This window comes from Streptomyces sp. NPDC005485 (assembly GCF_040606085.1).
Lineage (GTDB): Bacteria > Actinomycetota > Actinomycetes > Streptomycetales > Streptomycetaceae > Streptomyces.
This window is the reverse complement of the sequence record NZ_JBEXDZ010000036.1, coordinates 1-55,702: the sequence shown is the minus strand read 5'-3', so window position 1 is coordinate 55,702 and position 55,702 is coordinate 1. Positions and strand designations below refer to the sequence as shown.

At 68.3% G+C, this 55,702-nt stretch carries 54 protein-coding genes and 6 pseudogenes (1 of these 60 cut by a window edge); 33 read left to right on the top strand and 27 right to left on the bottom strand.

Annotated elements, in window-relative coordinates:
- On the bottom strand, positions 1–56 hold the beginning of the coding sequence (locus ABZS97_RS15270) for a hypothetical protein (protein ID WP_356137696.1). The gene continues 358 nt to the left of window position 1, outside the view; only the first 56 of its 414 coding nucleotides appear in the window; it begins with the start codon at positions 54–56; its stop codon lies beyond the left edge, outside the window.
- 3 nt (positions 57–59) lie between these two features.
- On the bottom strand, positions 60–1,070 hold the full coding sequence (locus tag ABZS97_RS15265; protein WP_356137694.1) for a DUF6192 family protein: 1,011 nt from the start codon (positions 1,068–1,070) through the stop codon (positions 60–62).
- Positions 1,071–1,652: 582 nt separating this feature from the next.
- Here ABZS97_RS15265 and ABZS97_RS15260 point away from each other — a divergent pair.
- Both ABZS97_RS15260 and ABZS97_RS15255 read left to right on the top strand, forming a co-directional pair.
- Positions 1,653–1,836 (top strand): annotated as a pseudogene (locus ABZS97_RS15260) (epoxide hydrolase); the annotation flags it as partial.
- Positions 1,837–1,863: 27 nt separating this feature from the next.
- Positions 1,864–1,942: pseudogene (locus ABZS97_RS15255) on the top strand (DNA-binding response regulator); the annotation flags it as partial.
- Positions 1,943–1,990: 48 nt separating this feature from the next.
- On the opposite strand, the gene ABZS97_RS15250 reads toward ABZS97_RS15255, so the two are convergent.
- Entirely contained in the window at positions 1,991–2,914 is a 924-nt protein-coding gene (locus tag ABZS97_RS15250) for a hypothetical protein (protein WP_356137692.1), read from the bottom strand.
- 175 nt (positions 2,915–3,089) lie between these two features.
- On the opposite strand from ABZS97_RS15250, the gene ABZS97_RS15245 reads away from it, so the two are divergent.
- From ABZS97_RS15245 to ABZS97_RS15235, 3 genes are all read left to right on the top strand, one after another.
- The gene (locus tag ABZS97_RS15245; protein ID WP_356137689.1) at positions 3,090–4,301 is read left to right on the top strand and encodes a histidine kinase; all 1,212 of its coding nucleotides are present in this window, start codon (positions 3,090–3,092) and stop codon (positions 4,299–4,301) included.
- On the top strand, positions 4,289–4,939 hold the full coding sequence (locus tag ABZS97_RS15240) for a response regulator transcription factor (RefSeq protein WP_356137687.1): 651 nt from the start codon (positions 4,289–4,291) through the stop codon (positions 4,937–4,939). The genes ABZS97_RS15245 and ABZS97_RS15240 overlap by 13 nt, the downstream gene beginning before the upstream one ends.
- 106 nt (positions 4,940–5,045) lie before the next feature.
- Positions 5,046–6,173: an RNA-guided endonuclease TnpB family protein gene (locus ABZS97_RS15235; RefSeq protein WP_356137685.1), complete on the top strand. Its 1,128-nt coding sequence runs from the start codon at positions 5,046–5,048 to the stop codon at positions 6,171–6,173.
- A 56-nt stretch (positions 6,174–6,229) separates the two neighbouring features.
- Here the strand turns inward: ABZS97_RS15235 and ABZS97_RS15230 are convergent, their stop codons facing one another.
- Positions 6,230–6,682, bottom strand: a complete 453-nt coding sequence (locus tag ABZS97_RS15230; RefSeq protein ID WP_356137683.1) for a MarR family transcriptional regulator — start codon at positions 6,680–6,682, stop codon at positions 6,230–6,232.
- Positions 6,683–6,745: 63 nt separating this feature from the next.
- Here ABZS97_RS15230 and ABZS97_RS15225 point away from each other — a divergent pair, with 63 nt between their 5' ends.
- Complete coding sequence (locus ABZS97_RS15225) at positions 6,746–7,114, top strand: VOC family protein (RefSeq protein ID WP_356137681.1); 369 nt, start codon at positions 6,746–6,748, stop codon at positions 7,112–7,114.
- Positions 7,115–7,405: 291 nt separating this feature from the next.
- Here ABZS97_RS15225 and ABZS97_RS15220 read toward each other — a convergent pair whose 3' ends face one another.
- The 4 genes and pseudogenes from ABZS97_RS15220 to ABZS97_RS15205 all read right to left on the bottom strand — a co-directional run.
- On the bottom strand, positions 7,406–8,560 hold the full coding sequence (locus ABZS97_RS15220) for a ricin-type beta-trefoil lectin domain protein (protein WP_356137679.1): 1,155 nt from the start codon (positions 8,558–8,560) through the stop codon (positions 7,406–7,408).
- A gap of 309 nt (positions 8,561–8,869) precedes the next feature.
- Positions 8,870–9,922, bottom strand: coding sequence for a glycoside hydrolase family 5 protein (locus ABZS97_RS15215; protein WP_356137677.1), 1,053 nt, complete (start codon positions 9,920–9,922; stop codon positions 8,870–8,872).
- A 29-nt stretch (positions 9,923–9,951) separates the two neighbouring features.
- Positions 9,952–11,031: a GDSL-type esterase/lipase family protein gene (locus tag ABZS97_RS15210; protein WP_356137675.1), complete on the bottom strand. Its 1,080-nt coding sequence runs from the start codon at positions 11,029–11,031 to the stop codon at positions 9,952–9,954.
- A gap of 161 nt (positions 11,032–11,192) precedes the next feature.
- Positions 11,193–11,450 (bottom strand): annotated as a pseudogene (locus ABZS97_RS15205) (rhamnogalacturonan lyase); the annotation flags it as partial.
- Between the two features lie 585 nt (positions 11,451–12,035).
- On the opposite strand from ABZS97_RS15205, the gene ABZS97_RS15200 reads away from it, so the two are divergent.
- From ABZS97_RS15200 to ABZS97_RS15190, 3 genes are all read left to right on the top strand, one after another.
- On the top strand, positions 12,036–13,103 hold the full coding sequence (locus ABZS97_RS15200; protein WP_356137673.1) for a glycosyl hydrolase 53 family protein: 1,068 nt from the start codon (positions 12,036–12,038) through the stop codon (positions 13,101–13,103).
- Positions 13,104–13,226: 123 nt separating this feature from the next.
- Positions 13,227–14,252, top strand: a complete 1,026-nt coding sequence (locus ABZS97_RS15195) for a rhamnogalacturonan acetylesterase (RefSeq protein WP_356137671.1) — start codon at positions 13,227–13,229, stop codon at positions 14,250–14,252.
- A 77-nt stretch (positions 14,253–14,329) separates the two neighbouring features.
- Entirely contained in the window at positions 14,330–15,343 is a 1,014-nt protein-coding gene (locus tag ABZS97_RS15190; RefSeq protein ID WP_356137669.1) for a pectinesterase family protein, read from the top strand.
- A 176-nt stretch (positions 15,344–15,519) separates the two neighbouring features.
- Here the strand turns inward: ABZS97_RS15190 and ABZS97_RS15185 are convergent, their stop codons facing one another.
- Positions 15,520–16,101, bottom strand: a complete 582-nt coding sequence (locus ABZS97_RS15185) for a hypothetical protein (RefSeq protein WP_356137667.1) — start codon at positions 16,099–16,101, stop codon at positions 15,520–15,522.
- Between the two features lie 141 nt (positions 16,102–16,242).
- Positions 16,243–17,265, bottom strand: coding sequence for a Rieske 2Fe-2S domain-containing protein (locus ABZS97_RS15180; protein ID WP_356137665.1), 1,023 nt, complete (start codon positions 17,263–17,265; stop codon positions 16,243–16,245).
- Positions 17,266–17,451: 186 nt separating this feature from the next.
- Between ABZS97_RS15180 and ABZS97_RS15175 the strand changes: the two genes are divergently transcribed.
- The 4 genes from ABZS97_RS15175 to ABZS97_RS15160 all read left to right on the top strand — a co-directional run bounded on the left by ABZS97_RS15175 (position 17,452) and on the right by ABZS97_RS15160 (position 21,790).
- The gene (locus ABZS97_RS15175; protein WP_356137662.1) at positions 17,452–18,987 is read left to right on the top strand and encodes an NAD(P)/FAD-dependent oxidoreductase; all 1,536 of its coding nucleotides are present in this window, start codon (positions 17,452–17,454) and stop codon (positions 18,985–18,987) included.
- 644 nt (positions 18,988–19,631) lie between these two features.
- Entirely contained in the window at positions 19,632–19,859 is a 228-nt protein-coding gene (locus ABZS97_RS15170) for a hypothetical protein (protein ID WP_356137660.1), read from the top strand.
- Positions 19,856–21,256 carry a DUF2252 domain-containing protein gene (locus ABZS97_RS15165; protein WP_356137654.1) on the top strand — a complete coding sequence of 467 codons (1,401 nt, stop codon included), beginning with the start codon at positions 19,856–19,858 and terminating at the stop codon, positions 21,254–21,256. Before ABZS97_RS15170 ends, ABZS97_RS15165 begins: the two co-directional genes overlap by 4 nt.
- 120 nt (positions 21,257–21,376) lie before the next feature.
- The gene (locus ABZS97_RS15160) at positions 21,377–21,790 is read left to right on the top strand and encodes a hypothetical protein (RefSeq protein ID WP_356137652.1); all 414 of its coding nucleotides are present in this window, start codon (positions 21,377–21,379) and stop codon (positions 21,788–21,790) included.
- Here the strand turns inward: ABZS97_RS15160 and ABZS97_RS15155 are convergent.
- Together ABZS97_RS15155 and ABZS97_RS15150 are read right to left on the bottom strand one after the other, a co-directional pair.
- On the bottom strand, positions 21,747–23,111 hold the full coding sequence (locus ABZS97_RS15155) for a DUF2254 family protein (RefSeq protein WP_356137650.1): 1,365 nt from the start codon (positions 23,109–23,111) through the stop codon (positions 21,747–21,749). The two genes, ABZS97_RS15160 and ABZS97_RS15155, sit on opposite strands and share 44 nt — an antisense overlap.
- Positions 23,112–23,240: 129 nt before the next feature.
- Entirely contained in the window at positions 23,241–23,519 is a 279-nt protein-coding gene (locus ABZS97_RS15150; RefSeq protein ID WP_356137648.1) for a hypothetical protein, read from the bottom strand.
- Between the two features lie 197 nt (positions 23,520–23,716).
- Here ABZS97_RS15150 and ABZS97_RS15145 point away from each other — a divergent pair, with 197 nt between their 5' ends.
- Positions 23,717–24,121 (top strand): SHOCT domain-containing protein, encoded by a 405-nt coding sequence (locus ABZS97_RS15145; RefSeq protein ID WP_356137646.1) that lies wholly within the window; start codon positions 23,717–23,719, stop codon positions 24,119–24,121.
- Between the two features lie 38 nt (positions 24,122–24,159).
- Here the strand turns inward: ABZS97_RS15145 and ABZS97_RS15140 are convergent, their stop codons facing one another.
- Positions 24,160–24,357, bottom strand: coding sequence for a hypothetical protein (locus ABZS97_RS15140; protein ID WP_356137644.1), 198 nt, complete (start codon positions 24,355–24,357; stop codon positions 24,160–24,162).
- Between the two features lie 103 nt (positions 24,358–24,460).
- Positions 24,461–27,151: a LuxR C-terminal-related transcriptional regulator gene (locus ABZS97_RS15135; protein ID WP_356137642.1), complete on the bottom strand. Its 2,691-nt coding sequence runs from the start codon at positions 27,149–27,151 to the stop codon at positions 24,461–24,463.
- 195 nt (positions 27,152–27,346) lie between these two features.
- Here ABZS97_RS15135 and ABZS97_RS15130 point away from each other — a divergent pair, with 195 nt between their 5' ends.
- Genes ABZS97_RS15130 through ABZS97_RS15115 form a run of 4 tightly spaced genes read left to right on the top strand, consistent with a single transcriptional unit; the run spans position 27,347 to position 29,264 of the window.
- The gene (locus ABZS97_RS15130) at positions 27,347–28,015 is read left to right on the top strand and encodes a sulfatase-like hydrolase/transferase (RefSeq protein WP_356137640.1); all 669 of its coding nucleotides are present in this window, start codon (positions 27,347–27,349) and stop codon (positions 28,013–28,015) included.
- Positions 28,016–28,061: 46 nt separating this feature from the next.
- A complete protein-coding gene (locus ABZS97_RS15125) occupies positions 28,062–28,463 on the top strand; it encodes an SHOCT domain-containing protein (RefSeq protein WP_356137638.1) in 402 nt (133 codons plus the stop codon).
- 33 nt (positions 28,464–28,496) lie between these two features.
- A complete protein-coding gene (locus ABZS97_RS15120; protein WP_356137636.1) occupies positions 28,497–28,916 on the top strand; it encodes a DUF6325 family protein in 420 nt (139 codons plus the stop codon).
- Between the two features lie 36 nt (positions 28,917–28,952).
- Complete coding sequence (locus ABZS97_RS15115; RefSeq protein WP_356137634.1) at positions 28,953–29,264, top strand: SHOCT domain-containing protein; 312 nt, start codon at positions 28,953–28,955, stop codon at positions 29,262–29,264.
- A gap of 5 nt (positions 29,265–29,269) precedes the next feature.
- Here the strand turns inward: ABZS97_RS15115 and ABZS97_RS15110 are convergent, their stop codons facing one another.
- A complete protein-coding gene (locus ABZS97_RS15110) occupies positions 29,270–30,031 on the bottom strand; it encodes a YhjD/YihY/BrkB family envelope integrity protein (protein ID WP_356137632.1) in 762 nt (253 codons plus the stop codon).
- A gap of 292 nt (positions 30,032–30,323) precedes the next feature.
- Here ABZS97_RS15110 and ABZS97_RS15105 point away from each other — a divergent pair, with 292 nt between their 5' ends.
- Positions 30,324–31,178, top strand: a complete 855-nt coding sequence (locus tag ABZS97_RS15105) for a hypothetical protein (protein ID WP_356137630.1) — start codon at positions 30,324–30,326, stop codon at positions 31,176–31,178.
- A gap of 388 nt (positions 31,179–31,566) precedes the next feature.
- On the opposite strand, the gene ABZS97_RS15100 is transcribed toward ABZS97_RS15105, so the two are convergent.
- From ABZS97_RS15100 to ABZS97_RS15080, 5 genes and pseudogenes are all read right to left on the bottom strand, one after another.
- Positions 31,567–31,776, bottom strand: a complete 210-nt coding sequence (locus ABZS97_RS15100) for a hypothetical protein (protein WP_356137628.1) — start codon at positions 31,774–31,776, stop codon at positions 31,567–31,569.
- A 516-nt stretch (positions 31,777–32,292) separates the two neighbouring features.
- Entirely contained in the window at positions 32,293–32,841 is a 549-nt protein-coding gene (locus ABZS97_RS15095; RefSeq protein ID WP_356137626.1) for a cation:proton antiporter, read from the bottom strand.
- A 58-nt stretch (positions 32,842–32,899) separates the two neighbouring features.
- Positions 32,900–33,208, bottom strand: a pseudogene (locus ABZS97_RS15090) (cation:proton antiporter); the annotation flags it as partial.
- A gap of 42 nt (positions 33,209–33,250) precedes the next feature.
- Positions 33,251–33,556 (bottom strand): hypothetical protein, encoded by a 306-nt coding sequence (locus ABZS97_RS15085; RefSeq protein ID WP_356137624.1) that lies wholly within the window; start codon positions 33,554–33,556, stop codon positions 33,251–33,253.
- 13 nt (positions 33,557–33,569) lie between these two features.
- The gene (locus tag ABZS97_RS15080) at positions 33,570–34,427 is read right to left on the bottom strand and encodes a formylglycine-generating enzyme family protein (protein WP_356137622.1); all 858 of its coding nucleotides are present in this window, start codon (positions 34,425–34,427) and stop codon (positions 33,570–33,572) included.
- A gap of 643 nt (positions 34,428–35,070) precedes the next feature.
- Here ABZS97_RS15080 and ABZS97_RS15075 point away from each other — a divergent pair.
- Together ABZS97_RS15075 and ABZS97_RS15070 are read left to right on the top strand one after the other, a co-directional pair.
- Positions 35,071–36,297 carry a hypothetical protein gene (locus tag ABZS97_RS15075; RefSeq protein ID WP_356137620.1) on the top strand — a complete coding sequence of 409 codons (1,227 nt, stop codon included), beginning with the start codon at positions 35,071–35,073 and terminating at the stop codon, positions 36,295–36,297.
- Positions 36,298–36,856: 559 nt separating this feature from the next.
- On the top strand, positions 36,857–37,282 hold the full coding sequence (locus ABZS97_RS15070) for a cobalamin B12-binding domain-containing protein (protein WP_356137618.1): 426 nt from the start codon (positions 36,857–36,859) through the stop codon (positions 37,280–37,282).
- Positions 37,283–37,566: 284 nt separating this feature from the next.
- On the opposite strand, the gene ABZS97_RS15065 is transcribed toward ABZS97_RS15070, so the two are convergent.
- On the bottom strand, positions 37,567–38,313 hold the full coding sequence (locus ABZS97_RS15065; protein ID WP_356137617.1) for a phosphotransferase: 747 nt from the start codon (positions 38,311–38,313) through the stop codon (positions 37,567–37,569).
- Positions 38,314–38,697: 384 nt separating this feature from the next.
- Between ABZS97_RS15065 and ABZS97_RS15060 the strand changes: the two genes are divergently transcribed.
- Both ABZS97_RS15060 and ABZS97_RS15055 read left to right on the top strand, forming a co-directional pair.
- Positions 38,698–38,961 carry a hypothetical protein gene (locus ABZS97_RS15060; protein WP_356137615.1) on the top strand — a complete coding sequence of 88 codons (264 nt, stop codon included), beginning with the start codon at positions 38,698–38,700 and terminating at the stop codon, positions 38,959–38,961.
- 270 nt (positions 38,962–39,231) lie between these two features.
- Positions 39,232–40,857, top strand: a complete 1,626-nt coding sequence (locus tag ABZS97_RS15055) for an alpha/beta hydrolase (protein ID WP_356137613.1) — start codon at positions 39,232–39,234, stop codon at positions 40,855–40,857.
- A 102-nt stretch (positions 40,858–40,959) separates the two neighbouring features.
- Here the strand turns inward: ABZS97_RS15055 and ABZS97_RS15050 are convergent, their stop codons facing one another.
- Complete coding sequence (locus tag ABZS97_RS15050) at positions 40,960–44,625, bottom strand: helix-turn-helix domain-containing protein (RefSeq protein WP_356137611.1); 3,666 nt, start codon at positions 44,623–44,625, stop codon at positions 40,960–40,962.
- Between the two features lie 445 nt (positions 44,626–45,070).
- Between ABZS97_RS15050 and ABZS97_RS15045 the strand changes: the two genes are divergently transcribed.
- From ABZS97_RS15045 to ABZS97_RS15020, 6 genes and pseudogenes are all read left to right on the top strand, one after another.
- A complete protein-coding gene (locus tag ABZS97_RS15045) occupies positions 45,071–45,895 on the top strand; it encodes a hypothetical protein (RefSeq protein ID WP_356137609.1) in 825 nt (274 codons plus the stop codon).
- Positions 45,896–45,993: 98 nt separating this feature from the next.
- Positions 45,994–46,491, top strand: coding sequence for a hypothetical protein (locus ABZS97_RS15040; protein ID WP_356137607.1), 498 nt, complete (start codon positions 45,994–45,996; stop codon positions 46,489–46,491).
- Between the two features lie 222 nt (positions 46,492–46,713).
- Positions 46,714–47,124 carry a hypothetical protein gene (locus ABZS97_RS15035; protein WP_356137605.1) on the top strand — a complete coding sequence of 137 codons (411 nt, stop codon included), beginning with the start codon at positions 46,714–46,716 and terminating at the stop codon, positions 47,122–47,124.
- A 14-nt stretch (positions 47,125–47,138) separates the two neighbouring features.
- Positions 47,139–47,552 carry a hypothetical protein gene (locus ABZS97_RS15030; RefSeq protein WP_356137603.1) on the top strand — a complete coding sequence of 138 codons (414 nt, stop codon included), beginning with the start codon at positions 47,139–47,141 and terminating at the stop codon, positions 47,550–47,552.
- The gene (locus ABZS97_RS15025) at positions 47,549–48,046 is read left to right on the top strand and encodes a hypothetical protein (protein ID WP_356137601.1); all 498 of its coding nucleotides are present in this window, start codon (positions 47,549–47,551) and stop codon (positions 48,044–48,046) included. Before ABZS97_RS15030 ends, ABZS97_RS15025 begins: the two co-directional genes overlap by 4 nt.
- A 126-nt stretch (positions 48,047–48,172) precedes the next feature.
- Positions 48,173–48,667: pseudogene (locus ABZS97_RS15020) on the top strand (transposase); the annotation flags it as partial.
- A gap of 790 nt (positions 48,668–49,457) precedes the next feature.
- Here ABZS97_RS15020 and ABZS97_RS15015 read toward each other — a convergent pair.
- From ABZS97_RS15015 to ABZS97_RS15005, 3 genes and pseudogenes are all read right to left on the bottom strand, one after another.
- Positions 49,458–49,613: a hypothetical protein gene (locus ABZS97_RS15015; protein ID WP_356137719.1), complete on the bottom strand. Its 156-nt coding sequence runs from the start codon at positions 49,611–49,613 to the stop codon at positions 49,458–49,460.
- Between the two features lie 264 nt (positions 49,614–49,877).
- Positions 49,878–50,128 (bottom strand): annotated as a pseudogene (locus tag ABZS97_RS15010) (transposase); the annotation flags it as partial.
- A gap of 105 nt (positions 50,129–50,233) precedes the next feature.
- The gene (locus tag ABZS97_RS15005) at positions 50,234–51,355 is read right to left on the bottom strand and encodes an NAD(P)/FAD-dependent oxidoreductase (protein WP_356137600.1); all 1,122 of its coding nucleotides are present in this window, start codon (positions 51,353–51,355) and stop codon (positions 50,234–50,236) included.
- A 275-nt stretch (positions 51,356–51,630) separates the two neighbouring features.
- Here ABZS97_RS15005 and ABZS97_RS15000 point away from each other — a divergent pair, with 275 nt between their 5' ends.
- On the top strand, positions 51,631–51,954 hold the full coding sequence (locus ABZS97_RS15000; RefSeq protein ID WP_356137599.1) for a hypothetical protein: 324 nt from the start codon (positions 51,631–51,633) through the stop codon (positions 51,952–51,954).
- Positions 51,955–52,028: 74 nt separating this feature from the next.
- Here the strand turns inward: ABZS97_RS15000 and ABZS97_RS14995 are convergent, their stop codons facing one another.
- Both ABZS97_RS14995 and ABZS97_RS14990 read right to left on the bottom strand, forming a co-directional pair.
- Positions 52,029–52,784 (bottom strand): class I SAM-dependent methyltransferase, encoded by a 756-nt coding sequence (locus ABZS97_RS14995; RefSeq protein ID WP_356137716.1) that lies wholly within the window; start codon positions 52,782–52,784, stop codon positions 52,029–52,031.
- Between the two features lie 346 nt (positions 52,785–53,130).
- Positions 53,131–53,421 carry a DUF6192 family protein gene (locus ABZS97_RS14990; protein WP_356137713.1) on the bottom strand — a complete coding sequence of 97 codons (291 nt, stop codon included), beginning with the start codon at positions 53,419–53,421 and terminating at the stop codon, positions 53,131–53,133.
- A 562-nt stretch (positions 53,422–53,983) separates the two neighbouring features.
- Here ABZS97_RS14990 and ABZS97_RS14985 point away from each other — a divergent pair.
- From ABZS97_RS14985 to ABZS97_RS14975, 3 genes are all read left to right on the top strand, one after another.
- Entirely contained in the window at positions 53,984–54,739 is a 756-nt protein-coding gene (locus tag ABZS97_RS14985; RefSeq protein WP_356137597.1) for an ASCH domain-containing protein, read from the top strand.
- A gap of 210 nt (positions 54,740–54,949) precedes the next feature.
- Positions 54,950–55,102: a hypothetical protein gene (locus ABZS97_RS14980; RefSeq protein WP_356137596.1), complete on the top strand. Its 153-nt coding sequence runs from the start codon at positions 54,950–54,952 to the stop codon at positions 55,100–55,102.
- A 58-nt stretch (positions 55,103–55,160) separates the two neighbouring features.
- Positions 55,161–55,702 (top strand): aromatase/cyclase (locus ABZS97_RS14975; RefSeq protein WP_356137594.1); only part of this gene is annotated, 542 nt, incomplete at its 3' end.

The window sequence follows — 55,702 nt, the reverse complement described above, 5'->3', positions numbered from 1 at the left end:
CGGACCAGGTCGCCGTAGTGCTCGGCCAGCGGCCGGGCCTCCCGGCGTCGCGGCATGGCCTACTCGCCCTTGAGTAGCTGGACCAGCTGCTCATCCAGGGTGAACTCGCCGTTGTCGAGGGCCCCTTCGAGCCAGTCTGCCGCCGCGCGGACCCGGCCGATCTGTCGGCGCACGGTCTCGCGCTCATCCTCGGTGAACTCCTGCCCCCGCAGCTGCGGGACCAGCCGGCCGAGCGTGGCCACGAAGCCGTGGCAGGAGCCGACCAGGTCGAGGTACTCGATGGTGTGCTCGATCGCGCGGACGGCCGGGGTGCGTTCGCGGATGCGGTCACGGGTCTCGTTGGAGTTGTCGAACTGGGCGCGGTTGACGAGCATCCGGGTGGTGTCGTCCCGCATCGCCTTCCGGGCGACGGCAGGGCGGCGCAGCAGACCGGTAGTGACCTCCTGCGCGACGGTGTCGTCCCTGGTCAGCTCCGTGACGACCCGGACCTTCTCGGCCGGGGTGACGTGCTCGGTGACCGCCGGCCGCTTCAGCACGTCGGTGGCGACCTGGGCTGCGACCTCGTCGTCGCGGGTCAGGTCGGCCACGGCCTGGACCTTCTCGTCCACCGTAACCGGCCGGTCGACCCGCTGGCCGACAACCCGCTTCGCGCCGTCCGGCGTCCACTGCCTCGCCCCGGTGCGCGGGTTGAACGGCGCGTCCTCGATCGCCGCCCACCACTCGTCCTCGTCCACGACCGACGCGAGGATGCGGTGAACCGTGAACGACACGCCCTCCTTTCGGCGCTTCTGCGGCCAGCGGTTGGCGGTGTAGCGCCAGTCCTCCACCGTCCGGCGTTCGACGCCGATGTCGTCCGCGAACATCTGCAACGACTCCGTCACGGTGAACAGGTCGTCCGTGCCAGTCGGCATCGACCCGCCCACCGCCCTCATCGGCTCAATTTCCAACGTCATGTCACCCAGGGAGAATTGAGAGCGGGCGATCTGCGCGATCAGTTCCTTGGCCTGGGTGACGAGCTGTTCGTAACGCTGCCGGGTGACGTTCCCGATCCGGTCGGTCACGTCGGTCATGATGACCACCGCCCCCGCCCGGGTCCGGCCCGGCCACCACGACGTGACCGGTCAAAGGGGCGCCGGCCCCGGTCACTGTCCACCGTGACGCGCGCGACACGCCGAGGCAGGGCGTGAACCGGGGGCGCTCGAAGCGCTCGGGAGTCCGTATCAACTTGCCCGCAAAACAAGGGGTGTTCGAGGTGTTCGCGAGGGCGTTCGGCTATGGCGTTTCCGTAACGCCATTCCGCGACACCCGCCGCTGACGGCAGGCCCGCACCCGGCAACGATCCGAGCAGTACACCGCAGCCCTCGACCGCTCCACCCCCACCGTCCACGACCGCCCGCACACCGGGCACTCCGCCTGCTCTCCGCGCTGCACCGCAGCCACCCGCTGCCGGGTCCGCTGAAGCCTCCGCCACCGCCGTGACCTGCACCGGCCCGAACAGAACACCGCCTCTGCCGCCATCGTATGCGGCAGCGGATCACCGCACTCCCGGCAGTACCGCCGAGCCGTCCCGCCAGCCCTCACACCTCAGATCATCCAGGCGCACGTACTTCACGGCCAGGGATCAAAAACACCTACTGAAGAGGCGCAGTGTGTACCCGCGCGACATCGAGAAGTGTCCGCGTGCCTGGGCACAGGAGCGGTTCCGACGGATCGTCCGACGGAGGGCACCTGAAGCCCGGGGACATTTTCCCGTCGCTGGAGGTCCCCGAGTATGTCGTCAAGGATCTGCAAGACGGCCTCGCGGCAGTGCTGGCCGCTAACGGTATTTGGTCATGAGGCTGTCGACGCCGACTCCGTGGCGGCGCCCCGCCGGTCGACAAGGACCTCGACCGCCTCACCCAGCGCGGGCGGGAGGTCCTGCCCCTCACCGCCCGGGTGGGCGACGGCGCGTCGGCTGGTGTGAGCCTCCAGGGACGGACCGAGTCGGGTGTCAGCGTGGGCGGAAGAGGTAGGCGAGGTTGAGGACCACCAGTCCGGCCCAGGAGATGAGCAGGGCGGTGGTCCCGCCGGGAGTGAAGGTTGTTGCGACGATGCCGAGGATCAGTGAGAGCAACAGGACCCTGAGCTCCGCCCTTCGGTCGCGGACCACAGCTCGCTGAAGAGGGCCGGGCTCCGCCAGCCGTTCGGCGCACAACTCGTCGAACGACGCGGCGACGCGGTCGTCGATCCGGTCCCCGAGCCGTTCGACGAACAGGTCCACGATGGCGTTCTCGCCCCCGCCTTCCGGGTGCTCGGCGGGCTGGGGCCGTTTCGCCGGTGCCGGGGGTTGCTCGGTCATCGTGGTCTCCTCCAGAGGTGTGGGCGGGGGCGTGGCGCCAGCACCCGCAGTGACATCGGGTCGGCGATGGTGGGGCGGACGATAGTGGCCGAGGAAGCCGGGGCGGCAGGAAGCGGTGGCCAGCACGACGCACAGGGCCGCCATCGGTAGTTCCGCGACGGCGGCCATCGCGATCGCTGCGGCGAGTTCGGCTCCGCGGGCAGAGGTGACGATGTCGAACCAGGCGTCGACGATCAGCAGCGCGGCGGTTGCCGCCGCGGTGAGCGGGTGCCGAGGATCCCGGCGCAGCAGCAGTGCTCCGGTGGCGGTGAGGCCCAGGGCCTCCAGCGCATCCAGCCCCACCCACGCGGCTGACCAGTGCGGGACGCTGGGTGCGGTGGGCAGCGCGGCCGCCAGCACCAGCAGCCAGGGCAGCAGCGCGAGGCCGAACCCGATCAACGCCATGCCGGGCCACCGCCTCCTGTCGATGGTGCCTTGCGCTCGCAGCACAGCGGTGTGCGGCAAGAAGAACACATCCGCGATGGCGGCGGGCAGCGTGTCCGCAGCGCCGCAAGCTGCCGAATCGACGAGGGCCATGGGGCTGCGTCTCCTCCCGGATGCGGGCTTGTGTGCCTTACATGGACAAGCTTTCCTGCGGCGGGTGCGCGCGTCGGTAACGCGAAGGTCCGACTTGGGGGTGGTACTGGCTTCACCATCGATCCGGATGCAGGGTGCATGGCATGTGCGTCACCAGGCGTTCTACCGTCGGGTCATGAGGAGTTCCCGGCTGCTGCGACGCGTATTACTTCGAGCGCGACGGGACACCGGCTTCGTGGCAGCCGGGATTCCGCTGCACCTTGCCCTGGCGTCGCAGTGGGTCTGGGGCGTGACCATCGTCGTGAAGGCGAACGCGTGGGCCGTGGTCCCGATACCGTTCGCGCTGTTCCTCGTCGGCGTTCCGGCGCTCACCGTTGTTCAACGGCACCGTTATCGGGCGTTGCTCGGTGTGGACGTCCCCCGGCCGGCGCCGACGCCGGAACGATGGTGGCCCAGGCGTGCCCGGCGGTGGCTGTCCTCGGCCCAGACCTGGCGACAGGTCGGATACCACCTCCTGCTCGGGCCGTTGCTGGCTGCTGTGGAACTGCTCGTGCTCGCAGCGTGGGCCGCGGCGGTGGCGGGCGTCACCGTCTTCGCGTACGGCTCCGCGCTGCCGGTGGACCAGGCGATGTTGTGCACCGTCGGCGGCGTCGTGCTGCTGTGCAGCGCACCCTGGCTGGCCGGGGCGACGGCCCGGACCGAGGCCCGGCTCGCGCCGGCGCTGCTGGGGCCGAGCCGGAACGAGCGGCTTCAACAGCGTGTCGAGCACCTGGCCGAGAGCCGCACCGACCTGATCGAAGCCGTCGACAGCGAGCGCCGCCGCATCGAACGCGACCTGCACGACGGCACCCAGCAGCGCCTGGTCTCCCTCGCGGTCAATCTGGGACTGGCCAGGGCAACCCTCACCGACCTGCCGGACGATGCCCGCACCGCAATCGACGAGGCGCACCGCGAGGCGAAGGCGGCCATCGCTGAACTCAACGACTTGGTCCGCGGGTTGCACCCCGCGGTCCTCGAAGACCGAGGGCTGGACGCTGCGTTGTCCGGCCTGGCCGCCCGGGTACCGTTGCCGGTAGGCCTGCGCGTCGACATCGCAGAGCGAGCAGCGCCCGTCGTGGAGTCGGTCGCCTATTTCGTGGTCTCCGAGGCGCTGACCAACGTCACCAAGCACGCCCGCGCCACCCGCGCGGAGGTGAGGGTCGAACGGATCGGGAAGGTGCTGCGCGTGAACGTCACCGACGACGGGAGCGGTGGCGCCGACGCCTCGGCCGGCAGTGGGCTGAACGGACTGGCCAAACGCGTCGGCTCCGTCGACGGAACGTTCCGCGTCAGCAGCCCCGCCGGGGGCCCGACCACCCTCACCGCGGAGCTGCCGTGCGAGCTGTGATCGCCGAAGACTCGGTGCTGCTGCGCGTCGGGCTCGTCAAGGTGCTCGAGATGGCCGGCTTCCTGATCGCAGCCGACGTGGGTGACGCGGACGCCCTGTTGACCGCGGTCGAGCAACACCGGCCGGAACTTGCCCTGGTCGATGTCCGCATGCCACCGGCCTTCACCGACGAGGGAGTGCGCGCCGCGCTGGTGATCCGCCGCCAGTGGCCCCAAACGGCGGTGGTTCTGCTCTCGCAGTACGTGGAGGAGCGGTACGCGGCCGATCTGCTGAGCGCCCACACCAACGGTGTCGGCTACCTGCTCAAGCAACGTGTCGCCGACGTGGAGGAGTTCATCGCCGCGGTACGGCGGGTCGCGGACGGCGGCACGGCGCTGGATCCCGAGGTCGTCGCCCAGTTGCTGCTGCGCCGCCACAGCGACCCGTTGGAGCGGCTGACGCCCCGTGAACGGGAGGTGCTGGCGCTGATGGCCGAGGGACGCTCCAACGCGGGGATCGCCGAGGCACTGGTGGTCAGCGACAGCGCGGTCGCCAAGCACATCAACAACATCTTCGCCAAACTCGGCCTGCCCGCCGCTGACGCCGACCACCGACGCGTCCTCGCCGTGCTGCGATGCCTCGGGGTGCCCTCGGACTGACCGGCTACGCCGGACCGGCTCTGGTCGTCAGGCATTCGCTCGACGCACTCCTGTCCGTGAGTGACGATCCGTGCGCCAGGGAACGCGCTACCGGAATTCATTCGCAGTGCGTCGGCCTTCAGGCGAGGCCAGAGCGGCCAAGCAGTCGTTCCCCACGGCCGCAGAGCTGTCGAAGAGGCTGATTACCGAGGCGAAGCAGACGGTGGAGCGGTCCTGGCTGGGCAAGGTCTCTGCGGTGGTGCTCCAGCAGTCCCTGAGGGACGCCGAGACCGCGTACCGCAACTTCTTTGCCTCCCTCAAGGGCACCCGCAAGGGCCCGAAGATCGGCCCGCCCCGCTTCAAGTCCCGCAAGGACAAGCGGCAGTCGATCCGGTTCACGGCCAACGCCCGCTGGTCAGTGACCGACAAAGGGCGCCTGAACCTGCCGAAGATCGGCGCGGTGCAGGTGAAGTGGTCCCGCACGCTGCCCACCACGCCCTCCTCCGTCACCGTCATCAAGGACGCGGCCGGGCGGTACTTCGCCTCCTTCGTCATCGACACCGACCCCGCCGCCGACGCGGCCCGGATGCCCGAAACCGACCGCACCATCGGCATCGATCTCGGCCTGACCCACTTCGCGGTCCTGTCCGACGGCACGAAAATCGACTCCCCCCGCTTCCTGCGGCGCGCGGAGAAGAAGCTGAAGAAGGCCCAGCGGGAGCTGTCCCGCAAGCAGAAGGGGAGCAAGAACCGCGCCAAGGCCCGCCTGAAGATCGCCCGCGCCCACGCCAAGGTCACCGACGCCCGCCGCGAGTTCCACCACCAGCTCTCCACCAGGCTGATCTCCGAGAACCAAGGGATCGCCGTGGAAGACCTGTCAGTGGCAGGACTGGCACGCACGAAGCTGGCCAAGTCCGTGCACGACGCCGGATGGTCCTCGTTCATCGGCATGCTGGAGTACAAAGCAGAACGGTACGGCCGCACCCTGGTCACGATCGGCCGGTTCGAGCCGACCTCCCAGACCTGCTCGACCTGCGGCGTCAAGGACGGGCCCAAACCCCTGCACGTGCGGGAGTGGACCTGTACCGCCTGCGGCGCGGTCCACGACCGGGACCACAATGCCGCGATCAACGTGAAGACGGCCGCCGGACTGGCGGTATCGGCCTGCGGAGCGCCGGTAAGACCAGGAGCAATCCCGGCACAGCGTGAAGAAACAGGAAGCCACGGATTCCCGACCGAACCCCGTGCCGCGTAGCGGCACAGCAACGATTGAGAAGGCCAGAATCCTCGGGCTTCAGCCCGAGGAGCATGTCAAGGACCGGCGTTGTCATCGCGCAGCGAATGGATCATGCTCTGCAGGATCCGGGACGCCTCCGACTGCTCGGTCTCGGTCATGCCGGACAGCATTCTGACCTCGACGGACCGGACGGCTACGGACGCCTTCTCGAGGCTCCGTCTGCCGCGAGGTGTGAGCTGTGTGGGAAGTACCTTCCCGACCGGTGCCTTCGCCGGCCTGGTCACGTGGCCCTCTCGTTCGAGGGCTTGGAGCAGCACGTTCATCGACTGCCGTGTCACGAACGCGCCCCGCGCGAGCTCGGAGTTCGACAATCCTGGTCGTTGAGCCAGCAGCTCGAGGCAGGAGTAGTGGGTCACGCTCATCCCGAGCGGCCGCAGCACCTCCTCCATGGCTGCGCGCAGGGCGCTCGACGCCTCTTTCAGCAGGTAGCCCAGTGACGTCTCCAGGTCGACACCGTCTTGATTCATGTCAGCATTCTGACATAGATTGACGCGTGTCAGAAAACTGACACGAAGAGAAGGAGCATCATCATGCCCGCCACCGGCCCCGACTTCATCTCGCTCCAAGCGCGCGACCTCGACGCTTCGCAGGCGTTCTACGAGCAGTACCTGGGCCTGGTCCGCTCGCAGGCCGGACCTGCGCACGCCGTCGTCTTCGAGACGAAGCCGATCGCGTTCGCACTCCGCGACGTCGTTCCCGGCACCGATCTCGCATCCGTTGCTCAGCCCGGCATCGGTGCCGCGATCTGGCTCCACGCCACAGACGTCCAGGCCATTCACGATGCTCTCGTCGCCGACGGTCACACCATCGTCTCCGCACCGATCGACGGCCCCTTCGGTCGGACATTCACCTTCGCCGACCCCGACGGCTACCAGGTCACACTCCACGACCGCGCCTGATCGCCCAAACGCCACCGGACGATCACCGATCCCCGAAGACCGCCGTTGCGCCCACCGTGACCGCCGCCCGGCAAGACCGAACTCGCCGCCGTCATCCCGACGATCAGCCACGGCGTTCCGGCGGGACTGGCCGAGCCCCCTCGTCTGCTTCTGCGATGAGCCGCCTTGCCGCGGACGAGATGAGTCACGTGGCGGTTCCTGTACCCGTCTCCGCCCCGCCACCACCGAAGTGCCGGGCGCAGACCGGCACTTCGGTCAGACGCCTTCGAGAAGAGGGGTTTCAGCGCTCCACTACCGAAGCGTCCACCGCTGGTTGGAGCCGCTGTTGCAGGTCCACAGGACCGCTTGAGTGCCGTTGGCGGTGCCGGAGTTGTTCGCGTCCAGACACAGGCCCGACTGGGCGCTGGTGATGGTGCCGTTGGCGTTGACGTTCCAGCGCTGGTTCTGCCCTCCGTGACAGTCCCAGATGATGGCCCGTGTACCGGGCGAGGTACCCGAGGCCTCGGCGTCCAGGCACTTGGTGCCGTAGACGCGCAGTTCCCCGGCGTCCGTGTGGGCCCACTTCTGGCCGGTCTGGTCCAGGCAGTCCCACAGCCGGAGCTGGGTGCCGTTGGTCTGGGACGAGTTGGGCACGTCCAGGCAGCGGCCGGAGGCGGCACCGACGATCTGCCCGTCGCTCGGCGGGGGAGTGGTCGTACCGCCGGGCACGTACGGGCATTTGGTCTGGGCCCGGGAGAGGCCGGTGCGGTCCATCATGGACGGGCACAGGAACTGGGTGTACCGGGTGTCGTTGTCGAGGAAGATCTTGAGCCAGGGGATCGTACGACGTGTCACGTTGGAGTTGCCCCAAGTGGGGAAGGCGTGGCCGCCGCTGGTGAGCTCGATGTAGGCGCTCGGGGTGGCGGCCGGCATGCCGCCGTAGAGCCCGTTGAGATAGGACGGAGTGACTGTGCCGTCGTCCTTGGCCCCCATGATCATCGTGGGTACGCGGAGCGAGGACAGGTTCTGGGAGGGGGAGAAGGGCGCGAGCGGCAGGGCGGCCTTCAGCGACGGTCGTCGTTCGGCCGCGCTGATGGCGCCACCGCCACCCATGGAGTGTCCGATCACGCCCAGCCGGTTGGCGTCGACGCGGTCACGCACCGGGCTCTTCTGGGTGAGGTAGTCGAGCGCCGCGAGCAACTGGGTGCCGCGGGCGGTGTCGTAGTCGGTGGGGCTGTTGGTGTCGATACCGATGACGACGAACCCGAAGGACGCCAGCCAGGGCCCCATCCAGGCGCCTTCGGCGGACCATCGGGCGGTGTAACCGGGTACGGCCGCTACCGCGCCCCAGGTGCCTTGGGTGGTGTCGGTCGGGTAGTAGATCTTCCCGCCGTTGAAGCCGTTGCCGGGCGGCACGGTCAACTCCGCGGTGGCGAACGTCCCGCGCTGGGAAGCGACACTGCTCACAGTGGGAGCGGGGCCCCGTTCGTACGGGTTGTCCTGAGCGGACGCCGGTCGGGCCGAGGCCGGCTGAATCGCAATCAGGGCGGTGATGAGGCCGGTCACGGCGGTGACCACGGCTGTCCGCAACCTGAGAGTCCGGCTGGTCCGAGGAAGTCTCGTCCTGGGGGATCGGGTGCCCTCATGCACCGGGACATCGGTGACACTGGAGTTCATCGTCCTGTTCCTCCATAGGGTTTGCTGCGGCTACGCGAGTCGGGTCGGCGGCAGAGCGGGGCGGCGCGCACATGACAGGTCATCGCAAGTCGCCGGCCATCAGCGGTCGGCCTGGGCGGCAGCCGGGGGAGCGCTGCGCGCGGCGCCGGAGTAGACCGTGGCTTCCTTGGCGGTGGCGGCGATGCCGTTCGCACCGTTGAAGAGGCGTTGGCCCCAACTGGTGAGCCGGTTGGGGTCGAAGTTGGTCACCAGGTCCAGGTACTGCACATCGCTGCCGTTGCCGCTCCACGACCAGCCCAGGTAGCCGATGCCGAGTCGCTGGGCCGCGGCCATGATGGCGTCTTCGTCGGGGTTGCCGTCGGAGTGGTTGAAGCCGAACTCTCCGACCACGATGGGGAGTTTGGCGGCGACGAAGCGGTTCAGATAGTCGTTGACCTTCGCGGCCGTGTCGAAGACGCCGTACATGTGCACCGAGAAGATGGTGTTGCGGTCCCGGTCGGCGGCGAAGACCGACGCGGCGTTGTCGCGCATGGTGAAGGACCAGTCCTGGCCCCAGTTGGGCGCGTCCACCATGAGGGTGTGGTTGAGGCCGGCGCCCCGCAGCTTCTGGATGGCCGCCTTGGTGTCGGCGGTCCACCGCGAGGCGTTGTTGTTGCCGATCGGCTCGTTGCCGATGTTGACGATGACGTAACTCTCCTGGTCGGCCAGGGCGCTCTTGACGCTGATCCAGTAGTCGGCGGCGCGGGAGAGGGTGGTCGCTCCGCTCTGGTCGCCATAGCCGGTGGTGTCGTGGACTTCAAGGACGCAGATGAGCCGGTTGCGCTTGCACTGGGAGATGATGTTCGCCACGTCGTCGGCGCTGTTGCGGGTCCAGCGGTCACCGTTGGCGAGGACGACTCGCACGGTGTTGGCGCGCTTGGCCTTGATGTCGGCGATGGAGCTGATCCGGCTCGGGTACCAGGTGTGGGCGTGATTGACGCCCCGCATCACGAAGTCGTTCCCGTTGGCCTCCAGCAGCCGGCCGTTCTGGACGCGGAAGCCGGTGGGCGCGGCGTGAGCCGGTGTACCGAGACCGAGCAGGGGGACGAGCAGGCCCAGGAGGGCGGCCATGACGGCGGCCACGCGTGGCGCGGCGCGGGTGGGGGACTTCATGGGGGCTCCCTTACGACGGGACGAGGTGTTCAGGAGATGGCTGCTCGAGTTGTGCAGCTGACGGTGGCCGAGGGGGTACCGGCAGCCTCAGGTGTGGCGGCGGTGAAGCCGAAGGTCGTGCCGGCGCCCGGGGCGAGCGTGCCGTTCCAGGACGCGTTGGCGACGGTGGCCTTGCCGTCGGCTGTCGTGTCGAGGCTGCCGTTCCAGACCTGAGTGAGGTGTGCGCCCGAAGCCGGGACGACAGTCGCGGTCCAGCCGTTGACGCGGGACGTGGACGCGTTGGTCACCGTCACCTCGCCTTGGTAACCGCCTTGCCAGGACGAGACGAGGCGGAAGAAGGCGGTGCAGGCGGGATCGCCGCCCGGGGTGCCCGGGTCGCTGGGCACGCTGTTGTCCAGGGCGGCGGAGAGGGCGGGGTACCAGTGGGCGGCGATCTTCTCGTTGCCGGAGTCGGAGGGGTGTACGCCGTCGTAGGTGTCGGCCGCGGTGTCGAACCCCGTCCACTGATCGACGACTGTCACCGGGGAGCGGCTCGTACTGGTCGTCCTGGCCCAGTCGGGGATCCGTGCGTTCAGGGCGACTGCGCGCTGGGCGCAGCCGGTGCAGCCCGAGGGGTTCATCGGTATCAGCTGCGCGACGAGGATCTTCATGTCCGGATTCGACGTCCGCATCTGCTGCACCAGCTGCGTGTACGCGGCGAGGATGGTGTCGGGGGAGATGCTGCTCCACACGTCGTTGGTGCCGAAGTGCATGATAACGATGTCGGGATGCGAGGCGGCGAGCCTGCCGGGCAGCAGGTTCTGGTTCGCCACGTTGGTGACGAGCTCACCGCCGTGGCCTTCGTTGTCGCCGTCGAACGCCTGGGCGCAGCCCTGCTGGTTGAGGGTTCCGACGAAATCGATGTTCTTGTATCCGGCGTTCTGCAGACGGTTCCACAACAAGGCGCGCCAGCACCCCGGCGAGCCGGTGATCGAGTCGCCCAGCGGCATGATGCGTACGGGGGCAGCGGCGGGGGCGGCGCCGGCCGACGGCGCGAGGGCCATGCCGAGCGCGAGCAGAAGCGTGGTCAAAAGGATCCGGAGGAGCGGTTGGTGCGGGGTTCTGCGCATGCCAGTCCCTTCCTGCGTGTGTGGGAGCAGTTCGAGGATGTGGTTCAGCGGCTGACTGGTCCCGGGTGTGTTCGTCCGCTGCCGGGTCGGTGCCGAAGCGGTCGCCGCCGGTGCCGGCCGCCTCGCACGCCGACCACCGTTCAGCCGCGGCGTGTTCAGCAGCTCGGGGCGCCGGAGTCGAAGTAGTCCGTCGCGGTGGCGACAGGTGAGGAGTTGAGCTTGGTGCTGCTCCGTTAGACGTGGAACGCCACATCGGAGGGGTCGAGGGCGAGCCATCGCCATGACACCAGGTTCCCGCTTCCGGTGTGGACGCTGGTCAGTGCGCGGTCGAGGCGTTCCACCTGCCGCGCGGTCGCGGCCTGCGCCGTCTGGGGCAGTCCGGTGAGTGCGGAGGAGGCTGACGCGGTGCCGGGGGTGATACCGCAGATGAGGCGTCCTTTTGAGCGGTTCCTCGGTCTCAACGGTTGCGCTGTGAGGGCGGGGCAGCGACGTGCGTCGGTCACGATGGCCTCCGATGCATGGGGGGTGCCGAGTGAACAAGTTTCAGGTGGGGGAGAAGGTGATCGTTCACTCGGGCGGGCATGGGAACGCTCCCACGGGAGCGTAGGAAGCAGCTGAGTCGGCGTCAAGGATTCTGTCGAAGCCTGTTGTTCGGCCTTGTTGAAATTCGTGACTTTGGGCGGGCGTACGGATTGACAGGCGAAGGTGTGGTCTGGAAACTGCGTGATGCGTGACCGTTCTTGTGAACGATCCCAGCCCTTGATCCGTCAAGGAGCCTCTGAAGCAGGGGCAGTTGCAGATGCTGGTCTTGTCGCAGCTTGCTTCATATGTGAACGCTCGCATCAAGGGGGAGCGGGGCGGCTGTCGTTGATGGCGCCACTTCGTTGGTGACCTACTCCGCAGCTCGCCTGGCCCGAACTGCCTCCAGCAATGCCGACCACAACGACCGAACATGCGTCGACCGCCACCTTTGGCGTGCGGTCGGCGCCATGGAAGGAGCGACCATGCCCCCGATTCCTGCCAACGGTGTTCCATTGGGTTCCGGGAAGGTCGGTCGACGCACGCTGCTCAAGGCGACCACCGCGACCGCCGGAGCGATCGCCACCGCTGCCGCTTTTGGTGAACTCGAGACGCCGGCCCAGGCCGCCGCGGGCTTCGTGAAGGGCGTCGACATCAGTTGGGCGCCTCAGATGGAGGCGCGCGGCTATTCGTGGAAGAACGCGAGCGGCCAGACACAGGATCTGCTGACCATCCTCAAGGGGTACGGGATCACCGCGATCCGGCTGCGCACCTTCGTCAACCCCTCCGGCGACCCCGCCAACGGGCACTGCGGCATCAACGAGGTCGCCGCCTTCGCCAAGCGGATCAAGGCCGCCGGAATGTCGATCATGCTGGATTACATGTTCGGCGACACGTGGAACTCCGTCGGTGTGCAGAACCCGCCTGCGGCCTGGCGGAGCATGGGTTACAGCCAGATGGTCTCCGCGATGAGCTCGTACGTGAATCAGACCATGACGGTCATGAGGAACAACGACGTGCTGCCCACCTGGGTGCAGATCGGCAACGAGATCAACAGCGGGATCTGCCGTCCCGTCGGCAGCGTCTCCAGTGCGGCGCAGATGACAGGCCTGCTGAACGCGGCCTACACGCAGGTCAAGGCGGTGTCACCGGGCTCGACGGTGTGCATCCACCTGGCACAGCCGCAGAAGTACGACTCGATGACGACCTTCTTCAGTCGCTACGCCGCCAACGGCGGCAAGTGGGACATGTCGGTGTTCTCCTCCTACGGCAGTGCCGACCTCGCCGCCGGGATCGTGGGGAACATGAAGAAGATCTCCGCGCAGTACGGAAAGCCGTTCCTGCAGAGCGAGTTCGGCGGCCGCGTGGACAGAGCCTCCTCCACCCAGGCCGCGCTGGTCGCCTACATCCAGGCGCTCAAGGCCAATGGCGGACAGGGCATCTTCTACTGGGAGCCGGAGTGCATGTCCCCGTTCACCGGCTACAACATGGGCGCCTGGGACTCCTCCAGCAAGCGGCCCACCAGCATCATGAACGGCTTCACCCAGGCCTGAACGAGCGGCGCAGACCTCACCCCCACATCCGCATTTCCACGGGCAAGGACTGGACCTATGTTTGTAATGCACATGGCATGTGCGCGCCGTGACAGGCGTGGAGCCCGGCTGAGCGCGGCGGGCTTGCTGACCCTTTCGGCGCTGATCGGCACCGGTGCGGTGCAGGCCGGTGCCGCGACACCGCAGGCGCTTCCAGCCGGATGTTCCGGCACTTCACCGATCACCTGTCACTACGCGGTCTCGCCGGGCAACTACGACGTGACCGTCTCCATCGGTGGCACCAAGGCCGGACAGACGGAGACATGGGCAGAGGCCCGACGCCTGATGCTTCCGGCCACGAGCACGGCAGCGGGTGCCGTCACGGCGTACTCGTTCACAGTCAATGTGCGACAGCCCGAGGGGCAGCCGACAGGTCAGGGCGGCACCGGAACCCCTGGCCTGGACCTCCGGTTCGGGGGCACCTCGCCGCAAATCTCCGCCGTCTCGGTGAAACCGGCAACCCGCCCACTGGTGGCCTATCTGGCCGGTGACTCAACCGTGTGCGACCAGCCGGCCGCACCGTACACGGGGTGGGGCCAGATGATCACCCCTGCGGTCGGCCCCGGAGCCGCCATCGCCAACTACGCTGACTCGGGAGAGAGTTCGGGTAGCTTCCTGCACAACTCGGCGCTCTTCCCGGCAGTGTTGTCGAAGGTCAAGGCCGACGACCCGGTCTTCATCCAGTTCGGTCACAACGACAAGCAGACCAGTGCGTCCGCGTACCGGAGCAACCTCACCTCCATGGTCACTCAGGTCCGTGCCAAGGGCGGCGTCCCTGTCCTGGTGACACCGCCGGTGCGCCGGCTGTTCAGCGGCACCCGGCTCACCTCCACCGCCCTGCACGTCAACGGCGTCGGCGTGAACCTGCCTGCCGAGATGCGGGCTGTCGCTGCCGCGCAGAGGGTGCCGGTGATCGACCTGACCGCTGCGAGCAAGACGCTCGTCGAATCCCTCGGCCCGTCGGCCTCCGCACAGCTCTACCTTCGCTCCTCCGTCGACGGCGTCACGGACAACACCCACTTCTCGCAGTACGGGGCCACCAAGATGGCCGGGCTGGTGCTCCAGAGCATCCAGGCGCAGCACTTGCCGCTGGCCGACTACCTGCGCTGAACGCCGCGCGCACCCGCCGCGAAGCATCTCCCTGACGAGCCTGCACTTCTTCCGGAAGAACGACGAAAGGGGTATACATGCACCCGCTCGGCAAGTGCCGGACCCTCGTGGTCACAGGCGCCCTCGCTGCCGTCTTACCGCTCGCCGCTCTCGGTCTGACCACCCCGGCGAACGCCGCCACAACGATCACGGTGGCGAGTGACGGCTCCGGGAACTACACCACCATCCAGGCCGCGATCGCGGCAGCCCCCTCCGGGGCGATCATCAACATCAAGCCGGGCACCTACCGTGGCCAGGTATCCGTCCCCTCCGGCAAGCCCGGCATCACCTTGCAGGGTACGACCGGGACTGCGACCGACATCGTGATCACCGGAAACGCCCCCGCATCCACCGCCGGTACCGCAGGCAGCGCGACCGTGCTCAACATGGCCAAGAACACCACGGTCAAGGGTGTGACCATCGCCAACACCTACGACCGGCACGACAGTCAGGCGCTGGCCCTGTATGCGGGCGGCGACCGGCAGGTCTACCGCAACGTACGCCTGCTCGGTTACCAGGACACGTTCCTGTCCTGGGGTGGTACAGGAAGCTCGCAGGTCCGCCAGTACGTCTACAAGAGCTACATCGAAGGCGCCGTTGACTTCATCTACGGCAACGGTGCCCTGGTCATCGACTCCACGATCATCCGCTCGCTGGACCGAGGCAGCACCAACAACGGCTACATCACCGCCGCGGCCACCAACTCAAGCAACCGGTACGGCATCCTCATCACCAGGTCGACGCTGTTGAGTTCGGCCGCGGCGCGGACCGTCGCTCTGGGGCGCTGCTGGCACGCCGGCGGGGCGGCCGACGCGATCGGTCAGGTGCTGGTCCGCGACTCGACACTCGGTGCACACATTCGCCAGGCCGGAGCCTGGCAGGACATGGGCGGCTTCTCCTGGAAGACCTGCCGGTTCAGCGAATACAACAACACCGGAGCAGGCGCCAGTACCGGTACCACGGACCGCCCGATGATCAGCGGCGCAGCTGCGGCGAACTACACCTCGCAGAAATACCTCGCCGGAAGCGACGGCTGGAATCCCGTGGGGTAGCCCGGCGGTTGGCTGCCGCGCCCGAGCACGTGCCGGCAAGCGGCCTCGCCGTGTTCGCCGTCCAGGCCGTGTGGCCCATGGTGCTCAGCTGCCCGATGGGGATGCCTCCACCTCGCACGTCACCGTGGCCGCGGTCTCCGCGGTGGCGGTGACGTTGACTCGCCCGTGAGACGTGGTCAGCACTTCAGGCCGACGATGCCCCAACCGCGGCGCTCCGCCTCCGAGACCAGCTCGCCCCAGTCGGCGAGGAAGCGAACGAACGAGTCGAAGGTCGTGACCCAGCCGTCGGGCTGTGCGGCGTGCTGGGTGAACGGCGCGCGCAGATCTGCCAGTTGAGGTGCTGCCTGCCGCCACCATCCGGCGATCACCGGTACGTTATCGGGCGGACACCACAGCAGCAGGTTCGCATCCCAAGTACACGGAAGTTCCGGGAGCCCCGACCCAACCCCGGTGGTGTCCTCCAGGCCATGCCAGAACAGTGCGTCGTTGAACCGGTCCAGGACCTTGCGCAGCCTCGGCTCGACGAAGTCGCGCATATGTTCCCAGCGGTGGCCGGCCCAAAAGTGCGGCTTGTACGAGCCGAGCGTGTCGCGCAACGCATACCGGCCGTACCAGTCCGTACCCGGCTGCGCTGGCCACGACCAGCCGTGCTCGAAGAGATCGTCGTTGTCCCCCTCACCGAACGCGGCATCGAGCAGCAGCTCTTGCCGGTCACCCGGCGCCGTCGCCTCCACCCGCGGCCAGTCCACGATCAACACCTGTATCCCCACGCCCATCATGCCAGCGTAGGACAGGGAAACGCGCAGCGTTCACCACTGAGGGACGACGGCGAATCACGGCGAGCCCCCTCTCCCGTGGTGCAACTTCGTGGCTCACACTGAGGGTCTCAGTCGGTTCCCTCACGGAGCCGGGTAGAACTGTCGGGCCCAGTGGCGGAACAAGCCGAGGGCCTCGTCGCTCGCGGCAAGGCGAGGCCGTGGCTCGTAGCGTTTGGTGTTCCAGATCTCCAGGTCCTGATGGACCTTGCTGACCGCGGTGCGCAGCATCACGCGGGCGAAGGCCCGGTGCAGGCCACGCCGTGGGAGCGACGCTCCAGCGGCGTCCTGCTTGCGGATGTCCGCACAAGCTGTCGCCACCAGCATGCGGGTGCGCCGAGGACCGGTTGGTGTGTGCATGGCCCACAGGTAGCTGACGAGTCCGAACGAGGGCAGCGGAAGTTCCACCCGGAGATATCCCAGCCCCGCCAGGAGGAACGCGTGATCCGCCTGGATCTTCCTCTTGAGAGCGGGAGGCCGGTCCGGCCCGAGACGCAGACGCATGCGCAGCAGGGGTCCTTCGGCCACCGGCGCGGTGAGTTCCTCCACAGCCACCTTGTGCAGGACGGGCAGATGCCGGTAGTCGAGGGTGTTCTCGATGATCTCCTGGGCGTAGGCGTGTACGTCCGTGCTCCAGACTGCCGTCGGAACTACTCCGGCCTGGGCGGTGTCGGGGACGTCCCAGGAGGGGGCGGCACCGTCCGGTTCGTACCAGATGAAGAGGAAGCCGTTGCGCTCACTGATGGTGTGTTGCTGCAGGCGAGCACGCGGCGGCGCGCCGTCGGGCGTGCCGACGCACGTGCCGTCGGGGGCGAAGGTGAAGCGATGGAAGGGACACACCAGGTTTTGGCCTTCCACGGTGCCGCCCGCCCCGAGATGAGCGCCCAGGTGTGGACAGTAGGGCCGCACCGCGCGGGATCGGCCGTCACGCGTGCGGTAGAGGACGACGTCCTCGTCCATGAAGCGGCGGGTCAGGACTTTGCCGGGGGGCAGTTCTCGTGAACGCGCCAGGCAGAACCAGCCACTGGGGTACGGCAGATGCCGCTCCGCCTCGTCGATGGCGGTGTGCGGGCTGCGAGACCTGGGTGGTTCGTCCCTCATCGTCATGACCGGCAGCGAAACACAGGAAATCTCGCCGATATTCACCTCACCAAGCAAGATCACTCTTATGAGGGTCTAACGGACTGTATTGCCATGGATGGTCATGGCCAACCATACGATCGGCTGCTCTGAGTAGGTGGTTGGGGCCGCTCGGCACACGCCGGGTCGCTCACGAGGCAGGCAGGGGCGCCGGTGGCCGACGACAGCATCGACAGCACACGAAGCGAAGCGGAAGTCGTTGTCATCGGGGCCGGGCTCTCCGGGGTGGCCGCCGTGATCGCGCTGCGCCGGGCCGGCTTCAGCGACGTCGTTGTGCTGGAGAAGTCCGGTCGCCTCGGCGGGACTTGGCGCGACAACACCTATCCCGGATGCGGCTGCGACGTACCGTCGATGCTGTACGAATACTCCTTCGCGCCCCACGCGTGGAGCCGGGGTTTCGCCGAGCGGTCGGAAATTCTCGACTACCTCGACACCACCGCGTCAACGCACGGCGTGGACAAGGCGATCCGCTACGGCACCGAGGTGCTGAGCATCCGCTGGGCGCCGGCGGCGCACCGCTGGAACCTGCAGACCACCTCGGGCGCGTACACCGCCCGCGCCGTGATCGTCGCCACCGGCCCCTGGCATCAGCCCCGCCACCCTGACATCCCCGGACTCGACACCTTCCCCGGCACCACCTTCCACTCCGCCCGTTGGAACCACGAAGTCGACCTGACCGGACAGCGCGTGGCAGTGGTGGGCACCGGCGCCTCCACCGTCCAGTTCCTGCCCGAGATCCAGCCCATGGCCGCCCATGTCGCCGTCTTCCAGAGCACACCGCAGTGGGTACTTCCGAAACCCGACTACCCCCTCCCTCCCGGTCTCCACCGCTTCTGCGAAAACCACCCCGGAGCACGCCGCGCACTGCGCGGCCTGCACCACTGGACCCAGGAAGCCATCGGAGTCCCCCTGCGCCACCCGCACCTGCTGCGGCCCTTGGAGGCCCTGGCCCGATTCCATCTGCGTGCCTCGGTCAGGGACCGCGCCCTGCGCCGGGCCCTGACTCCTGGCTACCGCTTGGGCGGCCGCCGCCTGATCACCTCCAGCACCTACTACTCCACCCTCACCCGGCCCAACGTGCAGCTGCATCCCACCCGCGTAACGGCAGTGGAGGGCTCCGACGTCATCGGCGCCGACGGCACCCGAACGCGCGCCGACATCATCGTCCTCGCGACCGGATTCCACATCGGCGACATCCCCCTGGCGCCCCAACTGCACGGCACCGACGGCACATTGGCACAGGCCTGGGCTGACAACCGCCGGGCCTACCTGGGCACGAGCGTCAGCGGATACCCCAACCTCTTCCTGCTCATCGGCCCGAATCTGCTCACCGGCACCACCGCCGTCCCCACCGTCCTCGAAGCCCAACTCCGCTATGTCACCACCGCCCTCAACCACCTGCGCTCCACCGGGGCGTCCGCGCTGGATGTCAGGCCGGATATCGAAGCAGCCCACCAGAAGTCCCTGCACGAGGCGTTGCGCGGCACCGTCTACAACGCCGACGGCACCGGCTACTACTTCGGCCTCCCGGGCATCAACACCTTCTGCTGGCCGTGGTCGACCGCCAGGCTGGTCAAACGTCTGGACTCCTTCGACCCGGACGCCTACGCCTGGACGCTGCCACTGCCGACCCAGGCCGACGCCGAACGGAACGATCAGCCCGCCCACAAACTGGGCCGACCTCGGTAGCTCCCGGTCACGCAGCCGTCGACGGCGCGGTGATCGGGTAGAACCGGTGGCGCCGGCGCCACCGGATGTTGAAGGGGCCGTCGCACTCGGCGGTGTGGGGCCGTTCCGGTGCTACCCCCCGCTCCGCCCGCCCGGACCCCGTCCAGCGCCGGGGCTGCCCCTGTTCTGGTGGGACCGGCCGGTGTGGCCGGTGACCTTCTGGCACGTCCTCACCCGACCGCTCGTCGCCGGCCCGGCCTCACCTTGTCTGATCCTCGCCCTCGCCGGGCCTGGCCGAACCTGGCCGGGCTGACCCGAGCGTGCCGGTGCTCCTGCTCGGCTGGTCCTTCCTCAAGGGCCTGGGGCCGCCGTGGTCAGGGGCCCGCGGCTGTGGACGACGCGGCCGATCATCACGAGGGTGTAGGCATGCGGTTACCGAACTCTCCGGACTGCCTTCCCGCGATGCCGGCGCTGGTCCCTTCAGAGGCGGTGATCGACTTTCGATCCGCCACGGAGATCAACCGGTTGGCGGGTTCCGGCCGAACCCCGGATCTGGGCCCGCGTTGACGTCGTTACGTCACCTCAAGCGGGTGATCCGGCGCGGACGTGCGGCAGGCAGGATGCGAGGAAGCGGGTTCCGGCGTTCAAGAGAGGGCGGTGTCGGCATGCGTTACGAGTTCCGTGTCAACGGTCGAGTCTCCGTGGCGCTGAACGAGTCGTTTCCGGAACTGACAAGAGCGATCGGTTCTCAGGAGACCGTGTTCTTCGGCTCGGTGACGGACGAGGCGCATCTGTACGGGCTGCTCCTGCGTTTCCAGAATCTGGGGCTGCGCGTCGACGAGATGCGCCGCCTGCCGGAGGCGGACACGCGGGCAACGGGGAGGCCGCGATGACAGCAACGATCCAGGCCGGCAGCCACCTCACCGTAGCCGAGCGAGCAGCTCAGGGCAGAGCGGCCCGTTCTACCGCGTCCCGGTCGAGTCACGCACGATTCGTTCCGGCCGAGGGGCGGCCCCATCCGGTCGGCGTGCTCGAGCAGCAGGCCGTCACGCGTGTACCGGAGCTGGTGCCCATCCGGTACGGCCGGATGTTGGAGTCACCCTTCCGGTTCTTCCGGGGTGCCGCTGCGATCATGGCCGCCGATCTCGGCCAGGCGCCGCACACACGCATCACGGTCCAGCTGTGCGGTGACGCCCACCTGCTGAACTACGGCCTGTTCGCCTCTCCCGAACGCCACCTGATTTTCGACATCAACGACTTCGACGAGACCCTGCCGGGCCCCTTCGAATGGGACATCAAACGGCTGGTGGCCAGCCTCGCCGTCGCGGGCCGCGCGAACGGCTTCGACGATGGCCGGCGCGCCGCTGTCGTCAAGGAGGCCGTGAAAGCCTATCGGCAGCGGATGCAACTCTTTTCCGGCATGCGCACGCTGGACATCTGGTACGCCCAGGACGACGCCGACCAGCTGAACGCGGTGCTGGAGGACGAGAACGTCCGTCGTCGGACGTCCCGTGCCGTGGCCAAGGCCCGCACTCGGGACAGCCTCCAAGCCTTCGACAAGCTCACTCATGTGGTCGACGGCGTGCGGCGGATCGCCCCTGACCCGCCCCTGATCACCTCTGTGGGTGACCTGAAGCCGGGCACCGAGCGCGAGGAACTCGAGCAGAGCATGACGTCGCTCATCGAACGCTACGGCCGCAGCCTCTCCACCGAACGCCGCCACCTTCTGGAACGCTTCCGCCTGGTCGACATGGCACGCAAGGTGGTCGGGGTCGGGAGCGTCGGTACCCGCTGCTGGATCGCCCTCCTGGAAGGCCGGGACGACGGCGATCCGCTGCTGCTGCAGGCCAAGGAGGCCGGGGAATCGGTCCTCGCCCCGTACTGCGGACCCGGCAGGTACGACAACCAGGGGAAGCGGGTGGTCGCCGGACAGCGGCTGATGCAGGCGAACAGCGACATCTTCCTCGGCTGGGAACGCGTCACTGGCATCGACGGCCGACTGCGCGACTTCTACGTCAGGCAGCTGCGCGACTGGAAAGGCACGCCCCAGCCCGAGACCATGACGCCTGACCTGCTGCGCCTCTACGCGGGCCTGTGCGGCGGCTCGCTGGCCCGCGCACACGCTCGCTCCGGCGATCCGGTCGCCATCGCCGCCTACCTCGGCACGGGCAGCTCCTTCGACCGGGCCCTGGCGGAGTTCGCCGAAGCGTACGCCGACCAGAACGAGCGGGACCACGAGGTCTTCGCCGAGGCCGTCCAGGCCGACCGGATCACCGCCAGGGCTGCCTGAGCCACCGTCGCTCATGACCATCGATCACCCGTGCGGGGTGACGACGCAGAGGCCGCCCGGGTGGAGGCTCGTACAGGAGCGGCTGCCGACCGCAGCCACACGAGAAACGGAGGCCCTGCAATGGCGACCATGACCCACCACCGCTCGCACGGCGCTCAGGCGGCCGCCACAGGGCTGACGCTCTTCGCCGCTGTGATGCTGTTCATCGCCGGCACCCTCGACCTCTTCCGGGGCATCATGGCGATCGCCGAGGACGAAGTCTTCGTCAACACCCCCAACTACGTCTTCAAGTTCGACCTGACTAGCTGGGGCTGGATCCAGCTGGCGCTCGGGGTGATCGCCATGGTCGTGAGCGTCGGTCTGTTCTACACGTCCACCTGGGCGAGGGTCGTCGGCGTGGGCATCGCGGGGCTGCTGATCATCGCCAACTTCCTGTCCATCCCGTACTACCCCGTCTGGTCCCTGACACTGATCGCTCTGTACGGCTTCGTCATCTGGGCGTTGTGCGTGGTCCAGCAGAAGGATCTCGACTAGAGCTCGGCTGGAGCGGGTCCGGCGGAGCCCCGGCACCGCCGAGTCCCTGCCGGTCCGCTCCCTTTGCCACCGACGTGAGCAGAGGATCCCGAAAGGCATGGGCGATCCGGTCCACCACGGCGATGCGTTCGACCAGTGGTGCTTGCCGGTGGTCCGGGGCCGCACCGGCCACGGTGTCGAGTACCACCCTCAGGCGTCGTACGACCTGCAAGGACGTCGCCCCGTAGTGCAGGATCTCGTCCAGGGCCAGGCTTACCAGTCCCGGCCACGCAGGCGCGGAGCGGCGCAGGCGGGGCGTCCCCTTCCCGTCCGCAACCAAGGTCACGCCGAGCGGGCGCGTGACGATCCGTACCAGCGTCTCCTCGATCTGGTCCAGTGCCTGGACGGCGGTCGTGGGGTCGTTGACGGCCGGTGAGAGTGCGCGGATCGCGATGTCCACCAGGAGCCGTAGGCCGTACGCAGGATCCTGGTGGATGGAGCGGACCTGGTCCACGCGTACGCAGGACGCCAGGCGGCGCAGCCCGCTGCCATGTGCCTCACGCGCCCCCGCCAGACCGTGCACATACCCCAGGACCGAACCCACGCAGACGTAGTCCCCGGGAACGACATCAAGGGCGACCCGCGCGTCCCAGCCCGTCGCGATCCGCACCAGCCGCCGCTCGTCGACGCCCTGGACGACTCCGGATCGCCCGGTGTGGACCAACGGAAGCCCCGGACCGGACGCCCACATCTCTGCACCGGGGGCCGCCGCTGTGCCGCTCGGCGGGAGAGCGGCGTCGATCGACGCCGGCATGAGCTCACCCACCGCCCGAGCCAGCCCGCCGCCGGTCACGAAGTGCCGGAGCCCGGTGAGACTCCGCAACAGCACGGCCGTGTCGATGACCACGAGGACGACGGCCACGGTCACCGACAGCCGCGGAATCTCGTCGGGCCGGATCTGGGCCAGCACAAGCAGTGCGTAGACCGCGGTCCCGGTCACCAGTCCTACGATGGCCAGAGATCGGCGGAAATGATCGATGACGCCGATCAGGCGCGGAGACATGTTCTGCACGGTCTGGATCACCAAGGTGACCGCGGTGATGACGAACCCGGACAGAGTGATCATCCCGCCCGCGATGGCCGCGAGGGTCGTAGAGGCCGTCGTCGGGTCGTAGGTCAACCCGACCTTCGGAAGGGAGTCCTCCCAGTGCGGCAGTCCCAGGCCGAGCGCGACTGCTCCCGCCATCGTCACCGCGGCCAGGGCGGGGCCCAGGAACACGACCAGGCGCCTGAAGCGGGACGTGGCGACGGGACCACGCGTGTGCCACGTCTCTGCCTCCACGTGATCACCGTAAGAGGCCGGCGGCGTTCGCGCGCGCCCTGTCACGCGAGGGAGCTGACAGCTTCGTGGTGCTCGACGCGCTTGCGGCATCACCCCGACAGGTGACGCGGGGGTGAGGGTGAGCGTTCGTCAACGGCAGTGCCGCACGACCCAGTGCGCGCCGTGATCCGCCGCGAGGTAGCGGTGTCGCAGTCGCTCGGGGAGGTTCCACGGCTCGTCCAGCCGGATGGCCCCGGGACGGTGGTCGTGCCGGGCGGTGGCTTCCGTCGCCCTGGCCAGTCCCTCGGCGCACTGGTGCAGTCGCTCGAGCGATCGCTCGTCGCTGGCGTTCAGCCGGTCGTAGGCGGCTTCAACGGCCGCCAGGGCGTCCGCGAGGTTCGCAGTCGCCGGAACGAGATCCGTCGCCATGGCGGTTCCTCCTGGTCACACGTCGACCGCGTGGTGCGCGGGTGGTACGGGTCCTTGTTGTGAGGATGCGGTGACCGGGTCGTCCGTGAGGCCACCCGTAGCGGGTGATCCGCAGCGCTCCGTGCCGGTGGACCGTGGTGCCGTCAACAACACGCCGCTGTGGCCATCGAACGGCGGACCGGGAACCGGAGGGCACCATGTCCGACTACCCCCTGCTGAACGCGTTCCTCACGATGATGTGGTTCTTCCTGTGGATGGCGTGGTTCATGCTCCTGTTCAGGGTCATCGCCGACGTCTTCAGCGACGACACCCTCGGCGGCTGGGGCAAGGCGGGATGGACACTCTTCGTCTGTGCCCTGCCCTACCTGGGCGTCCTTGTCTACCTGATCGCCCGGGGCCGGAGCATGGGCGAGCGGACTCTGCGGCAGGCGCGGGCCCGGGACCAGGCCCTGCGCGCGTATGTGCGGGAGGCGGCCACCGAGAGCCCGCCGGCCGGGAGGAACAAGGCAGACGAACTGGCGCGGCTCGCCGGCCTGCACGACCACGGCGACATCAGCGACGCCGAGTACGAGAAGGCCAAGGCCGAAGTGCTTGCCGCGTGAGCGCATCCGGGCGGTTCGACGCGGTGCAACGGACCGGATCACTCGGGCAGACGGCGCATCTCCATCACGTGCAACCCCAGCGACTGGAAGCGTGACAGCAGGCCGTAGAGCTGAGCCTCATCGGCGACCTGGCCGAACAGAACGGTCTGCGCGGTCCTGACGGAACTCTCCAGCTCCGGGAACGCCCGTGTCATCGTTCGGGACATCTCCCCGTCGATGCGGATCTCGTATCGCATGAGCGCGCTTCTCTCGCAGTCACACCGCAGCCCTGCCCCCGGTTCCATGCTGGGACTTCCGGACGCTGACTGGCATCACCCGCTCCAGGTGACCTGGGCCCGGCTACAGGAGATGCAGCTCCCGGGCGTGACGCACGGCCTCGCCCCGTCGCGTCGCGGCGAGCTTGCGGTAGATGTTCTTCAGATGAGTCTTGACGGTGTTGACCGACAGATGGAGGTCGGCGGCGATCTCCTCCGTCGACATCGTCTGCGCCAGCCGTTCCAGCACCTCGTGCTCACGCTCGCTCAGTGGCTCGGTCACGACGTCAGGGCCGAGCCCGTGCGCGTGATGCCCCGGAGCATGTCCCGTCAGCTCGGGCGGCAGCCAGTCGTGCCCGCGCGTCAGCGCCGGTTGGCGGCGCACCAAGTGCTGCAGCCACGGTCCTGCATCGAGGAACGGACGCCTCAGCGCTTGGGGCCGGGCCGTGGACAGGGCCCGTGCGGTCAGACGCTGTGCCGCGGAGTCGTCTCCCAGAGCATCGGCGGTCTGCGCCCGTGCCAGCAGCGTCCTGGCCGTGACGGCGGGCCCCTCACCCTGCCCCACCGGGAGCGCGTGGAGCAGAGCCTGCGCCTCGAGCGCGCTGCCCACGGCAAGCCGGGCACGAGCCGCGGCCACCACGTTCTCCGGCCCCGCGAACCCGACCTCCTCAAGGACCTTCATGGCGACTTCGGGGCGGTCTTGCACCAGGTGTGCGCTGGCCCTGCCCAGGGCGGTCCGCTCGCGTACCCACGGCGAGGGCTCGACGGCTGCCCGCGGTTTCTCCAGCTCGTCGAGGACCTGCAGTGCCGCTCGCGGATGACCCTTGGCGAGCAGCAGGCGCGAGCGCAGGAGAGTCGCTTCGGCCCGGACGATGGGGTCGTGCGGTGCCACGGATGATGCGAACACCTGCTCCAGATGGGCATGCGCGGAGCCGAGTTCGTCACGATCGAGGGCGACGGCGGCCAGCACGAGTTGGGCCACCCCGGTGCGGGCCGCGGAGGGCAGGCCGCCGCGCTCCGCCTCGGCGACCGCTGCCCGGGCGTGGCGTTCGGCGCGGTCGGGCCAGCCGCGCAGGAAGTCGATCAGGGCCAGTCGGCTGAGGCACTCGTGCCGCGGAAACGCGGTGTCCGGACCGTCGTCGAGTGGTGCGACGGCGGACAGCGTCGTCCGGGCGGCATCGAAGTCTCCCGCCCACAGCTGGGCCGATCCCAGGTCGGTGAGCATCAGTGCGCGCAGCTCTGGATGCTGTTCCAGACGCTCGGCGGGGATGGCTCGCTCCGCCACCGCCACGTCCTGCGCCGCATCCTCGGCCAGGTCGGCAGAGCCGATCATCCGGGCGGCCAGCACTCGCAGCAGAGCGCAGCTGAGCCGCCGGGCCGCGGACGGATACCCGCCGTCGTGAAGGTTGTCCCGGGCGCGGCGTAGGTGGTCGAGCCCGCGGTCGACGTCGTGGCGAGTCAGATGACGGGCGGTACGTACAAGATCCGCGGCGGGGCCGGGAGTGTCCGGGGGCATCGTGGAGAAGAGCCGGTCCAGGCGGGCGGCTTCCAGGCCGGTGAGGAGCCGTCCGATGGCCAGCTCCTCCACGAACTGGTCGGCCGTGTGTTCCCAGTCCCCGGCGTCCGCGGCATGCGGCAGGGCCTCGGCGAACAGTCCCGTTGCACTGAGCCACCGCGCGGCTCTGCGGTGCAGCTCGGGCTCGAGCCCAGGGCACCGGACCCGTAGATGGGCCCGGAGGATCTCGGCGAACAGCGGGTGAAGCCGGTACCACGAGTGACCGATGGACTCAACGAACGCGTTCGCGCGCTGCAGGCCGGCCAGGATCGGCTCCGCGTCGTCACGGCCCGTGAGGGTGTTGGCCAGGTCGGGGTGGATCTGTTCGAGGATGCTGCTGCGCAGCATCAGGTCTTGTGTCGCGCCCGGCTGTGTGTCGAGCACCTCGGCGAGCAGGAAGTCGGCAAGAGTGCTCTGACCTGCTTCGAAGTCCTTCAGGAAGGCGTCCGGGTCCTCGGCCTGCTGTGCCGCCAGAATGCACAGCCTGAGCCCGGCGGCCCAGCCCCCGGTCCACTCGGTCAGGGAGCGCGTGCCCTGCTCCGAGAGACGTATGCCGTGCCGGCTCAGCAATTGGGCCGTCTCCTGGGGCAGGAATGCCAGGTCGGCGCCGCGGATGTCGATGACCTGGCCGGCGGCGCGGTAGCGGTGCAGTGGGAGCAGGGGTTCCGTGCGGCTGATGACGACCAGGCGTAGTCCGTCGCCCACGTGACGGAGCAGGAACTGAAGCTCGTCGGCGATCTCCGTCGAGCCTGCGACGCGATCGAACTCGTCGAGCACCAGGACGACAGGTTCGCTCCGCTCACTGAGATGAGCGGCCAGCCGGGCGAGCAGCGCGTGATCCACCTCGCCGGCACGGGCCGGGCTGCCGACGGTGTCCGGGGGTCCGAAGCCATGACGGCGCAGGGCTTCCAGTGCATAGGTCCAGAAGACGCCGGGGCTGTTGTCCTCGTTCTCCACCGTCAGCCATGCCACATGGCTCGACGCACCCTCCTTGGCGGTCCAGTCGGCCACCAGCAGTGTCTTGCCCGCTCCCGCGGGTCCGTTGACGAGGGTCAAGGGCACGTGCCTGCCCAGAGCCAGACGCTCGACGAGCCGCGGTCTGCGTATGAACGTGCTCGGGGGAACCGGCACCCTGAACCGTGCCGCCAGAAGGGGATCACCGTTCGGCGTGAGCCGCTCCGCGGCAGCGTCCCGGCGTCCACCGGAGCTCGGACGGGGCATGACCCTCACCACAACACCGCAGGGCGCAGTCCGGAAGAACTGCCTACCTCTTGATCATCACCCGTCAAGCGGAAGGCCGCAACGCAGGGTCGTTCTTCACCCTGGACGGGTGAGGCGCCGGGACGCGCTGCCGCGCACTGTGAGGGCAGGGACAGTGTGGCCCTGACGCGGCGACCGGGAAGGAAGGCGTGACACATGTCCGAGATCCACCGCCAGATTCTCCCGATCCCCGACGTGCAGCGCCCAGGGCCGATGACATACGACGCCAAGGATCCGGACACCTCGTTCCCGCCCATCCAGCCGCTGATGCCCCCCGGCCAGGCACCCAACGTGATGCTGATCATGCTCGACGACGTCGGTTTCGGCGCCCCGAGCACCTTCGGCGGCCCCTGCGAGACCCCCGTCTTCGACCGCCTGGCGCACAACGGCCTGCGTTACACCCGCTTCCACACGACCGCCCTGTGCTCGCCGACCCGTGCGGCGCTGCTCTCCGGCCGCAATCACCACTCCGTGGGCATGGGAGGCGTCACCGAGATCGCCACATCGGCCCCGGGCTACAACTCGATGCGCCCCAACACCAAGGCTCCGCTCGCCGAGATCCTCAAGCTCAACGGCTACTCCACAGCCCAGTTCGGCAAGTGCCACGAGGTCCCGGTCGAGCACACGCTGCCCTTCCTCTTCTCCGCCGACGAGACGGCCGACGTGGGCGTGGACACCGGCACACCGGTCGCCCCCGACTACGTGAGCCCCGATGGCGCGTTCACCGGCGACATCCACCGGGTCCAGGTCGACACCGGCCCAAACGATGCGAACCACTTCATCCGGCCGGAGGACCGGATCCGCATCGCCATGGGACGTCAGTGACGCGGTCCCCCCCCCCACACACGGCATCGCACCAAGGAGAACGATCATGGACTACCCGCTGCTGAACGCGTTCCTGACCATCATGTGGGTCTTCTTGTGGGTCATGTGGTTCATGCTGCTCTTCCGGATCTTCGGCGACATCTTCCGCGACGACTCGATGAGTGGCTGGGGCAAGGCCGGTTGGTCGGTCTTCTGCGTCGTCCTGCCGTTCCTGGGCTGCTTCGTGTACCTCATCGCCCGAGGCAAGGGCATGGGCGAACGCGAGGTCCGCAAGGCACGACAGAGCGAACAGGAATTCCGTGCCTACGTGCGGGACGCCGCCGGGACGAGTCAGGCCGGGGCCACCGGCCACGTCGACGAGCTGTCGAAGCTGGCCGGCCTGCACGACCACGGCGACATCACCGACGCCGAGTACGAGCGTGCCAAGGAGAAGGTGCTCGCCGGCTGACGGCGCGCGATCGCGTGAGGAAGGGGAACTGTCATGGACGTAGGACCTGTCGAGTACATCGTCGTCGCCTTTCCGGGCAACCGTTTCCGGGGTGAGATCGCACCGGAGCTGAGGGCGCTCGTGGTGAGCGGCACGGTGCGTATCCTCGACCTCACCTTCGTCAAGAAGGATGCCGACGGCGTCGTCTCCTACGTCGAGCTCGATGCTCTCGACCCCGTGGAGGCCTCCGTCTTCGACGAAATCGAGGGGGATGTCGGCGGACTGTTCAGCCAGGAGGATCTCGAGCTGATCGCCGAGGAACTCGTGCCCGACTCGTCGGCGGCCATTCTCCTGTGGGAGGACACCTGGGCAGCCGGGATGGCGGGCGCCGTCCGCCGTGCCGGCGGCAGACTCGTCGCCCACGAGCGCATCCCCGCCGAAGTGGTGGAGCAGGCGTACCAGAACGCCGCGTAAACGGTGTACCGAGACAGGAAAGGGAAGGTGAGGGCCATGTTGGGTCGTCCCCTGGCACGTAGAGGGCGTCCGGGGCTCGTCGGTGTCGCCGCCCGTACGGCGGTGGCCGCGGGTACGGCGAGCGCAGTCTCCGGGCGGGTCGCCCGACACCAGGCCGAGCGCACCGCCGCACAGCAGACCGTGCCGGACGCAGGCGCCTCCGCCCAGGAGCCGCCGGGCCCGCCGGCCCCTTCAGGGCTGACGGATGAAGCAATCACCAATCTGGAACGCCTCGGCAAACTCCACGAGCAAGGTGTGCTCTCGGACGAGGAGTTCGCCGTCCAGAAGGACCGAATCCTCAGGGGCTGACGGACCTACGGCTTCTGCACGGGAGTGCCCAGCAGGCGCGGGAACGGCCCTGAAACAGCCGTGACCTGGCCGAGGGCGATGCCGGTGACGATCACGCAGCTGCACGTGATCAGCCACGAGAGCAGCGCGAAGACGTAGCCGAGAGATCCGAACTGGGCGAGACTTCGCTGCATGGCTGCCGGCATGAACAGCCCTGACACATAGACGAACGTCACCATGCCGACGCCCGCCAGAACGGCTCCGGGCAGCAGCGGCATCCATCCGATGCGGGCACCGAGCAGCAGATGCTGCGTCCACCACCACAGCAGTACGGCGGTCGACAGCGAGAGCACGACCCCGAGCCAGGTGCCGCCGCCGAAACCGTGGCGCAACGGAGCCTGGAACAGCAGCGCGGCAAGCCATCCCAACAGCCACACCAGCCACCGCCAGGCGGTCAGACGTGCGCCGCCCTTGGGCAGATCCCAGCAGCGCTCGCAGACTTGCTGCAGGGCCCGGCTCAGCGCGGTGGCCGAAATGAGCGCGACGACGATGCCGACAGCTCCGTACGTGTCCTTCGTGACGCCCTGCGCGGTGAACGTCTCCTGGATGTCGTCGACCGGCGCGTCCTCACCGAACAGGGCCTGAACGGAGTCGACCAGCACGTCCTTGACGCCTCTGGGCGCGAACGCGGCCAGCACGATGAGCAGCGGCAGTGCGGCAAGGAAGGTCTGAGCCGCCAGCCGCGCGCTGGCGTCCAGCCAGTTCACGCTGATCAGCCGGCCAAGCATCAGCCGGACCACTGGCGTCCGCCGAGGGATCCCCCGGGCCGTCCTGGCCCACTGCCCAAGCTGCTTATGATTCACGGTCCATTCCTCGCACAGAGAAGCCGTCACCGCCCTCAGGGGCTCGCGTCATGGGCGCTTCATCCGGGTGAATCAGCTGCCGCAAGAGATCGACAGGGCGGATGGACGCGATCGGTTGGCTAGCCTGCGGCGGGTGAACGACGGCGAGCCAGCGGGGCGGCATACTCCCGGCGCGGCCAGGAGACTGCTGCGTACGGTCCGGGCGGATCCCCGGCACATGCCCGAGCGCATGGCCGTGTTCGCGGTTGAGTTCCTAGGCCCGCCGGCCGCCGAGTGGATCGCTCAGCGGCGGTCCGAGCTGCCGGGACATGAAGCGGACGCCGAGGAACTGGGACACCAGGTGGTGCGGCGGGGCGTTCGCTCATCCGTCACGGAAGGGTCCTTCCTTGGCGGCCCTTTCATGGCACTGCTGCCGATCGCGTTCTGTGGCGCGTTGCTCGCCCAGTTCCGGATGGTGCTCGAACTCGCGGCCCTGTCCGGTCGTGACCCCAGGGATGAAGCGGTCGTGGCCGACCTGCTGGTGATCCAGGGCGTCTATCCGACCGTTGTTGAGGCGGCGGCGGCGCTGCGGGAGGCACGGCCTGCCGCCGTCGACGCCGGGCCCGGGGTCAGTTGGTGGAGCACCGTCAGGAGACAGGCGTACCTCATCGGTCTGGTCACGTCCCAGGATCAGCCGAGCGGGAAGATGCGCAGGGCTGCAGGGTGGGCGGGCACGATTGCGCTGGTCCTCATCGGTTTCGTGGTGCCGTTCGTCTGGGTTCCGGTGTGCGCGGAGATGTACCGGCGCGCGACGAACAAGCTCGCCGGAGTCTCCGCGCGGCACTTCGCGCAGCACGGGGGGACGGAGGTGCTGCCTGTCGGCGGTCCTGCGCGGAGGCGTGTCACGCTGCGCCCGGGGTTCCTCCTGGTGGCAGTGCGGGTTCTGCTGGCGTGCACGGTGCCGGTCGCGATTGTGCTGGTCGTACTGGCTGCCGACCTCCGTGTTGCCGACGCGCACTGGAGCACGGTATTGCTCGCGTTCTTCGCCGTCGCCGCGATCGCCGCGCTGGTGTGGTACCTGCTCCGCCGCTGACTCAACGGCGCGACAGCGCCGGCTCGAGTGCCGCCAGTCCGGGCGTGTCTTCGGCCGGGGTGCGCCGGGCGGTTATGTGGGGCACGAACGCGCAGAGCCCGAGGGTTGATCGTGCAGTGGGCGGGGGTCGGGAAGGAGAGCGCCTCGCCGTCGACGCCGACCTCCGGCTCGGGCGCGTCGGCGTGAGTGACGATTTCCCGTGCGGTCATCGTGGTGAGCCCGGACGAGTGAGCCGCGCAGCAGGTCGGCCGCCTGGATCGCGTTGTCGACCTTGCTGCTCAGCACACCGAGGACTCCCGCGTTCAGCCGCTCACGGCGCCCGAGGCCCGCCGGGTCGCCTGTGCTGTAGGTGTGGTTGCTCACGGGCACGGCTTGGGGGAGTCGATGCTCACTCCCGCGTCCTCAAACAGGCGGCGAACGACACATTGCTGACGAAGGTGCGCTCTGCGATGCGGCCCAGGTCGATGCGGAGTTCGACACCATCGGCGAGCGCCTGAGTACCGTCTCCGCCGGCTACGCCGAGCAGATCCTCGCCGTCCGCCCGAGCGTGGCGTGCGAGCGTGGCAACATTTTGAGGGTGCGCGGTGTCGAGCAGCACGACCTGGGCGCCCCGAGTGCTTCGGCCTTCTCCTCCAACCCGAATCTTCCGACTTTTCCGCCACCCGAGCGCGGATTCAGGATGAGGAGCGGTCGTCCGGGCGTTGGGGGGTGGTGTTCGGCCTGAGCGGCTTGTCCGCCGTCCTCGGCGAGCGCGGTCCATCCTTCGAAGCACGCCACGGCCCATGACGCGAGCATGACGATCACGAGAAAGAACAGGCCGACGGCGACAAAGAGCCCGGTCAACGCCATCTGCGCGGCCGCCGCCAGGACCACCGCGTGCCATCTGATCAGACCCCTACGGCTGAGAGCCCACCACAGTCCGGCGGCGCTGACGGCAAGTCCGGTCAGCGCGATGGCGGCCGGCCCAGGCTCTTGAAACCCGCGACCGCCAGCGGCAGGACCACTGCGGCGACCACCGCCGCGATCGCCAGTCGGGCCGCCCACCGTTGCGTGGGACTACTGCGACGCCTGGTGATGTCGCCACCCGTGATTCCTCCGTAGCTCGTCCTGTGCCCTACCGCGCGGTGAAGCCCTCGTCGGGCATCCCCTCCCGCAGATCTGGCCGACCTGCGGCAGCCTTCTGGTGCCAGGCGCCGTACCGATTCGCGAGAACGGTGGCAGACATGCCATGCAGCAGGATGCTCAGCGCGACGGTGATCGCGATCGCCCGGCCCAGCAACTGAACCCCCTGGACGTGCTCCTCCACCACGAGCAGCCCGAAGACGACGGAGGCGAGTCCGCGCGGCCCGAACCATCCGATGTAGGCGACCGTGGGGAGGGCCAGACTGGTCCCGACCAGAGAGAGGGCGACGGGCAGCATCCGGACCACGGTGAGGCTCAGTTCGGCGTACGTGAGGATCCTCCAGTCGAGGTGCTCCAGTGCCGGACCGAGCAGGACGGCCCCGAAGACCAGGAAGCTCAAGGAGGCGAGAAACTCGGCGAGTTGCTCGGCAAGCTCTGCGGTGTCCTCGCCGTCGTCCGGTACCTCCACTGCCGTGCTCCGGCGCTGGGAGACACCGAAGGCGAAGCCGGCCACCCAGGCCGCGATGAACCCTCCCGTCAACGATGACGGCCGGCGTGTAAGAGCCCGCGGCCAGGGCCAAGACGAACATCTGCCCCCAGTCACGGCTGACCCAGCCCCGCTTGCGCGCCCAGGACAAGAGCCACCCGCCGAGTCCGCCGACCGCCGGCCCCAGCGCGGTGCTGACCACGAGCGCGCGCCAGAAGACTCCGGCAACTCCCTCCTGTGAGGCGTTGGTTCCGGACATAGCCGCGAGGAACAGCACGAAGAAGGGCAGCGTCATACCGTCGTTGAGGCCGCTCTCGACGTTGAGACCACTGCGCACGAGCGGGGGGACACGCGGGCTGGAGACAGCCGTCCTGCCCAGAGCCGCGTCGGTCGGGGCCAGGATCGTCCCGACCAGCGCCAACTCCCACGCGGTCAGCCCCGGCAGCAGAGGCCACGCGAGGAGTCAGCCGGCCCCGATGGTCAACGGCAGCCCGATCCCCAGCAGCCGGCCGGGGAGGAACCCGCCGACGCGCAGATCCTTTCGGCGTACGGTCATCGCGTCGGTCAGCAGGACGAGCGTCAGGGCCGCTTCGACCAGGGTGAGCACAGGTCCCGCGGCGTGCTCCAGTTCGAAAAGGTCGAGCCCGATCGGCCCGATGGCCACCCCGAAGCCGACGAACACCATCGGCCCCGACACGGCGGTCGCCGACAGCCGCCGCGAGAAGAGCGCGTACCCGCCGTGACGGCGGCCATGGAAGCCCCGGCCCACGCACTGCCACCACTCACTGTGACCTCGCTGATGTGTCGTCGAGGACGCAGCGGAACCCCTGGTTGCCGGTGCTGCTGTCGGGGGTGCTGGAACTGCGGGCGGCTACGCGGTAGCGGCGGCAGTAAGAGGCGTGGCAGAGGTAGGAGCCACCGCGGATCACCCGCTGTACGCCGAACGACGGGCCGGGCGGACCGTCCTGCGGACTGCGCGCGTAGTAGGCGGGCGAGTACCAGTCCGCGCACCACTCCCAGACGTTGCCGCACATGTTGTGCAGGCCGTGACCGTTCGGAGGGTACGCGGCGACGGGCGCCGTGCCGTACCAGCCGTCCGCGACGGTGTTGTGGTCGGGGAAAGTGCCCTGCCAGACGTTCATCCGGTGCTCACCGGCCGGCTCCAGCTCGTCACCCCAGGGGAACACCGCCTGTTCGAGGCCGCCGCGCGCGGCGTACTCCCACTCCGCCTCGGTCGGCAGCCGCTTTCCGGTCCAGGCGGCGTAGGCGGTGGCGTCGTCCCACGAGACATGGACGACCGGGTGCTCGGCCCGGTCGTGTACATCGGACTCCGGCCCCTCGGGGTGGCGCCAGCACGCCCCGTACGCCTGGCGCCACCACGGTGCCTCGGTGACGGCCCGGGTCTCGGGGAAGTCGGCCGGAAGAAGCCCGGCAAAAACGAACGACCAGCCGAAGCGTTCGGCATCCGTGACGTGTCCGGTCTCATCGACGAAGTCCTGGAACTCCGCGTTGGAGACGGCACAGCGGTCGATCCAGAAGGGCGCGAGTCGGACCGCGTGAACGGGGCCCTCACCGTCCTCGGGCACAACCCAGTCGCCTTCCGAGCCCATCAGGAACAGACCGCCGGGCACGTGCACCATGCCAACTGCCCACGCGCTTGCCGGGGGCGCGGATGGCACGCTCACGTCCACGCGTGGGGGTGACCCGCCCCGGGAAGGAGCGCAGCACCGCCTACCTGATCCAGCGTCCGACATTAGGCACCAATCGGGATCTCGGGTTTCAGTCTGCATATGTTCCGACCTCGGTACGTTCCTGCGTCGGATAGACACGGCGAGGGTGTCGGAGCCCGCTCCCGGCACAGTGGCGTGGGCAGGCCTTCTGCGGCGGGGCTCTCCAGCCGACGACACTGCCGAAGCCGGTGTTTGGACTCCCACTCTCGCGCCCCGCTCCGAGGGCGGGGCGCCGAGCGCCCCACTTCCCCGCCCGAAGAGGACTGTTTGGGCGGACTCCCGTATCGCCGAGTGTCCATGCGGTGCGAAACGGCGCCACGCACACCGACCAGCGGTGCCGGACGATGCTTCAGGACACTCCGAATGGCGCATCCCGGGATGCCGTCTCCGCAGCGATGAGGAGGAATGGATACCGATGCCAGCCACGACAGGCCGCGCCCCCCCCAGTTCTGGAGGACGGATGACCAGCCCGCGGGAACCATCGCAGGATCCTGCCCAGGAGGGCTCACCGCCGGCCGGCAGGTCGCATCTGGCCGGCAGGATCGGTCGGAAAGTGGCCTCGGCGGTTCTGATCGTGCTCGCCTGCGTCCTGGTCCCCGTATCCGTGCTCACCGTGTGGGTGCACGACATCGCGCTCGACACGGATCGCTACGTCGACACGGTCAAACCACTCGCTTCCGATCCCGCGATCGAGGAGGCTGCGCGCAACCGAATCGTCCAAGCCGTCGACGTACGGGTCGACGGCAAGCGGGTCACCGCCGAGCTCGCAGCGTGGCTGCAGTCGCAGGGCCTGCCGCCGACGGCGGCCCAGGCTGTGAAGGGGCTGGCCCCACAGCTGGACGCGGCCGTGACCGGTGCCGCGGAGAAGGTGGCGACGCGTTTTGTCCAGAGCGACAGGTTCGAGAAGGTGTGGACCGGCGCCAACCGGGCCGCACACTCGGCTGTCGTGCACGCCCTGACCGGGAAAGGGCGCGGGGCGGTCGGAGTCGACGATGGCACCGTGACCCTCGACGTCGGCACCGCCGTCGACCGGGTCAGGCAGGAACTCGTCGACGCCGGCGTGACGCCCGCCAAGAACATCCCCGATACCGACAAGCAGATGGTTCTCTTCAAGTCCGACAAGCTCAAGCGAATGCAGGGTGCCGCACACGCCCTGGACGTGGTCGGCACGTGGATGCCGGTGCTGACGGTGTTCCTCGGGGCAGCAGGCGTATTCCTCGCGTACCAGCGCAGACGCGCCCTGGTGAAGATCGCGCTGGGCAGTGCCGGAGCGGCCCTGGTCGTCGCCATCGGCCTTGTTGTCGCCCGCCGGTTCTACCTGGATCATCTGCCCCCGCAGGTGCAGTCGGAGGCAGCCGCGGCAGCCGTGTTCGACCATCTCCTGCACTTCCTGCGGGTCACGCTGCGCACCGTGATCGTGCTCGGCGTGGTGGTCGCTCTCGGCGCCTATTTCGTCGGGCCCGGCCGAGGGGCACGGGCCGTGCGGGGCACCTCCGAGCGCACCGCCGACTCCGTGGCCCGATGGGCGGACACCCGCGACATCCACACCGGCCGGGTGGGGACGTGGATTGCGAACAACCGGCGATGGCTCACGATCGGCGTCCTGCTGGTCCTGGCCCTGGTGTTCGCTCTTTGGAACCACCCCACGATCCTGACGGTCCTGCTGCTCGTGCTGATTTTCCTGGCAGTGCTGGCGTTGATCGCCCTGTTGGCGGCGACCGGCCGCAGGACTCTGACAGCGGGCCCCCGGGCGCCTACCGGTCCCGCATCCAGCCGGTGACGAATGCGCTGTAGCAGTAGAGAATTCCGGCAACGCCCCGGAGGCTTGTGGCTGGAGCATAAAAGTGCTCGCCGCGGTGAGGGGGCGAGGATGCCACCGAGGTACAAATGCGATCTGTACGCGCGATCCGCCTCGTTACTTGTACGGGATCTCGTATTGGGCCTTGACGCGTGAGCACGGAGTCGGGTTCCGCACGGTGAAGCCGCGTTGCAAATCGGCGTAGTCGGAGCCGTGGAAGAGGCCGCGGCCTCGCCCTTCTCTCCTTGGCCGGGTGTGGGCCCGTTTCCGTTCCGGCGCCCGCACTCGACCTGCTTTCGCTTCGCTCCTGCTTTCTGTGCGGTTCTGGGTGGTGTGGGGTTTGTTCCAGTGGGAGTTGAGCGGTGGGGGTCAGAGTGGGGGACTGGGCTCGCGTGTGCGGCGGGTCGGACTGAGCAGAGACGTGGACACATGACTGCCGGCTCTCCGGCCGCCCGGCCTCCGGTGCGCGTTGGGTGGGGTGGTGTTTGTGAGTTCCGTGTCTGGTTGTGTGGCGGGTGTTGCTTCGAGTGGAGGGTGAGGTATGGCTTCTGGGTCGAGTTCTGCTCTGCGGATTGTGGTGGCGAAGCCCGGGTTGGACGGGCATGACCGTGGTGCGAAGGTAATTGCGCGTGCGTTGCGTGATGCGGGTGTGGAGGTTATTTACACTGGTCTGCATCAGACGGCGTGTCAGATTGTGGAGACGGCTGTGCAGGAGGATGCGGACGGTATCGGTCTGTCGGTGCTCTCGGGCGCTCATATGACGTTGTTCGCTGATGTTCTTGGTCTTTTGAGGGAGCGGGATGCCGCCGATATTGTGGTGTTCGGCGGTGGCATCATTCCGCAGGCCGACATTGCGCCATTGCGGGCGCTTGGTGTAGCTGCCCTGTTCACGCCGGGCACTCCGGTCGGGGAGATCACCGACTGGGTTCGTACTCATGTCCGTTCCCTGTCCGCGACCCCCGGCTGACCCCAGGCCGCCCCGGCCGCTCTGGTCTGTGGCAGTAGTGGTGAGCGGCGGCCGGAATCGCCTAAACCGCCGCCTCCGGGCGGGCTTCCAGCAGGTCAGCGATCCGCTCCACCGAGAGATCCGCGACGACATCCACCACGCGTTCGTCATCCTCGGCTGCGCCGTCATCTGCTGGCGACGACTGAGCCCCGCACTTTGTCGAGCGTAAGGGCAGGCGATGCGCCCCAGGGGATGGCCTGCTCGATGCGTCAGAACGCATTCGTAGCAGTCGGGCCCGCGCAGCTTCACATCCGGGATCTCAGCACGTCGACCTCACAGCCCGGCGCGAACGGGTCGAAGCCGTGCTCGATCAGCCAGCGAACCGCCAGCAGGCTTCGCAACGACCACCACGCGTGGATCACGTCGAGGTCGACGGCGGTGCCATAGCCGGCGACGACGTCGTCGAGGTGCTCCTTGTGTCCGAGCGTGAAGGTGGCGAGGTCGTACAGGGCATCACCCTGGCCCGCCTCGGACCAGTCGATGATGCCCGTGACCTCGTCGCCGTCGACGAAGACGTGCGCGATCTGCAGGTCGCCGTGCGTGAACGCCGGAGTCCACGGCCGGAGGGCGGCCTCGGCGACCTGGCGGTTGTGGGTGACCAGGTCAGCGGGCAGGAGGCCGTTCGTCACGAGAAACTCGCACTCGTCGTCGAGTTCCGCCGTCAGCGCGACGATGCTCCGGCCGGCCCGGCCGGGCCGGGTCGGCAGCGGCGCGTCGTGCAGCTTCCGGATGGCGGCGCCCGCCGCGGCCCACGCCGCCGACGACCCGGTCGAGGGCCCGCCGAGGCGCCCAAGCGTCGTCCCCGGGAGTGCGGCGATCGCGAGCACGGGCGGCTTGCGCCAGAGGACCTTCGGGGTCGGGACCGGCGCGAGGGACATCGCCTCGACCTCGACGTCGACGCGCGTCTGATCGGCGTCCACCTTCAGGAACACATCGCCGACGCGCAGGGTCGCGCGCTCGGAATGGGCGACGACTACTTTGACCTCATCCATGGGCGACCAGTATCCCGGGGATAATCGTCTGCGTCGCCGTGTTTATCGCGTGCGATCGCGCGGCTGACCGCGTCCTGCTACCCGGCGGCCTCGTGCACGACACCGACCGCTGACCAGGTCAAGCCCACCACTCTTGTCAGGAGTCCTTGGAGGCTGTCGAGGTCGCTCGTCGAACTGGAGGCGGTGTCGGTGGCCGACAGCGCCCGGGCCGGAGGCTGGGGCAGCGGTTCGTCGAGGAGCTGGTCCGTTCGTTCCTGCAGCGGCCGGGGCTACGAGGCGATGCGGGGTGGCATCCACACTCGCAAGCCGTACCTGGCGCCTACTACGACACGCGCGTACCGTCCTGCGGCGCCTGACGGGCCGTGGAGCCATCTGTATCCGCTCGTGAGCAGCTTCAGCGTCGTGGCCTGCGCGGAGGTCTGCGACCCAAGTCCGTTCTGGCACGGTCCTGTCCACGTCGGCTGGGACCACGGTGAGGAACGGGACCTGACGGAGTTCGTTGCCGATGTCCTGCACGGCCGCCTCGTGCCCAGAACGACCACCACTGCCCTGGGCACCCGCTACGACGGCTGGGCCGCGCCCAAGGACGTCGAGTCGGCTGCCGAGTACGCCGCATCAAGCCAGGACGCGCCGCCCGCACCCGCATGAGGTGCGCTGGCCTGCCGCGGCGCGGCACGTCACGGCACACCTCGAAACCGGGCGACCTGGTGGCCGGGGTGCACCGCCGCCACCTGGGCGACATCGCCCTGCTGGTGGTGCAGTTGGCCGATCCGCGGGCGGTCCGAATTTCTGGACACTCTCGCGAGCCGAGCAGTCGGAGGCGGCTTGTACCCTGCACTCATTCGACGATCGGACGATCACGGGTACGTGCATGCGGGCACGGGGCGGGCGTCCAGGGGCGGGAGCACGGGGAGTTCAATGAGTGACGCACATACGATACGAAGCCGCAGACCGGGCCTCTCGGTGGGCGTGCGCATCATCGCCGTGGTCGTCCTTGTCGCGATCGGGGCCGTCGGCGCCTGGCTCCAGCGCGACGCTCCAGGCCGGAGCGCGGAGCCGCGTACGGAGTTCACCGCGCACAACCCGCCCGCCGGTCTGCCCACCGCGCTCACCACCGGCCAGCACCTCCACTGGTCCCGCTGCACCTCGCCGCCCACCGCGCGCACGGGCTACGACTGCGCCTCCATGAAGTCCCCGCTCGACTACCGGAAACCAGACGGCAAGACCATCGACGTCGCTCTGATCCGCCGCAAGGCCACCGGCCCGAACGCCCGGCGCATCGGCTCGCTCGTCCTCAACTTCGGCGGCCCCGGCGTGTCCGGCGTGAGCGGACTGCCCGAATTCCTCAACCAGTACAAGCCGCTCCTCGACCGCTACGACCTGGTCTCCTTCGACCCGCGCGGCGTTGGCGCGACGATCCCCGTGCGCTGCGGAAAAACCAAGGACGACACCGGTTACGACGGGGCTGCCGCCTGCGCGAAGCACTCCGGGGCGCTCCTCCCGTACATCGGCACCTCGCACACCGCGCGCGACCTCGAGCTGATGCGCTACCTCCTCGGCGACGAGCGGCTGCACTATTTCGGCGTCTCGTACGGAACGGCGCTCGGCGCGGTCTACGCCCACCTGTACCCGTCGCACGTCGGACGGCTCGTCCTCGAAGCGTCCGTCGATCCGACCGAGGACCTCGACGAGGAGCAGGTGTCGCAAGTCAAGGCGGTCCAGGCGGCGTTCGACCGGTTCGCTGCGCACTGCGCGGCCCGGATCCGCCACTGCCCGACCGGCGACGGGCCCGAGGAGGCCGCGCGACGCATGGCGCGTCTGGCCGACCGCCTGGAGAAGAAGCCCGCCCCGGTCGGCGGCGGAAGGAACCTCGACGCCGACGCCCTCGCGTACGCCGTCAGCGACCATCTAGACCTCGGCACAGACGGCTGGTCGCCGCTCGCCAAGGCCCTCACCGCGCTGATCGACCACAACGACGGCCGTCCGCTGAGCAAGAGCGCGGACGACATCGGTTCCGCCGACCACGCGGCGACCCCGAGCGACATCGGCTCCGCCGACCACGCGGCGACCCCGAGCGACATCGGTTCCGCCGACCACGCGGCGACCCCGAGCGACAGCAGCGTCGCCGCCCAGACAGCGATCACCTGCGCGGACTCCAGCCTGCGCCCCGACTTCGCACGCCTCGACAGGGACGCGGCCCGCATCAAAGCCGCCTCACCCGTCTTCGGCGCGGCCTGGTCCAACGGCGTCTACCTCTGTTACGACTGGCCGTTCGACGGCGAGCGTGCCACGCCTCAGGTGAACGCCGACGGCGCGGCCCCCATCCTGGTGGTCGGCGGCACCGGCGACCCGACTACCCCATACTCCGGCGCCCGCCACATGGCCCGCGCCCTGGGCGACGGTGTCGGCGTGCTCCTGACGGCCAAGGAGGAGGGCCACGGCACATACCCGCAGAACCGCTGCGTCACGGAGACAGTCGACCAATACCTCCGCACAGGCCGCACCCCGGCCCGAGGGAAGGTGTGCCGGGGCAGCATGTCCTGACGCCCGTACGGATCCGCCGGGCGGCCGTCAGCACACCGGTTCGCTCGCAGGGGCCCCGGGCGTGCGCCACCGCACCGCCCGGTCCACACAAGGACCGGCTGATCACGGACCTGAGTTTGGGCACGTGACATGTGGCGGCTGGTCCGGCATGTACGCCGAGCGTTCCTGTGTGGTGATGTTGCGGCCGATGGCGCGGCAGATCTTGCTGATCGCTGTGGTGGGTGTGGATCGGTCCACGTTCCACCGGCGTACGGTCTGGTCTGTGCTGCCCGTGACCAGGGTGCGGCCGTCCGGACTGAACGCTACCGAGAGCACAGCGCCGGTGTGTCCAGCGAGGGTGACCCGTGTGACGCCGGTGGCTGTGTCCCACAGCCGCACCGTGGTGTCGTCGCTGCCGCTGGCCAGGGTGCGGCCGTCCGGACTGAACGCCAACGCGCCGGTCAGAGCGGTGTGGCCAGTCAGGCGACTGCGGCTGCGGCCGGTGGCGGTGTCCCACAGCCGCACCGTGCGATCCTCACCGCCGGTGGCTAGGGTGCGGCCGTCCGGGCTGAACGCCACTGAGAGCACAGCGCCGGTGTGTCCGGCGAGCGCGATCCGGGGGTCGCCGGTGGCTGTGTCCCACAGTTGCACGGTGCGATCCTCACCGGTGATGGCCAGGGTGCGGCCGTCCGGACTGAACGCCATCGAGAACACAGTGCCGTGGTGTCCGGGATGGTTCCTGCGGCTACGGCCGGTGGCTGTGTCCCACAGCTCCACTCCGCGGGCAGCGCTGCCGGTAGCCAGGGTGCGACCGTCCGAACTGAACGCCAGTCTTCCCGCGTCATCGCTGTATCCGGCCAGGCTCCTGCGGTAGCGGCCCGTCGCTGCGTCCCACAGCTTCACCCCGCCGTCGACCAGGTTTCCGGTGGCCAGGGTGCGCCCGTCCGGGCTGAACGCCATGGAGGGCCTGGCGTTGGCGGACAGGGGTAGGCCTGTGCGGAGACGGCCGGTGGTCATGTTCCACAACTGCACTGCTTGATCGCCGATGCTTCCCGTGGCCAGGGTGCGCCCGTCCGGGCTGAACACCATGGAGACGGTCTCCTTGAGGGAATCGGAAAAGAGGGGCTGGGGCTGGTCGGCGGCCACGTCCCAGAGCCGCACGGTGCGATCTTCAGCCCCGGTGGCCAGGGTGCGGCCGTCCGGACTGAACTCCAAAACACGGACTGGGCCGGTGTGTCCGGGAAGGCTTCGTTGGAGGCGGCCGGTGTCCGTCTCCCACAGCCGGACAGTGTCATCGCTGCTTCCGGTGGCCAGGGTGCGGCCGTCCGGACTGAACACCATCGAGACGACAGGGGCGGTGTATCCGGCAAGGCCCTGGCGGAGTCGGCCGGTGGCCGCGTCCCGCAGTTCCACTCCGCTGGAATCGGCAATGGCCAGAGTGAGGCCTTCCGGTGTGAACGCCAGCGAGACGATCGCGGTGGTGTGTCCGGGCAGGCTTCGGCGGAGTCGGCCGGTGGCCGCGTCCCATTGTTTCACCCCGCCGTCGAAGCCGCCGGTGGCCAGAGTGCGCCCGTCCGGACTGAACACCAACGAACTCACGTCATTGGTCTGTTCGGCCAGCCTTGCACGGATGCGCCCGGTGGTGGCGTCCCACAATTCCACCTTCTGTCCGAACGTGCTAATGGCCAGGGTGCGACCGTCCCTGCTGAACGCCATGAGACCTGAGTCAACGGTTTGCTTGGCCAGCCGTTTGCGGGTGCGGCCAGTGCTGGTGTCCCGCAGTTTCACCCCGTCTGGGTCGGCGATGGCCATGGTGCGGCCGTCCGGGGTGAAGACCGCGGCGAGATCGGCGTCTGTTCCGGGCAGGTTCTTGCGGAGGTGGCCGGCACTGGTGTCCCACAGCCTTATCGTGCCGGCGTTGTCGCCAGTGACCAGGGTGCGCCCGTCCGGCCTGAATGCCACCGCGACCACAGGGCCAGGGTGCCCGGTGAGCCTGTGCCGGAGAGGTACAGCGGCGGCGGCGTAGAGACTCTCCACCGCCTGAGCCGTCGGGCTGGTCCGGTAGGCCTGGATGGCCAGCAGTGAGGCAAGGTCGGAGTTCGTGGCGCTGAGGGCGGCAGACTGCGCGGCAAACTGCCGGGACAGGGCAACCTTCCGGGCGGAATCGGCGGCCTGGCGCTGCTGGTCGCTGGTCCGACTCTGCTGCCAGGCAACCAGGCCGGCGGTGAGGGCAAGGACGAGCAGTGCGGACAAGGCGGTGTTGAGGGTGCGCAGGCGCCGGGTGGTACGGATCGCGGCGCGCTCTTCCTGATCACGTGCGGTTGTGCCGGCGGTGAGGAACTGGTGCTCCAGGGCGGTCAGGTCTTCAGCAGGGCCGCTGCTGAAGAATTCCTCGGCAGCGACGAGACGGCTGCCGCGGTACAGGGCTCCCGCATCGCGGCCCAGCTCATCCCATGCTCGGGCCGCCTCAGTAAGTCTCCTGTGGAAACGCAGGCGTTCGCGGTCCTGTTCGATCCAGCCATGCAACCTGGGCCAGGCGGTCAACAGAGCCTCGTGGGCGAGTTCGACGGTGTCGCCGTCGAGGGTGAGCAGCCGCGCCCCGGCGAAGGCCTCCAGAACCTGATCGGTTTCGGTCTCCTGTCTGCCAGTCGCCTGAAGCTCCTCGCGGTCGGCGGTCCTGCGGGCGTCTGGGGTGCCCTCGCCCGGGGCGACCAGGCGCAGCAGCAGGCGGTGCGCCGCGGCTGCCTGGGCTTTGGTGAACCGGCGGTAGACACTCTCGGCTGTCTTGGCGATCGCGCCCTCGAGACCGCCGGCTGCTTCGTAGCCGGTCAGGGTCATGGCCTTGCCGCGGCGGCGCCGCCAGGTTTCCATCAGCACGTGTGACAGCAGCGGCAGCCCGCCCGGGGCGTCGGCGACTTCCTCGACCAGACGGGACGTCAGGGCGCGCTCCACGGTCAGGCCGGCCACAGTGCCCGGCCTGACGATGGCCTCGCGCAGTTCGGCCGGTGTCATCGGACCGACCAGCAGGTTGGCGTCACGCAGCGCGTCGGCCAGGTCGCAGTGTTCGGCGCAGTGGCCGTAGAAGTCGGCGCGCACCGCGATGAGTACGCGTAACCGGCTCTCGGGTTGGCGGGCGGTCAGCAGCAGGTCGAGGAAGCGGGCTCGCTCGGCCGGATCGTGACAGAGAGTGAAAACCTCCTCGAACTGGTCGACGATCACGAACGTGTCCGCGGCTGTCGTCTCCGGTCTGGTGTCGGGATCGAACACGCGGGCGTGGGTGCGGGCCGGGTGCGGGCCAGGGGTGAGGATGCGGATGGCGGCCAGGCACAGGTCCGGCGCCTGGGTGTGCTGGAGGGCGGGGATCAGACCGGCGCGCAGCAAGGAGGACTTGCCGCTGCCGGACGGGCCGAACATCGCCGCGAACCTCTGGCGGCGCAGCAGGTCCAAGAGGCCGGCGGTGAGCCTGTCACGGCCGAAGAACCGTGCACTGTCACCGGTCTCGAACCGCACCAATCCCTTGTACGGCGGTTCCGCGTCCTCCCCGTCATCTGCGTGGCCCAGGACGGCAACCTCGTCCACGGCCTGCTTCCACCGTGCCTCCCACTCTGCCGCATCACCCCCACACGCCGCCGCGTAGGCCAACGCCACCGGCAGCGTGGGCAACTGCTCACCGGCGGCTGCCTGCGACAGCGTCGTGATCGAGTATCCGGCCCGCTGCGCCAGCACCCGGTAGGTGATGCCGCCCGACTCGGCGCGCAGCTTGCGCAGCGCGAAAGCGAACTGCTGCACCGGACCCGCCCCCGGATCCACGGGTACCTCACGTCGCCCTGCCACACCCCACCTCCGCCAGCCGCGCCTGCACCACGCGGAGCGGCCAACCTATGCACCCCTCACGTCCCCGGAAAGATCGTGTCCGGCCATTGTTTGGGCGCCGGAACAGTCCTGCCAAACAATGCGGCGGACCGCTGAACTCGGTGTTGCGAGCCCCTCGGGGCTCGGTGCAGGGGGAGCAAGGATCGGCATCCGCCAGGAAGCGACACCGGCGGATGCCGATCCCGCAGCACGCCCCGTGAAGTGGAACAGCCCTGCGAAAGAAGGAGATACATGCGTAGACGCGATGCCACGGCTGCCGTACTCGGCACCGTCCCCGAAATTCCCGGAAAGCCGCGATGAAGGAGCGTCATGTATGAAGGGTGGTTTCGTTGTTCGGTCAGGTGTCGCACTCGTTCTTTCCATGCTGATTGCCCTGTCCAGCGCCTTACCGGCCAGCGCTGCGCCGGTACGGGACAACAGCGCGGCCCGACCCGTGTACTTCGTACCCGGCTTCACGTTCGTCCGCGATCACCACGATTGCTGGAACGGGTACTGGCGCGCCATGGGCGAGGCCATGCGGTCCTACGGGTGGACCGGGACGTACCACACCGTCAGCTTCTACAGCGGTGACACCAACTGCAACACCAAGATCCTCGACGGTACGCGGGACGTCTCCATCAGGGAACTGGGCAGGCTTCTCGCCTGGAACATCTACAGCTCCTACTCCAAGAACAATGTATCGGTCGACGTGGTTGCCCACTCCATGGGCGGACTGGTGACCCGGGCGGCGCTCACCGGCGTGGCTCGTAAAGAAAGCGGCTGGCCGCCCTATCTCTACATCGAGGACGTGGTGACGCTCTCCACCCCTCACAAGGGCACCGGCTTGGGATCAGCCTGCTCTCCCGTCTTCACTCAATGTGCCGAGATGGCCCCCGGATCGTGGCTGCTGAACACATGGCTGTACAACGCCCCCCAGTCGGCCCAGGGCACCGACTGGACCCTCGTCGGTGCCGAGGACGATGACGTTGTGGACAACGAGTCCGCCGTCGGCATGAGCGGCGCCGGCCACACGGTCATCTACCGCGCCGGGCAAGGCATAGAACATGACGTCATCCCCGAGATCACCAGCGGCTCCTACCAGCAGTGGTACTGGAACTACTACGACAACAAGTCCTACTGGACCGGGAGCGGCGGGCCGCCGACCTACGTCGCCAACAACGCCATCTACAACTGGTGGAAATGGTGATCGGGCCGGCATGCCGAGGGCACGCGGGGGACGGACCCGCCAACGCCTCGAAACGGCCGCCCTCAGCGGAGCGGCACATCAAGTGGGAGGGTTCGGTCTTGACCAACAAGGTGAATCAGCGCGGTCGCAGCACCACCGGGCACGTGTGGGGGATCGTGTCCCTGCTGGCGCTGCTGCTCGCCGCGGTCGTGCCGCCGGCAGCAGCCGCCCCGGCGCGCGAGGGCACCGCGCGCAGCAGCACCAGTGTGGCGGTCCCGGTGGTGGCGGCCGCCGCACCCACTGCGGCGAACGGTGAGCAAACGGCGTCGGCCTGTGCTGTCACTGCCTACGGCTATACCGGATATGCAATTTGCGACTTCCTCGCCTCCGACCTCGACTGGGGTGGTGGGAACGTCGAGTACTTCGTGGTGGGCACCGATTACGCCATCTGGCACGCCTGGAAGGGCAGCGGCGGCTGGCACTCCTTGGGAGGACAGGCGGCCCACGCCACACCGAACGGTGCGTACGCCTACCCCTTTGGCGTCTCAACCCGCGGCACGGACGGGCGCCTGTGGTGCCGGGATCACCCCTGGACCAAAGGCTGGCGCCTGTGCTGAAGCACAACCGAGACGGAACCCTGCGGTGGCCGGCATCTACCGGGCGCACGCCGACTTCGCCGCCTCCAGGCCGACGAAGTCCCCGGCCCCAACCTTCACTGATGGAAGCGGTGACCAAGACGGAAACCGGCATTACATCGATGGAAAGGAAACACGATGCTCAGACGTGTCTGGCAGCTGGCCGCGACAGTTCTTCTCAGCGGGGGCCTGACCCTTGCTGTCATGCCGACCGCAGCGCACGCGGAATCAACGAAGAGTGCGTGCGTGTACAACCCTGAAATCGGCACAGCGTGCATCACGGTGTATCACACCGGCACGTTTGTGTCGAAGGTGTTCGCGACGCATGAGTACAGGTCGGACCGCCTCAGCGATCACTGCGGTGGCTCGCTGAACAACCCCAGTGACGTCTACATGTACTTCTCCCTCACCGGAACGCTCAGCAGCGGAAGCCCGTATTCGATCCGGGGCACCGGGCGGTGCGATGTGGAGGGCAATTGGGCCGCCGAGGGCAAGGCGGAGTACAAGACCTTCGTGGCCAACCGGACTTTCAAGTCGGGCAGCTCGCTCTGCGTGCGCACCAGCTACCTCACTCCCGCCGACGACGGCCTCAAACGAGCCTGTGTCGGGCTTTGAGGGAAGGGCTCACGATGAAGACAGCACGCTACGGGGTGGCTCTCGGCGCCGCTGCGGCGAGCCTCATGCTCGCGCCGCCGGCCATGGCGGCCCCGGAGTACTCCGTCAACTACTGCGGATACACCAAAGACGTCATGGACGGGTCCCTGCGCCGGTGCGGCACGGGGTGGTTCTACGACCCCAGCACATGGGAACAGCTCAAGGTTCAGGACAACAACCAGGACGGGCACAGCGCCGTGTTGTTCTGGAGCCGGGGTGGAACCGACTTCGGCAGTGTCTGGGCCACATCGGGGGTGGGCACTGCCACGACCGAGGACGTGAACTTCCCCGAGGGCGTCACCGTGTCCTTCCGGGTCTGCGCCGGCGAGGCGGGCCCGGCTGAGATCCTGTTGGACACCTGCGGATCCTGGAGGACGGTCACCACATGAGAAGCAGCTACTCCCACGTGGCCGGCCCGCTTGGAGTGACGGCGAGTGCGATCGTCCTGCTCGTCGCCACACCGGCCGTCGCCTCGGGCACACCGTTGACGATCGAGCGCAGCACGTCCGCGTTCGACGCGTGCCACGAGGCGTCGTGGCCCAACCACCGCACCGGCACGCAGCAGATCCACGGGGCCAAGTCGTCCTGGGTCATCTGCTGGAACAACACCTGGGACGCGCAGATCACCGGATCCGTCCAGGACACGGCTGCGGACGGCGAGTCCGCCAGGATCTATATCCGGTTCCGGCACTGGGAGAACGAGGTGGAGGGCTGGCACTGGCACGAGGACGTACGGCTGAACACCGCTTCTGGCAACACCACGAAGACGTACTACAACGCCGTGAACGCCGATCCGATCAGGAACGTGTGGGCGCCGATACGAGACGTCCAGGTGAAGACCTGCGCGGGCTACGCCGACGGCAACTGCACCAGTTGGGGCTGAGCTTGACGTTCGGCCTCGCAGGTCACCCGACCTGCTGATCTGCGGTCCTTCCCGGGACACCGGGGGCGGCCGTTCTCCACGCTTCGAGATGCCGAGTCACGAAGCACGAGAGAACGGCCGCTGCTCATGAGTCTCCCTGCCACCCCGCCCGCGAGCCAGGCGTTGAGCGTCTTGTCCCGCTTTCGGGTTGAGTTCTACGAGAGCCTGCATGCCCGCGCGGACGGGCTCTTCGAGCTGACCGACGGCGGTGCTGTGCACCGATGGCTCGGTCAAGACGCTGGTCGAGCTTTCCCTCGCGCATGAGATGCGGCGCGGGCACGGCGCCCTGTACGCGGCTCTGGACAAGGGGTGGTGCGAACCGGCCCGCATGCGCCGGGCACTGGCCATCACCGACGGCCCCTTCGCGCCGGCGGTGGACGTCTCCAACTGGCTGCGTCCCGACGCGAACACCAGCCCTGACCGGCTCTTCTGCCACGTCCACGGCCGCCGCACCGACCAGCTGATCCCAGGCTGGCCTTACTCCTCGTCGCGGCCCTCGAATCGGGCCGCACCTCCTGGTGCGGGCTGCTGGACGCCGTCCGCCTCGGGCCGGCCGACGACGCCACCACGGTCACCGCCGCTCCGCCGAACTCCTCACCCTCCGCGACGCCGACACCCTGGACCGCCACCTTCTGGCTACATCCTCGCCACTACCCGCACCACGCCCAACCCCCCCGGGCGGCTGAACCCCACAAGACGTCCACCGCTGGCTCCACCACCTCGCCACCCACCTCGACCCCACCGGCACGCTTCCCGCTGTCGGCGACCCCCACAATGGCGGAGGCCACCGACCTGGTCCTCCACACCCTCTGGCCCCTCGCGGGCGCATCCGCGTCCGGATCACCGGCGCCCTTCTGAGCACCCTCACCGTCCTCCGCCTCGCCTGGATAACACCCTCGGCGCCAGCAGGCATCACCTTGACCAGCGCACTTGCCGTCATGGCCGGAGCGTTCGCCATCCCAACCGACACTCTATGAGTCTGCACAACCCGCTCAAGGACGCAGAAACCTCGCCTCCGGCTTCGAGTTCGGGGCGCGTTCGTGGTCCGCTTCGGAGTCGCGTTCGGGCTCATGGCCGGGCTCGCGTTCGGTGCGAAGGCTTCACGGCGGTATGCGGTGTTCCTGCTCTACTCACGCCGCCGTCTGTCGTTCTGGCTTGGCAGGTTCCTGGACTGGGCCGTCACCGCAGCAGTCATCGGCTACAGCGGATGTGCCTACCAGTACCGCCACCGTGGACTCCAGCACTGGCCCCGCCAGCACCCCCTGTTGCTGGTGGGTTGGTGCGGATCGACGGCTCGGTCGGGAGCAGCGCCGACTGCGAGGGCAGCGAGGAAGGCCAGGGCGAGCATGGCGAGCGTGATATGCCGGTGCCATCAGGTCCAGTTGCGGACCTGGTAGTGGTCGAGTCCGGCCTGGCCCTTGGCGGCCTGGAAGCACTCCTCGACACTCCAGCGGACACCGGCGACACGGACCAGCTCGGACAGGGGGCACGTCGGTGGGTGCCCAGCATAGGTAGAAGGCGAGTTCACTGGTGGTCCGGTTGCGGCGGATGAGCAGGTGGCGGTAGCCGCCGGTGCCGATGTGGACCCAGGCCCAGTCGTAGCAGCGCGAGCCCTTTGCACCGTTGCCAGCTGTGCCGCTGCCAGGCGGCTGTGGGGAGCCGGCCGACGAGGGTGTCCGCACGCTCGAGGGTGCGTCCTTGGCTGATCCGGACCCTGGTGGAGCAGGCCACGGCCAGGACGTAGCCGATGCCGGTCTCCTCCAGACGGGCGCGTAGGTGTGGGTCCTGGCCGTAGGCTGTCGCCGGTCACCCAGGAGGCGGTGAGTCCCGCGTCCAGCGCGGCGGCGATCATCTCCCCGGCCAGGTGGGGCTTGGTTGCGAACTGCACCGTCTCGGGTGTCCCGGCTGCGCGGCGGCGCTCTGGATCGGGCACCAGGAATGCTCGGGAAGGCAGAGCCGACGGTCGATCAGAGCCCATCCACGCTGGGTGGCGTAGGCGAGGAACACGCCGACCTGGCTGTTCTCGATGCGTCGTGCGGTGCCGGGTCGCACGATCTTCAGGAGTACACACAACCCCCGATGAGCACGCGATGGCCGTACTCGTTCCCCGCCGGGTCCGCGGCAAGATCGCGAACCCGGACCGGGGTATCAGAAGTGATCGAACAGAGTGACTACGCTCTGCGGTGCTTCCCGGCCGAAAAAGATTTCCAGGTTCTGCGCCGAGCGGCCGGCGGCGTCGCTACTACGCAGGAACAGCCGCTCTTCGTAGGCGCTGAGCGCGACCTCGATGTCGGGTTGCTCAACCAGCTTGCCGGCCAGGTCCGCGCCGTCGTACATGGCGAGGTTCGCGCCCTCGCCGGCAAAGGGCGACATCAGATGCGCGGCGTCGCCGACGAGCGTCACTCCGGGCACCCTGTCCCATTCAATCCCGACGGGAAGGGCGTGGATGGGGCGGAGCCACGGTTCCGCGTCGCTCTCTGTCACGAAGGCGGTGAGCAGCGGCGACCAGTCGTCGAACTCGTCGGCAAGTTGGCGCAGCCCCGCGGACGGGTCGCCGAAGTCGATCGACCTCATCCACTCCTCGGGCTTGTTCAGCGCCAAATATCCGCGAACGTGCCCGTCGGCATAGCGGTGGGCGATGATGCCTTTGCCCGGCGCGACCGCCATCAGCGTGCCGCTGCCGATCGCAGCCACGCTCGCTCGAGAGTTCTGGTCGCCCGAGGTGAGGGCGATTTCGAAGAAGCAGGTTCCGCTGAAGACAGGCTCGGCGGGGGTGAGCAGCGGACGCACCTTCGACCAGGCGCCGTCCGCGCCGATGACGATGTCGGCGCGCGTGGCGGAGCCTTCCGCGAAGGCGAGGACGTAGCCGCCCTGCGGACGGTGCCGGACCGAGGCGACCTTGTGCCCCCACCTGATCGTCCCGGGCGCCAGCGAGTCGATGAGCAGGCGCCTGAGTTCGCCACGATCCACCTCAGGACGGGCCGAACCGGGGTCCGCAGGCATGTCGAACAGGATCGTGCCGTGGCGGTCGACCACACGCTTGGCGTCCTCGCCCGGGCGGACCAGAGTGAGAAACTCGTCGTACAGACCAGCTGCGCGAAGCGCGACCTGTCCGGTCCCTTCGTGGATGTCGAGCAGGCCGCCCTGTGCACGGGTGGTCGCCGAAGCCTCACTCTCGTAGATCGTCGCGGCGACACCGTGAGCCTGAAGCACCCGGGCGAGCGTCAGCCCGCCCAGTCCCGCTCCGACAATGGCGATGGTCTTCTGCATGCTGCGCTCCTGTGTAGCGCCGACACACGTCGGCGATAGCCAGCGCCGGGAGCGGACGGGATGTCCGGCCTCGGCAAGGAGACGCTCACCGATCAGAACCATCTGCATCGATGTACGAGCGATGCCCGGCAGTTGGACCCGCGGGACATCGTTTTTCGCGACCCGGTGACTATAGCCCGGCATCCACCTCGCAGCGGCCGGGGCCGCTCACGCTGCGACGCACCGCCCCCGCCACGTTCAACTCCGACAGCCGCCTCATTAAAGGAGCGCCCCCGATGCTGCCTGGCCAGTCGAAGGTTGAGTTGTACGGCGCGCTGCGGCGCGACTCCCGCGAGGGCATGTCGAACCGGGCGTTGCAGTGCAAGTACGGCGTCACCTGGAGCACTGTCAACAAGGCCTTGACCTCGGCTTGGCCGCAGCCACGCACGACAACCGCTTCGGCGCGGCCGTCGAAGCTGGATCCGTTCACGCCGCTGATCGACGAGATCCTGCTCATTGATCTGGATGCGACCAGGAAACAGCGCCACACCGTCACCCCGGATCTACCGCCGTCTGATCGACGAGCACTCCTCGTCCGAGGCATTGCGTTGACCACTTGAACCCGCACCGATGAGAGGGCGCAAGCGTCCTGCGAGCAACCGCGAGGTCCGGCCAGGGACTGAGAGTCCGGTGTTTACACCTTGTTCGCGACCACCATGTAGTTCTCGGCCTCAAGATCGAACGTGCTCAGTTCCGTCTGGAGTCCGACCCGGTGCAGCTCGACTTCGAGTTCCTCGTAACGGTAGGGCCAGCAGGACAGCAGTTCCGAGCGGACAAGAACCAACCCGGTCGCATCAACTTGCGCGATCGCAATCTCGATGTGGTGCTCCTCCTCCCAATGCGGCGCAATCTCCCAGCGGTAGACCACGACGGCATCGCGACCGTTCCGGCGGACGAGTCGGTCACTGATCTCCAGCCGGGAACCTCTGGCCCTCACGAGTTCCCAAGTGCGGGATGTGAGTACCAAGCGCCCGCCGGGGCGCAGAAGCCGTGACATCGATTCCAGAGCAGCACCCCTGCCTGTCGCGCCCGTGGCATGGTGAAGCGAGTTGCCGACGCAGAACACCATGTCGAACGTGTTGTCCTGGAAATGGTCGGGCAACTCTTCCCAGTTCGCCCGTACGGCCCGGACGGATGCCCCGAACTCCTCAGACAGCTCTGCAGTCCGACGAACCATCGCCTCGCTGGCGTCAGTTGCGACAACCTGCATGCCACGACCGGCGAGGCCAACCGCCAACTGTCCGGTTCCGCACGAACAGTCGAGGACGTGAGCGTTCGACGGCAGGAGTTTGAGGACGTCGTCGAACGACGCAGCGAACTCGGCTGGAGGCAACTTTGCATCCGAGATGAGCCATTCGTACACCTCGGCAAGCACGTCATAACCTGTCACAACCACTACCTCCGTCACGCGGCAGACTCACGGTAGGACGTCAGTCCATCAGCGGAGCAAGCCGGGGCACCAATGGTTTTCGCAAGGATGGCTCTGACGGTGTTTGTGGGTTGTCAGTTGTCCGTCTGAGTGGATGTCACCGGCTGGTTGGCTGGGAAGTTGTTCGTGAGAAGTAGTGTCACTCGCGGGGTTGCGGTGGCAAGGTGAATGTGCTCAGTGAAGGGGCGCCGCCGATGCCGCCTGGTCAGTCGAAGGTCGAGTCGTATGCCGCGCTGCGGTGTGACGCTCGCGAGGGCATGTCGAACCGGGCGCTGGAGCGCAAGTACCGGGTGGGCTGGCGGACTGTTCAGAAGGCGCTGAGTTCGGCGTGGCCGCAACCTCGGGAACCGTACGCGCCTCGCCGTTCCAAGCCGGATCCGTTCAAGCCGGTGATCGACCAGATGCTACAGGCTGATCTGGATGCGCCGAGGAAGCAGCGTTCCACGGTGATCCCCACATTCTCCTGGACGCTCTCCGGGGAGTCGACCTTCCAGCCCACCACTCGTTTCGCGCTGTCGTGGGTCCACCTCGCAAGGCCTCCGCGCGGGTTGGGCGGGGGGTTGTTGACCGCCTCGAAACGCTCCTGCTCATCGGGGATGGTCCAGGAACGGTTGCCAGGGCGCGCGGGTCCGGCGCGTGAAGCGGCCTTGCCGTAACGGTGCGCGCCGTCTCATGCCCTGCCCAGTTGCGGGCGCCGCCGCAGGCCCGTTTGCGACAACGGGGAGAGCCGTACCGTGCCGAGGCGGGATGCTTCACCCCGACCGTCCAACTCGCTCCGCACTCCGGACAGTTCACCGTCCGGGCAGCCTGGACCGCCTGGGTCCTCACCCTCGTGCGCCGCATCCGCCGCCGATGACGCGAGCGGCACGCCGACGAACAGAACGCCACCGTCGTCTGCGCCGACGGCATCAGCGGACCACCGCACCCCCGACACAACCGCGGACCCGGATCGTCGTCCGTGATCACAATCAGCCTCAGCCTGGGCACCGCATCCCTGCCCACGGGACCACCATAAGGGTCCAGCCAAGGTAAGCCGAAACCCTGTGGAGCCCGCCTGTGTGGCGTGGAATGCTCTTGGGCGGTTGCTGAAGAAAGGGAAGGTCAAAAAGGTGTACGTCCCGTCATCTGTACGAGCTCTCGATGATGATGAGCGTGAGCTCGTGGAGCTGGCACGCCGCACCATAGACGCGCATACCGACGCCGCGCCCGATGAGGACGGAATCCACACGGTGGGCGCCGCAGTCATGGCCGCCGACTACCGGATGTTCGCTGGCGTGAACCTCTACCACTTCACCGGCGGGCCCTGCGCCGAACTCGTGGCTCTGGGAGCTGCGCGGGCCCAGGGCGCCCGCCAGATGCGCTGCATCGTCGCCGTGGGAAACCACGAGCGCGGGGTCATCGGCCCGTGCGGGCGCGATCGGCAGGTCTTCTTGGACTACTACCCCACCATGCGCGTCATCGTGCCCACCCCCGCGGGGCTGATGTCCGTGCTCGCCGCCGACCTGGTGCCGCTGGCTCAGCGATGGACCCCGGAGGCGGGAATGAACTGTCTCGACCCATCGCTCTACCAAGACCCCGAGACGGCTGGACCCCCAATCATTCGGTTCAATCCTCGCTACCTCGAAGTCGTCCGCTCCGGCGCCAAGACCAAGACGACCCGATTCCGGGATCCGGCGCAGCTCGGCCCGGCACGGCTGGTGTTTGAGAGCGACCCTGAAGTCGTCCTGTCGGCAGAGGTGACCGGCATCAGGCACTGCCTGGTCAGCGACCTCACCAACCAGGACGCCCAAGCTGAGGGGCTGACGACCGCAGCCGAACTCCGGGAAGCCCTCAAGGGCCACTACCCAGATCTGGCGGGAACCGACGAAGTCGACGTCATCACTTTCCAGAACAACGACAAGAAGGGCGCCGCTTAAACCGCGGATACGCCAACGGCGGGTGGGCCGCGAGGTGACGACGAGCACTCAGGAAGCCAAAGATTGGCGGCATCGGCGTCCGTCTGCCCCGTCGTTTGGGGCAGCCCCGCCCGAAGTGACAAGCCCCTGGCTGCACAGATTTCAAAAATCAGGATTGGTCCGAGGCTAGATCATTTTGTCACGCAAGCCTCGGACGCGGCTTCTGAAGCCGTGGGTCGGGTCCTCGCGTTCCGCTCCGACTGGCTGCTGCAGTCGCTGCACAATGTCGCCGGCGCACTGCAACTGCACGACCGCGTCTCCGCGGTCGCCGACTGGATGGAGGAATACCGCGTTACCACCGTCTCCGCAGGAGGACGGGCGTGAGACCAGTACCCGCGCAGATGTCGTGATCCGCACCTATGGCCCCGGCCAAGTCCCGCCGATGTGGGACACACTCGCTGGCGTGTGGTCCGATGCCCACTCCGAACTCGTCGACAACCGCGGCGCTTCCGTCCGTGTCCTGCTTGCTGTGGGGGGGTTGTGGTGGGGTGCGAGGGTTTCTCGAGTGGGTGGGGGGAGGGTGGGGGGTGTGTCTGGGTGGGGTGGGGGGTGGTGGGTGGTGTTGTGGCGGGTGGGTTCTGGTGTTCATAGGGTTGAGGTGGCAGCTCCGGCTGGGGTTGTGTATGGCTTGTTGGCGGATGCTGGGCGTTGGCCTGTTGTGTTGCCTTGGTATGTGCATGTGGAGCGGATGGATTTTGATGGCAGTGTGGAGCGGTTGCATTTGTGGGAGTTGCGGGGGGGTCGGGTGTGTACGTGGCATGCCCGGCGGGTGTTGCATCCGCACGCTTATGCTGTCGATTTTGAGCAGTACGAGCCCGCTCGCCCTGGTGCTGTGGTCAGTGGGAGTTGGCGGGTGGAGGCGGTTGGTGCGGAGCGTTCGCTGCTGACCCTGCGTCAGGAGCGCACCCTTGACTCCCCGCATGA

What these genes read in the sequence shown, in the direction of transcription:
- ABZS97_RS15265 (WP_356137694.1), bottom strand. Translation starts at nt 1,070, where the DNA reads ATGACCGACGTGACCGACCGGATCGGGAACGTCACCCGGCAGCGTTAC.
- ABZS97_RS15250 (WP_356137692.1), bottom strand. Translation starts at nt 2,914, where the DNA reads ATGGCCCTCGTCGATTCGGCAGCTTGCGGCGCTGCGGACACGCTGCCC.
- ABZS97_RS15245 (WP_356137689.1), top strand. Translation starts at nt 3,090, where the DNA reads ATGAGGAGTTCCCGGCTGCTGCGACGCGTATTACTTCGAGCGCGACGG.
- ABZS97_RS15230 (WP_356137683.1), bottom strand. Translation starts at nt 6,682, where the DNA reads ATGAATCAAGACGGTGTCGACCTGGAGACGTCACTGGGCTACCTGCTG.
- ABZS97_RS15225 (WP_356137681.1), top strand. Translation starts at nt 6,746, where the DNA reads ATGCCCGCCACCGGCCCCGACTTCATCTCGCTCCAAGCGCGCGACCTC.
- ABZS97_RS15215 (WP_356137677.1), bottom strand. Translation starts at nt 9,922, where the DNA reads ATGAAGTCCCCCACCCGCGCCGCGCCACGCGTGGCCGCCGTCATGGCC.
- ABZS97_RS15210 (WP_356137675.1), bottom strand. Translation starts at nt 11,031, where the DNA reads ATGCGCAGAACCCCGCACCAACCGCTCCTCCGGATCCTTTTGACCACG.
- ABZS97_RS15200 (WP_356137673.1), top strand. Translation starts at nt 12,036, where the DNA reads ATGCCCCCGATTCCTGCCAACGGTGTTCCATTGGGTTCCGGGAAGGTC.
- ABZS97_RS15190 (WP_356137669.1), top strand. Translation starts at nt 14,330, where the DNA reads ATGCACCCGCTCGGCAAGTGCCGGACCCTCGTGGTCACAGGCGCCCTC.
- ABZS97_RS15180 (WP_356137665.1), bottom strand. Translation starts at nt 17,265, where the DNA reads ATGACGATGAGGGACGAACCACCCAGGTCTCGCAGCCCGCACACCGCC.
- ABZS97_RS15170 (WP_356137660.1), top strand. Translation starts at nt 19,632, where the DNA reads ATGCGTTACGAGTTCCGTGTCAACGGTCGAGTCTCCGTGGCGCTGAAC.
- ABZS97_RS15165 (WP_356137654.1), top strand. Translation starts at nt 19,856, where the DNA reads ATGACAGCAACGATCCAGGCCGGCAGCCACCTCACCGTAGCCGAGCGA.
- ABZS97_RS15160 (WP_356137652.1), top strand. Translation starts at nt 21,377, where the DNA reads ATGGCGACCATGACCCACCACCGCTCGCACGGCGCTCAGGCGGCCGCC.
- ABZS97_RS15150 (WP_356137648.1), bottom strand. Translation starts at nt 23,519, where the DNA reads ATGGCGACGGATCTCGTTCCGGCGACTGCGAACCTCGCGGACGCCCTG.
- ABZS97_RS15145 (WP_356137646.1), top strand. Translation starts at nt 23,717, where the DNA reads ATGTCCGACTACCCCCTGCTGAACGCGTTCCTCACGATGATGTGGTTC.
- ABZS97_RS15140 (WP_356137644.1), bottom strand. Translation starts at nt 24,357, where the DNA reads ATGCGATACGAGATCCGCATCGACGGGGAGATGTCCCGAACGATGACA.
- ABZS97_RS15135 (WP_356137642.1), bottom strand. Translation starts at nt 27,151, where the DNA reads ATGCCCCGTCCGAGCTCCGGTGGACGCCGGGACGCTGCCGCGGAGCGG.
- ABZS97_RS15130 (WP_356137640.1), top strand. Translation starts at nt 27,347, where the DNA reads ATGTCCGAGATCCACCGCCAGATTCTCCCGATCCCCGACGTGCAGCGC.
- ABZS97_RS15125 (WP_356137638.1), top strand. Translation starts at nt 28,062, where the DNA reads ATGGACTACCCGCTGCTGAACGCGTTCCTGACCATCATGTGGGTCTTC.
- ABZS97_RS15120 (WP_356137636.1), top strand. Translation starts at nt 28,497, where the DNA reads ATGGACGTAGGACCTGTCGAGTACATCGTCGTCGCCTTTCCGGGCAAC.
- ABZS97_RS15115 (WP_356137634.1), top strand. Translation starts at nt 28,953, where the DNA reads ATGTTGGGTCGTCCCCTGGCACGTAGAGGGCGTCCGGGGCTCGTCGGT.
- ABZS97_RS15110 (WP_356137632.1), bottom strand. Translation starts at nt 30,031, where the DNA reads ATGCTTGGCCGGCTGATCAGCGTGAACTGGCTGGACGCCAGCGCGCGG.
- ABZS97_RS15105 (WP_356137630.1), top strand. Translation starts at nt 30,324, where the DNA reads ATGCCCGAGCGCATGGCCGTGTTCGCGGTTGAGTTCCTAGGCCCGCCG.
- ABZS97_RS15080 (WP_356137622.1), bottom strand. Translation starts at nt 34,427, where the DNA reads ATGGTGCACGTGCCCGGCGGTCTGTTCCTGATGGGCTCGGAAGGCGAC.
- ABZS97_RS15070 (WP_356137618.1), top strand. Translation starts at nt 36,857, where the DNA reads ATGGCTTCTGGGTCGAGTTCTGCTCTGCGGATTGTGGTGGCGAAGCCC.
- ABZS97_RS15065 (WP_356137617.1), bottom strand. Translation starts at nt 38,313, where the DNA reads ATGGATGAGGTCAAAGTAGTCGTCGCCCATTCCGAGCGCGCGACCCTG.
- ABZS97_RS15055 (WP_356137613.1), top strand. Translation starts at nt 39,232, where the DNA reads ATGAGTGACGCACATACGATACGAAGCCGCAGACCGGGCCTCTCGGTG.
- ABZS97_RS15045 (WP_356137609.1), top strand. Translation starts at nt 45,071, where the DNA reads ATGCTGATTGCCCTGTCCAGCGCCTTACCGGCCAGCGCTGCGCCGGTA.
- ABZS97_RS15035 (WP_356137605.1), top strand. Translation starts at nt 46,714, where the DNA reads ATGCCGACCGCAGCGCACGCGGAATCAACGAAGAGTGCGTGCGTGTAC.
- ABZS97_RS15030 (WP_356137603.1), top strand. Translation starts at nt 47,139, where the DNA reads ATGAAGACAGCACGCTACGGGGTGGCTCTCGGCGCCGCTGCGGCGAGC.
- ABZS97_RS15025 (WP_356137601.1), top strand. Translation starts at nt 47,549, where the DNA reads ATGAGAAGCAGCTACTCCCACGTGGCCGGCCCGCTTGGAGTGACGGCG.
- ABZS97_RS15005 (WP_356137600.1), bottom strand. Translation starts at nt 51,355, where the DNA reads ATGCAGAAGACCATCGCCATTGTCGGAGCGGGACTGGGCGGGCTGACG.
- ABZS97_RS15000 (WP_356137599.1), top strand. Translation starts at nt 51,631, where the DNA reads ATGCTGCCTGGCCAGTCGAAGGTTGAGTTGTACGGCGCGCTGCGGCGC.